The 56,675-nt window shown below is 60.6% G+C and carries 55 protein-coding genes and 1 pseudogene (1 of these 56 running past the window's edge); 16 read left to right on the top strand and 40 right to left on the bottom strand.

Features of this window, described 5'->3' with window-relative positions:
* Positions 1–623: the 5' portion of a sensor histidine kinase gene (locus ABJ99_RS02250; protein ID WP_054084442.1), read on the bottom strand. 508 nt of this gene lie to the left of the window's left edge; 623 of the gene's 1,131 nt are visible here — the first part of the coding sequence; it begins with the start codon at positions 621–623; its stop codon lies beyond the left edge, outside the window.
* Between the two features lie 159 nt (positions 624–782).
* Between ABJ99_RS02250 and ABJ99_RS02245 the strand changes: the two genes are divergently transcribed.
* The 3 genes and pseudogenes from ABJ99_RS02245 to ABJ99_RS29560 all read left to right on the top strand — a co-directional run bounded on the left by ABJ99_RS02245 (position 783) and on the right by ABJ99_RS29560 (position 1,788).
* Complete coding sequence (locus tag ABJ99_RS02245; protein WP_054084441.1) at positions 783–1,166, top strand: thioredoxin family protein; 384 nt, start codon at positions 783–785, stop codon at positions 1,164–1,166.
* A gap of 13 nt (positions 1,167–1,179) precedes the next feature.
* Positions 1,180–1,416 (top strand): annotated as a pseudogene (locus tag ABJ99_RS29565) (thioredoxin); the annotation flags it as partial.
* An 84-nt stretch (positions 1,417–1,500) separates the two neighbouring features.
* Positions 1,501–1,788 (top strand): thioredoxin family protein, encoded by a 288-nt coding sequence (locus ABJ99_RS29560; protein WP_310886759.1) that lies wholly within the window; start codon positions 1,501–1,503, stop codon positions 1,786–1,788.
* 50 nt (positions 1,789–1,838) lie between these two features.
* On the opposite strand, the gene ureC is transcribed toward ABJ99_RS29560, so the two are convergent.
* The 15 genes from ureC to ABJ99_RS02165 all read right to left on the bottom strand — a co-directional run bounded on the left by ureC (position 1,839) and on the right by ABJ99_RS02165 (position 18,562).
* A complete protein-coding gene (gene ureC / locus ABJ99_RS02235) occupies positions 1,839–3,539 on the bottom strand; it encodes an urease subunit alpha (RefSeq protein ID WP_054084440.1) in 1,701 nt (566 codons plus the stop codon).
* A gap of 230 nt (positions 3,540–3,769) precedes the next feature.
* Positions 3,770–4,078, bottom strand: coding sequence for an urease subunit beta (locus tag ABJ99_RS02230; protein ID WP_054084439.1), 309 nt, complete (start codon positions 4,076–4,078; stop codon positions 3,770–3,772).
* A complete protein-coding gene (locus ABJ99_RS02225; protein ID WP_054084438.1) occupies positions 4,075–4,608 on the bottom strand; it encodes a GNAT family N-acetyltransferase in 534 nt (177 codons plus the stop codon). The genes ABJ99_RS02230 and ABJ99_RS02225 overlap by 4 nt, the downstream gene beginning before the upstream one ends.
* A 10-nt stretch (positions 4,609–4,618) precedes the next feature.
* Positions 4,619–5,161 carry a GNAT family N-acetyltransferase gene (locus ABJ99_RS02220; protein ID WP_054084437.1) on the bottom strand — a complete coding sequence of 181 codons (543 nt, stop codon included), beginning with the start codon at positions 5,159–5,161 and terminating at the stop codon, positions 4,619–4,621.
* Between the two features lie 10 nt (positions 5,162–5,171).
* Complete coding sequence (gene ureA, locus ABJ99_RS02215) at positions 5,172–5,474, bottom strand: urease subunit gamma (protein WP_005888604.1); 303 nt, start codon at positions 5,472–5,474, stop codon at positions 5,172–5,174.
* 67 nt (positions 5,475–5,541) lie between these two features.
* Entirely contained in the window at positions 5,542–6,387 is an 846-nt protein-coding gene (locus ABJ99_RS02210) for an urease accessory protein UreD (protein ID WP_054084436.1), read from the bottom strand.
* A gap of 48 nt (positions 6,388–6,435) precedes the next feature.
* Entirely contained in the window at positions 6,436–7,134 is a 699-nt protein-coding gene (gene urtE / locus ABJ99_RS02205) for an urea ABC transporter ATP-binding subunit UrtE (RefSeq protein ID WP_054084435.1), read from the bottom strand.
* Positions 7,135–7,236: 102 nt separating this feature from the next.
* Positions 7,237–8,097: an urea ABC transporter ATP-binding protein UrtD gene (gene urtD / locus ABJ99_RS02200; protein ID WP_054084434.1), complete on the bottom strand. Its 861-nt coding sequence runs from the start codon at positions 8,095–8,097 to the stop codon at positions 7,237–7,239.
* On the bottom strand, positions 8,094–9,173 hold the full coding sequence (gene urtC / locus ABJ99_RS02195; protein WP_054084433.1) for an urea ABC transporter permease subunit UrtC: 1,080 nt from the start codon (positions 9,171–9,173) through the stop codon (positions 8,094–8,096). Before urtC ends, urtD begins: the two co-directional genes overlap by 4 nt.
* Positions 9,173–10,762 (bottom strand): urea ABC transporter permease subunit UrtB, encoded by a 1,590-nt coding sequence (gene urtB, locus ABJ99_RS02190; RefSeq protein WP_054084432.1) that lies wholly within the window; start codon positions 10,760–10,762, stop codon positions 9,173–9,175. The genes urtC and urtB overlap by 1 nt, the downstream gene beginning before the upstream one ends.
* Before the next feature lie 229 nt (positions 10,763–10,991).
* Positions 10,992–12,257, bottom strand: a complete 1,266-nt coding sequence (urtA, locus tag ABJ99_RS02185; RefSeq protein ID WP_054084431.1) for an urea ABC transporter substrate-binding protein — start codon at positions 12,255–12,257, stop codon at positions 10,992–10,994.
* A 240-nt stretch (positions 12,258–12,497) separates the two neighbouring features.
* A complete protein-coding gene (locus ABJ99_RS02180) occupies positions 12,498–15,932 on the bottom strand; it encodes a dermonecrotic toxin domain-containing protein (protein WP_054084430.1) in 3,435 nt (1,144 codons plus the stop codon).
* 249 nt (positions 15,933–16,181) lie between these two features.
* The gene (locus ABJ99_RS02175) at positions 16,182–17,555 is read right to left on the bottom strand and encodes a PepSY-associated TM helix domain-containing protein (RefSeq protein WP_054084429.1); all 1,374 of its coding nucleotides are present in this window, start codon (positions 17,553–17,555) and stop codon (positions 16,182–16,184) included.
* A gap of 85 nt (positions 17,556–17,640) precedes the next feature.
* Entirely contained in the window at positions 17,641–18,054 is a 414-nt protein-coding gene (locus ABJ99_RS02170) for a DUF2946 domain-containing protein (RefSeq protein ID WP_375232738.1), read from the bottom strand.
* Positions 18,055–18,100: 46 nt separating this feature from the next.
* Entirely contained in the window at positions 18,101–18,562 is a 462-nt protein-coding gene (locus ABJ99_RS02165) for a copper chaperone PCu(A)C (protein ID WP_054084427.1), read from the bottom strand.
* Positions 18,563–18,697: 135 nt separating this feature from the next.
* Between ABJ99_RS02165 and ABJ99_RS02160 the strand changes: the two genes are divergently transcribed.
* Positions 18,698–19,156, top strand: coding sequence for an REP-associated tyrosine transposase (locus ABJ99_RS02160; protein WP_054084426.1), 459 nt, complete (start codon positions 18,698–18,700; stop codon positions 19,154–19,156).
* Between the two features lie 229 nt (positions 19,157–19,385).
* Here ABJ99_RS02160 and ABJ99_RS02155 read toward each other — a convergent pair whose 3' ends face one another.
* From ABJ99_RS02155 to ABJ99_RS02145, 3 genes are read right to left on the bottom strand one after another with little or no spacing between them, the layout of a single operon-like run.
* Positions 19,386–20,123: a cobalt-precorrin-6A reductase gene (locus ABJ99_RS02155; protein ID WP_054084425.1), complete on the bottom strand. Its 738-nt coding sequence runs from the start codon at positions 20,121–20,123 to the stop codon at positions 19,386–19,388.
* Positions 20,120–21,232 carry a cobalt-precorrin-5B (C(1))-methyltransferase gene (locus tag ABJ99_RS02150; RefSeq protein ID WP_054084424.1) on the bottom strand — a complete coding sequence of 371 codons (1,113 nt, stop codon included), beginning with the start codon at positions 21,230–21,232 and terminating at the stop codon, positions 20,120–20,122. Before ABJ99_RS02150 ends, ABJ99_RS02155 begins: the two co-directional genes overlap by 4 nt.
* A complete protein-coding gene (locus ABJ99_RS02145; RefSeq protein ID WP_054084677.1) occupies positions 21,232–22,434 on the bottom strand; it encodes a bifunctional cobalt-precorrin-7 (C(5))-methyltransferase/cobalt-precorrin-6B (C(15))-methyltransferase in 1,203 nt (400 codons plus the stop codon). The genes ABJ99_RS02150 and ABJ99_RS02145 overlap by 1 nt, the downstream gene beginning before the upstream one ends.
* A 135-nt stretch (positions 22,435–22,569) precedes the next feature.
* Between ABJ99_RS02145 and cobG the strand changes: the two genes are divergently transcribed.
* The 9 genes from cobG (at position 22,570) to ABJ99_RS02105 (ending at position 30,196) form a co-directional block, all read left to right on the top strand.
* On the top strand, positions 22,570–23,910 hold the full coding sequence (gene cobG, locus ABJ99_RS02140; RefSeq protein ID WP_080377976.1) for a precorrin-3B synthase: 1,341 nt from the start codon (positions 22,570–22,572) through the stop codon (positions 23,908–23,910).
* Entirely contained in the window at positions 23,907–24,533 is a 627-nt protein-coding gene (locus ABJ99_RS02135; protein WP_003368856.1) for a precorrin-8X methylmutase, read from the top strand. The genes cobG and ABJ99_RS02135 overlap by 4 nt, the downstream gene beginning before the upstream one ends.
* The gene (locus ABJ99_RS02130; protein WP_054084676.1) at positions 24,533–25,264 is read left to right on the top strand and encodes a precorrin-2 C(20)-methyltransferase; all 732 of its coding nucleotides are present in this window, start codon (positions 24,533–24,535) and stop codon (positions 25,262–25,264) included. Before ABJ99_RS02135 ends, ABJ99_RS02130 begins: the two co-directional genes overlap by 1 nt.
* Complete coding sequence (gene cobJ / locus ABJ99_RS02125; RefSeq protein ID WP_054084422.1) at positions 25,264–26,967, top strand: precorrin-3B C(17)-methyltransferase; 1,704 nt, start codon at positions 25,264–25,266, stop codon at positions 26,965–26,967. The genes ABJ99_RS02130 and cobJ overlap by 1 nt, the downstream gene beginning before the upstream one ends.
* A 149-nt stretch (positions 26,968–27,116) precedes the next feature.
* On the top strand, positions 27,117–27,308 hold the full coding sequence (locus ABJ99_RS29555; RefSeq protein WP_080377996.1) for a hypothetical protein: 192 nt from the start codon (positions 27,117–27,119) through the stop codon (positions 27,306–27,308).
* A gap of 4 nt (positions 27,309–27,312) precedes the next feature.
* Positions 27,313–28,140 carry a hypothetical protein gene (locus ABJ99_RS02120; protein WP_054084421.1) on the top strand — a complete coding sequence of 276 codons (828 nt, stop codon included), beginning with the start codon at positions 27,313–27,315 and terminating at the stop codon, positions 28,138–28,140.
* Positions 28,141–28,198: 58 nt separating this feature from the next.
* On the top strand, positions 28,199–28,897 hold the full coding sequence (locus tag ABJ99_RS02115) for a hypothetical protein (protein WP_054084420.1): 699 nt from the start codon (positions 28,199–28,201) through the stop codon (positions 28,895–28,897).
* On the top strand, positions 28,890–29,525 hold the full coding sequence (locus tag ABJ99_RS02110) for a hypothetical protein (RefSeq protein WP_054084419.1): 636 nt from the start codon (positions 28,890–28,892) through the stop codon (positions 29,523–29,525). Before ABJ99_RS02115 ends, ABJ99_RS02110 begins: the two co-directional genes overlap by 8 nt.
* A 35-nt stretch (positions 29,526–29,560) precedes the next feature.
* Positions 29,561–30,196, top strand: a complete 636-nt coding sequence (locus ABJ99_RS02105; RefSeq protein ID WP_054084418.1) for a hypothetical protein — start codon at positions 29,561–29,563, stop codon at positions 30,194–30,196.
* 6 nt (positions 30,197–30,202) lie between these two features.
* Here ABJ99_RS02105 and ABJ99_RS02100 read toward each other — a convergent pair whose 3' ends face one another.
* The 20 genes from ABJ99_RS02100 to cpaB form a co-directional block, all read right to left on the bottom strand.
* The gene (locus ABJ99_RS02100; RefSeq protein ID WP_054084675.1) at positions 30,203–30,799 is read right to left on the bottom strand and encodes a MarC family protein; all 597 of its coding nucleotides are present in this window, start codon (positions 30,797–30,799) and stop codon (positions 30,203–30,205) included.
* A gap of 68 nt (positions 30,800–30,867) precedes the next feature.
* Positions 30,868–33,657 (bottom strand): hybrid sensor histidine kinase/response regulator RetS, encoded by a 2,790-nt coding sequence (retS, locus tag ABJ99_RS02095; RefSeq protein WP_054084417.1) that lies wholly within the window; start codon positions 33,655–33,657, stop codon positions 30,868–30,870.
* Positions 33,658–33,747: 90 nt separating this feature from the next.
* Positions 33,748–35,043 (bottom strand): phosphoribosylamine--glycine ligase, encoded by a 1,296-nt coding sequence (purD, locus tag ABJ99_RS02090; protein WP_054084416.1) that lies wholly within the window; start codon positions 35,041–35,043, stop codon positions 33,748–33,750.
* Between the two features lie 198 nt (positions 35,044–35,241).
* Positions 35,242–36,846 carry a bifunctional phosphoribosylaminoimidazolecarboxamide formyltransferase/IMP cyclohydrolase gene (purH, locus tag ABJ99_RS02085; RefSeq protein WP_054084415.1) on the bottom strand — a complete coding sequence of 535 codons (1,605 nt, stop codon included), beginning with the start codon at positions 36,844–36,846 and terminating at the stop codon, positions 35,242–35,244.
* Between the two features lie 83 nt (positions 36,847–36,929).
* Positions 36,930–37,250 carry a DNA-binding transcriptional regulator Fis gene (fis, locus tag ABJ99_RS02080; RefSeq protein WP_007250933.1) on the bottom strand — a complete coding sequence of 107 codons (321 nt, stop codon included), beginning with the start codon at positions 37,248–37,250 and terminating at the stop codon, positions 36,930–36,932.
* Entirely contained in the window at positions 37,247–38,260 is a 1,014-nt protein-coding gene (gene dusB, locus ABJ99_RS02075; protein ID WP_054084414.1) for a tRNA dihydrouridine synthase DusB, read from the bottom strand. Before dusB ends, fis begins: the two co-directional genes overlap by 4 nt.
* Positions 38,261–38,578: 318 nt before the next feature.
* Positions 38,579–39,895, bottom strand: coding sequence for a DUF3426 domain-containing protein (locus tag ABJ99_RS02070; protein WP_054084413.1), 1,317 nt, complete (start codon positions 39,893–39,895; stop codon positions 38,579–38,581).
* 24 nt (positions 39,896–39,919) lie between these two features.
* The gene (prmA, locus tag ABJ99_RS02065) at positions 39,920–40,798 is read right to left on the bottom strand and encodes a 50S ribosomal protein L11 methyltransferase (protein WP_054084412.1); all 879 of its coding nucleotides are present in this window, start codon (positions 40,796–40,798) and stop codon (positions 39,920–39,922) included.
* A 137-nt stretch (positions 40,799–40,935) separates the two neighbouring features.
* Positions 40,936–42,279, bottom strand: coding sequence for an acetyl-CoA carboxylase biotin carboxylase subunit (gene accC, locus ABJ99_RS02060; protein WP_054084411.1), 1,344 nt, complete (start codon positions 42,277–42,279; stop codon positions 40,936–40,938).
* A gap of 17 nt (positions 42,280–42,296) precedes the next feature.
* Positions 42,297–42,752, bottom strand: a complete 456-nt coding sequence (gene accB, locus ABJ99_RS02055) for an acetyl-CoA carboxylase biotin carboxyl carrier protein (RefSeq protein WP_054084410.1) — start codon at positions 42,750–42,752, stop codon at positions 42,297–42,299.
* 77 nt (positions 42,753–42,829) lie between these two features.
* Entirely contained in the window at positions 42,830–43,282 is a 453-nt protein-coding gene (aroQ, locus tag ABJ99_RS02050) for a type II 3-dehydroquinate dehydratase (protein WP_007250928.1), read from the bottom strand.
* Between the two features lie 129 nt (positions 43,283–43,411).
* Complete coding sequence (locus ABJ99_RS02045) at positions 43,412–45,199, bottom strand: protein-disulfide reductase DsbD (protein ID WP_259469628.1); 1,788 nt, start codon at positions 45,197–45,199, stop codon at positions 43,412–43,414.
* Between the two features lie 99 nt (positions 45,200–45,298).
* Positions 45,299–45,571 (bottom strand): DUF3613 domain-containing protein, encoded by a 273-nt coding sequence (locus ABJ99_RS02040; RefSeq protein ID WP_054084408.1) that lies wholly within the window; start codon positions 45,569–45,571, stop codon positions 45,299–45,301.
* Positions 45,568–46,308, bottom strand: a complete 741-nt coding sequence (locus ABJ99_RS02035; RefSeq protein ID WP_054084407.1) for a tetratricopeptide repeat protein — start codon at positions 46,306–46,308, stop codon at positions 45,568–45,570. Before ABJ99_RS02035 ends, ABJ99_RS02040 begins: the two co-directional genes overlap by 4 nt.
* A gap of 48 nt (positions 46,309–46,356) precedes the next feature.
* Positions 46,357–47,241 carry a type II secretion system F family protein gene (locus tag ABJ99_RS02030; protein WP_054084406.1) on the bottom strand — a complete coding sequence of 295 codons (885 nt, stop codon included), beginning with the start codon at positions 47,239–47,241 and terminating at the stop codon, positions 46,357–46,359.
* Between the two features lies 1 nt (position 47,242).
* Complete coding sequence (locus tag ABJ99_RS02025) at positions 47,243–48,127, bottom strand: type II secretion system F family protein (RefSeq protein ID WP_054084405.1); 885 nt, start codon at positions 48,125–48,127, stop codon at positions 47,243–47,245.
* A gap of 18 nt (positions 48,128–48,145) precedes the next feature.
* Positions 48,146–49,402: a CpaF family protein gene (locus ABJ99_RS02020; protein WP_054084404.1), complete on the bottom strand. Its 1,257-nt coding sequence runs from the start codon at positions 49,400–49,402 to the stop codon at positions 48,146–48,148.
* On the bottom strand, positions 49,402–50,592 hold the full coding sequence (locus ABJ99_RS02015; protein WP_054084403.1) for an AAA family ATPase: 1,191 nt from the start codon (positions 50,590–50,592) through the stop codon (positions 49,402–49,404). The genes ABJ99_RS02020 and ABJ99_RS02015 overlap by 1 nt, the downstream gene beginning before the upstream one ends.
* Complete coding sequence (locus ABJ99_RS02010) at positions 50,589–51,839, bottom strand: type II and III secretion system protein family protein (RefSeq protein ID WP_054084402.1); 1,251 nt, start codon at positions 51,837–51,839, stop codon at positions 50,589–50,591. The genes ABJ99_RS02015 and ABJ99_RS02010 overlap by 4 nt, the downstream gene beginning before the upstream one ends.
* Before the next feature lie 20 nt (positions 51,840–51,859).
* On the bottom strand, positions 51,860–52,819 hold the full coding sequence (gene cpaB, locus ABJ99_RS02005) for a Flp pilus assembly protein CpaB (RefSeq protein WP_054084401.1): 960 nt from the start codon (positions 52,817–52,819) through the stop codon (positions 51,860–51,862).
* Positions 52,820–53,138: 319 nt separating this feature from the next.
* On the opposite strand from cpaB, the gene ABJ99_RS02000 reads away from it, so the two are divergent.
* On the top strand, positions 53,139–53,360 hold the full coding sequence (locus ABJ99_RS02000) for a Flp family type IVb pilin (RefSeq protein ID WP_054084400.1): 222 nt from the start codon (positions 53,139–53,141) through the stop codon (positions 53,358–53,360).
* 40 nt (positions 53,361–53,400) lie between these two features.
* A complete protein-coding gene (locus ABJ99_RS01995; protein WP_054084399.1) occupies positions 53,401–53,808 on the top strand; it encodes a response regulator in 408 nt (135 codons plus the stop codon).
* 104 nt (positions 53,809–53,912) lie between these two features.
* On the opposite strand, the gene pbpC is transcribed toward ABJ99_RS01995, so the two are convergent.
* A complete protein-coding gene (pbpC, locus tag ABJ99_RS01990; RefSeq protein WP_054084398.1) occupies positions 53,913–56,261 on the bottom strand; it encodes a peptidoglycan glycosyltransferase PbpC in 2,349 nt (782 codons plus the stop codon).
* A 94-nt stretch (positions 56,262–56,355) separates the two neighbouring features.
* Between pbpC and ABJ99_RS01985 the strand changes: the two genes are divergently transcribed.
* Positions 56,356–56,649 (top strand): hypothetical protein, encoded by a 294-nt coding sequence (locus ABJ99_RS01985; RefSeq protein ID WP_002555356.1) that lies wholly within the window; start codon positions 56,356–56,358, stop codon positions 56,647–56,649.
* Positions 56,650–56,675: the final 26 nt, after the last annotated feature.

The raw sequence follows: 56,675 nt of genomic DNA, 5'->3' as shown, positions 1-56,675 counted from the left end.
TCGCTGACCATCGTGCCCATATGGCGAGTGCTGTTCTGGATGCGCGAAACGTAGGACTGAGTCTTCTCGTCCAGCGTTATTTTGCGTGCCAGCAATTCGGTGGACATGCTGACGGCCTGAAGCGGCGCGCGCAGATCATGCCCCAGAATGGCCAGAAAGATATCCCGAGAACGCCCGACGCGCTCTGCATACGCGGCGGTTGACTCTGCCAGCGCTTCGTCGATGGCTTCATTGAAACGGATCACTTCCTGAAAGTCGGCCAACTGCGGTGCCGTCAGGCTTTCGACCCACAAGCGGATGACGCTGGCGCGCAAATGGCGGAACTCGGACGTCATCTGCACCAGATCAAAACCGACCTCGTGACGCAGTTCTCCATGACTGCAGGCGGCTTCATCCAGGCTCGGCGTCTTGTGCAGGTCTTCCCCACGGGCCTTGGCGATCTCTTCGCTCTTGCTCTGTGCGGTTCTCATGTCCCGCGCGGCCGCGAGCAGAATCGACTTGGCATGATCGCGCAGCTCGACCTTGGTCATCGTTTCTGCGGCAGGTTTAAGGGTTCTGGCGAAGTCTTCCCACTCGTCGACAATGCGATCCACATGAACAACGATGAATTCGGAAAGGCGCATGGCCGGGTACCTTGCTGGAGGGGCATGACGAAAGATGGCGCATGTTATCGCTTTTACCGGCACGACAAACAGCGTGTTTACTGTCATTTCTGTCAGTAGACGCTGATTTTTCTGGGGCCTATGTTCATTCGGCAGATTAATCGAATGGAGGCCCTCAGCATGAGTGTCATGACAGTTACTGATTCGACCTTCGAGAAGGCGGTTATCGAGGCAAGCAAACAAAGGCTTGTGGTGGTGGAATTCTCGACGAAGGGGAAGGTAAATAAGCGAGGCGAGGAAAACGCCAGCGCCAGAATGGATGCCATTTTTGATGCGTTGGAAGAGGAATACGCTGAAAAGGCCAGCCTGGTCAGAGTCGAGATCGAACTGGACTCGGATCTCCATGACTCTTTGAACCCCGAGACTTCGTCTGAGTACCAGATAAACCATGGTCCGACGATGGTTTTTTTCGAAGGTGGCGCAAGAGCAAGGAAAGACCTTGTCGGCCAGCAAACCAAAGAGCGGATGACGCAAATCCTGGATGAATTGCTACCTGCTTCGTAATGGGAGAATGATCATGTCGAACACAGAACTCACAGCCTTTGTCGAACAGCGTGTAACGCTTGCCCAGCAGACACTGGCCGACGGAAAAGTCAGCAAACTCGACGATATAGCAACAGGAAAACTGAGCGTTTTTCTCCCATTGCAGCGAGCATTGCAGGGCACCGGCACCCCCCAGGATCTTGGGGTACTGGACGCTATCAACGATACGCTGCAGGCGCTGAAAATATTGGAGCCTAAAGAAACGCTTCTGAATTATCAGAACAAAGTAGCCAAGGTCCTGATCGTTAAGGACGATGCGGACTTTAGTGTCCAATGGACTGCAGTTAGCCCGTTGGTGTTGGTCGAATTCAGTCGGCCCGGGGTCAATGAGTATAACGAGCCTGACCATAGCACGCGCACAGGGGCGATTCTCGATGAGCTTGCGCCTGATTTTAAAGGGAAGGTGTTCATGCTTCGGGTGCCTTTGGACACCTGCTTGGCTACAGCAAAAAACTACAGTGTGACTGCTGCTCCGACCATTATCTTTTTCAAGAACGGTAAAGAAATTGAGAAAATCACAGAGTTTCACTTGAAGGCCTGGTTTAAAGCCAGGATCAGCGAGCTGCTCAGTCTCAAGGAATGAACCAGGCGGAAACAGTGAGGGGCCTCCTGAAAACGGAGGCCCCGGTCGGCTTAAAACAGAAAATACCGCTGCGCCATCGGCAGTACATCGGCAGGTTCGCACCATAGCAACACGCCGTCGGCCTTGACCTGATAGGTCTGTGGATCGACTTCGATGTCCGGCAGGTAGTCGTTGTGGATCAGGTCCTTCTTCTGCACGGTGCGGCAGCCTTTGACCACACCGATCTGCTTCTTCAGGCCCAGTGTTTCCGGCACGCCTGCGTCGAATGCGGCTTGGCTGATGAACGTCAGGCTGGTGGCGTGCAGCGAGCTGCCGAAGCTGGCGAACATGGGGCGGTAGTGGACCGGTTGCGGTGTCGGGATCGAGGCGTTGGCGTCGCCCATCAAGCTGGCGGCGATGGCACCGCCCTTGAGGATCAGGGTGGGTTTGACGCCGAAAAACGCCGGTCGCCAGAGCACCAGATCTGCCCACTTGCCGACTTCGATTGAGCCCACTTCATGGCTGATGCCGTGGGTGATCGCCGGGTTGATGGTGTATTTGGCAATGTAACGCTTGGCGCGGAAGTTATCGTTGGCGGGGCCGTCCTGCGGCAGCGGGCCGCGCTGTTTCTTCATTTTGTCGGCAGTTTGCCAGGTGCGCATGATCACTTCGCCGACCCGGCCCATGGCCTGGCTGTCGGAGCTGAGCATCGAAAACGCGCCCAGGTCGTGAAGAATGTCTTCGGCCGCAATGGTCTCGCGGCGTATTCGGCTCTCTGCGAACGCGACGTCTTCGGCAATGCTCGGGTCAAGGTGGTGGCAGACCATGAGCATGTCCAGGTGCTCGTCGATGGTGTTGCGGGTGAACGGCCGGGTCGGGTTGGTCGAGCTGGGCAGCACGTTTGGCGAGCCGCAGGCCTTGATGATGTCCGGCGCATGACCGCCACCGGCACCTTCAGTGTGGTAGGTGTGAATCGTGCGATTCTTGAACGCCGCCAGGGTGGTCTCGACAAAACCTGACTCGTTCAACGTGTCGGTGTGAATCGCCACCTGCACATCATATTCGTCGGCAACGCTCAGACAGTTGTCAATGGCTGCTGGAGTCGTGCCCCAGTCTTCATGCAGTTTCAGGCCGATGGCACCAGCCTTGACCTGCTCGATCAGCGGGCCCGGCAGGCTGACGTTGCCCTTGCCGGTGAAGCCGATGTTCATCGGGAACGAGTCCGAGGCCTGAAGCATGCGTGCCATGTGCCACGGGCCGGGCGTAACGGTGGTGGCGTTGGTGCCGGTGGCGGGGCCGGTGCCACCGCCGATCATGGTGGTCACGCCGCTCATCAGCGCTTCTTCGATCTGCTGCGGGCAGATGAAGTGGATGTGCGTGTCGACGCCGCCTGCGGTGAGGATCATGCCTTCACCGGCAATGACTTCGGTGGCTGCGCCGACGGCAATAGTCACGTCCGGCTGGATGTCCGGGTTGCCGGCCTTGCCGATGGCCGCGATGCGCCCGTCCTTGATGCCGACGTCGGCTTTGACGATGCCCCAATGGTCGATGATCAAGGCGTTGGTAATCAGCGTATCGACGACGTCTGCAGCGAGCAGCTGGCCCTGGCCCATGCCGTCACGGATAACCTTGCCCCCGCCGAACTTCACTTCTTCGCCATAGGTGGTGAAGTCCTTTTCGACCTCGACCCACAGCTCGGTATCCGCCAGCCGAACCTTGTCGCCAACGGTGGGGCCGAACATGTCGGCGTAGGCTTGTCGGCTTATCTTCATCTCTCGTACCTTGGATTCAGAGCTGCAAGCTACAAGCCGCAAGCTGTAAGTTTTCAAAGCGACCAGCGGTTAGCTGCAAGTCGTTAGTAGTTAACGCCTTTGATTCTGGCCGGAGGCCCCGGTCGCTCCCACGCCCCTTGGGCAGAGGCCTGAACGCTCCGTATTCCGAGCTTGTCAGGGCTTGTGTATAACGATGAGCGCGGAGCTTAGGAACGATATTCAAAAAGGCATCAATCCAGCTCCCCCATCACCCGCCCGGCAAACCCGTAAACCTTGCGCAATCCCGCCAGGTCCACCAGCTCGACTTCGCGCGACTGGCCCGGTTCGAAGCGCACGGCGGTGCCGGCCGGGATGTTCAGGCGCATGCCGCGGCTGGCGGCGCGGTCGAAGGTCAGTGCGTCATTGGTTTCAAAGAAGTGGAAGTGCGAGCCCACCTGAATGGGCCGGTCGCCGCTGTTGGCGACGGTCAGGCTGAGGGTGCGGCGGCCGGCGTTGAGTTCGATGTCGCCGGGCTGGATCTGGTATTGACCAGGGATCATGTCGGCTGCCCCAAGGTTTTGAAATAAATGGCGGTCGGCCGATAGCGACCATCTGGTGTGGCGCAGTAATCCGGCAACTCACCGACCCGGTTGTAGGCCAGCGAGCGATAGAACGCTTCAGCCGTCGAGCCTGCCTCGGTGTCGAGGTGCAGGAGTCCGCGTTTGTGTTTCACCGCAGTCTGCTCGACCTCGTCCATCAGTTGCCTGCCCAGGCCACGGCCGCGAGCTTCAGGCAGCACCATCAGTTTCTGCACTTCGGCACGGTTCAGGCCATTAGGCTTCTGACACAGTGACAACTGTGCGCTGGCCAGCACGTTCGCGTCTTCAGCCACCACCCACAGCAGCAGATTGCCGACGGCGATGTCAGCTTTCAAACCGTCGCACCAGGCATACGCCTGTTCCATGTCGAGGTCGGCCATGAAGCCGACCGATGCGCCGTCATGAACCGTATCGAACAGCAACTGCGCCAGGCCATGGCGGTAATGCGCGAAACTTTCAGCGGTGACACGTCGCAGTTGTGCGTGGTTCATGGCGTGCTCTCTAAAGGGATTCAGGCGCTTGTGAGGCGGGCGGCGCAGCGCCGGGCGTCAGGTCAAGCTGCATGAACGTCAGGTCCAGCCAGCGGCCGAACTTGGTGCCGACCTGCGGCATCTGGCCGGTGATCCTGAAGCCTAGACGATCGTGCAGGGCAATGGAGGCCGTGTTACCGCTTTCGATGGCGGCCACCATCATGTGCTTGTCGCAGGCGCGAGCGCGCTCGATCAACTCAGCCATCAAGCGTGGCCCCAGACCCTTGCCCCGCTGGTCGGCACGCACGTACACCGAATGCTCCACTGTATGACGAAAGCCCTCGAACGGCCGCCAGTCGCCAAACGACGAATAACCCAGCACTTCGCCTGCGCTGTCGACAGCGACCAGAATCGGATAGGCCTGGGCCTGACGAGATGCGTACCAGGCCTGGCGATTGGCGAGATCGACCGGCTGTTCGTTCCAGATGGCCGTGGTGTTGAGCACCGCATCGTTGTAGATGGCCAGAATGCCCGGCAGATCTTCCGGCTGTGCATCACGAATCAGCTCTTGCATGCTCGTCTCCTCAGGCAATCGGCTGGTGCACGGTGACCAGCTTGGTGCCGTCCGGGAAGGTGGCCTCTACCTGGATTTCCGGAATCATTTCCGGGATGCCTTCCATGACCTGATCGCGGCTCAGCAGGGTGGTGCCGTAGTGCATCAGATCAGCGACGGTCTGCCCGTCACGCGCACCTTCCAGCAACGCCGCCGAGATGTAGGCCATGGCTTCCGGGTAGTTGAGCTTCACGCCGCGTGCCAGGCGCCGTTCGGCAACCAGCCCGGCGGTGAAAATCAGCATCTTGTCTTTTTCGCGTGGCGTCAGGTCCATGGGTCGTCCGTTTCTTCATATTCGGTGGTTGATCGTTCCCCTGGAACGCAGAGCGTCCAGTCATCAATCAGGTATTCCAGATTCTTGGTGTTACCGCCTCGCGTCCCAGCAGGGCAGGCCGCAGGCGTTTCCAGACTTGTATCAGCCAGGCCCTGGCGTGCAAGGCTTCGTCAGCCAGGCAGCGCGCGACTATCAAGCCCGGTAACTGAGTCAGGTTACCGCGGACCGGATTGGGCATCGACAGCGAGCGGCACTCTTCAAGCAGGTCGCTGGCCACCTCGCCGGTCATCAGCAGGGTGGCGAATACCGTTTTGCCATCCAGCCCGACAGGCGAATCCAGCAGCCCGTCAGCGCCGATAATGCGTTGCCGTTCATGCCAGAGCAATGCGCCGTCACGCCGGATGTCCAGATGTGACTGAAAGTGGCCATGCTCGAAACGCTCGCCGCTGGCCGGACGCCCCAGCGCCACGACGTCCCAGTAGCACAACCGGGCATCACCGTGCAGTTCGATGCGCGTGGTGAGTTCTGCCTGAGCGTTGCTGAACACGATGGTTTCCTGGGGCAGCCACTCCAGCGTCGCGCCGGGCTGGACATGCAGCTCCAGCTGTTGAAACGCCGGGCTGGCGGCCCGATACCATTTGGCGGCGCCGGGGCTGGTCAATTGGGCCCAGGCATCGGCTCCGACGCTGACTGAAATGTCCAGCCGGTCGCCGCCGGCGATCCCGCCCGGTGGGTGAACGATGATGTGCTGGCACACCTCAGGCCCTTCGGCGTAAAGATGTTTCTGTACCCGCAGCGGCCCTTTGTGGCGACGTTGGGTCGGGCGCGTGCAGTCATCGAAACGGCCATAGCCCAGCTCCAGCTCGGCGTGCCAGCTGGGTGTGAACAGGGCGGTGTGGGCAGGCAGATTCATGGCGTCTTCATTGATTTGTCGAGTGCTGCACGATAACGGATTGGCGCATCAAATGGTGACCAGACCGCGTACACCGTCGGCCTCCATGTTCTCGCCCCGGCCCTGCTGAACGATCTCGCCCCGCGACATCACCAGATACTGATCGGCCAGCTCTGCGGCAAAATCGTAGAACTGTTCGACCAGCAGAATCGCCATGTCACCGCGCTCGGCCAGCTTCTTGATCACCGCGCCGATTTCCTTGATCACCGACGGCTGAATGCCTTCAGTGGGCTCATCGAGAATCAGCAGGCGCGGGCGGCTTGCCAGCGCCCGGCCAATCGCCAACTGCTGCTGTTGACCGCCAGACAGATCACCGCCCCGACGGTGCTTCATTTGCAGCAACACCGGGAACAGTTCGTAGATGAAAGCCGGGACCTCTTTGGCTTCCGAACGGGGAAAGCGTGACAGGCCCATCAGCAGGTTCTCCTCAACCGTCAGCCGCCCGAAGATCTCCCGCCCCTGCGGCACGTAGGCAATACCGGCGTGCACGCGCTGATGCGTCTTGAAACCCGTAATGGCTTTGCCTTCCCAGTGCACCGAGCCTTCTTTTGACGGCAGCAGGCCCATCAGCACACGCAACAGCGTTGTTTTACCAACACCGTTGCGGCCCAGCAGGCAGGTGACTTCGCCGACCTTCACATCAAACGACAGACCGCGAAGAATGTGGCTGCCGCCGTAATATTGGTGGAGTTGGCTAACGGTGAGCATGAGGGCCTCATGAGTTACAAGCTTCAAGCTTCAAGCTTTAAGTAAAGAGCAGCACGTTGTTTTTGCCTCTAGCTTGCAGCTAGAGGCTTCCAGCTGGGCGAGTCAGCGCCCCAAATACACTTCAATCACGCGTTCGTCGGCCTGTACGTCGTTCAGCGAACCTTCGGCCAGCACGCTGCCTTGATGGAGCACGGTGACGTGGTCGGCAATCGAGCCGACGAAGCCCATGTCGTGTTCCACCACCATCAGTGAGTGCTTGCCAGCGAGGCCTTTGAACAGTTCGGCGGTGAATTCGGTTTCGGCGTCGGTCATGCCTGCCACCGGTTCGTCGAGCAGCAAAAGCTGCGGGTCCTGAACCAGCAACATGCCGATTTCCAGAAACTGCTTCTGACCGTGCGACAGCAAGCCCGCCGGGCGATGCATCGAACTGGTCAGTCGGATGGTTTCCAGCACTTCATTGATCCGGTCCTGTTGCTCGCCTGTCAACCGTGCACGCAGGCTGGCCCACACTGACTTGTCGGTCTTCTGCGCCAGTTCCAGGTTTTCGAACACGCTCAGGGCTTCGAACACCGTGGGTTTCTGAAATTTGCGCCCAATCCCGGACTGGGCGATCTGCACTTCGCTCATCTGCGTCAGGTCCAGCGTTTCGCCGAACCAGGCCTTGCCGTGACTGGGGCGGGTCTTGCCGGTGATGACGTCCATCAACGTGGTCTTGCCTGCGCCGTTGGGACCGATGATGCAGCGCAGCTCGCCCACGCCGATGTACAGATTGAGGTTATTCAGCGCCTTGAAACCGTCAAAACTGACACTGATGTCTTCCAGCGTGAGGATCGTGCCATGCCGCGTGTTCAGCCCTTTGCCGGCGCTTTTGCCGAGGCCTACCGCATCGCGGCTGGTGCCGGCGTCGGAGTTGGGGGCCAGCACCGGTTCGAGCATGAATGACGGGGTCGGAGTGGTTTTCATGGCTCGCTCCTTTTCTTCAGCAGGCCGATCACGCCCTTGGGCAGGTACAGCGTGACGATGATGAACAGCGCGCCGAGAAAGAACAGCCAGTATTCCGGAAAGGCCACGGTGAACCAGCTCTTCATGCCATTCACCAGACCCGCGCCCAGCAGCGGGCCGATCAATGTGCCGCGACCGCCCAGGGCGACCCACACGGCCGCTTCGATGGAGTTGGTCGGCGACATTTCGCTGGGGTTGATGATGCCGACTTGCGGCACATACAAGGCCCCGGCCAGACCGCACATGACCGCGCTCAACACCCAGACGAACAGCTTGAAGCCGCGCGGATCGTAACCGCAGAACATCAGGCGGTTTTCTGCGTCACGCAGCGCCGTCAGTACCCGCCCGAACTTGCTCTGTGCCAGTTTCCAGCCGATGTACAGACAGGCGACCAGCAACACGACAGTCGCCAGAAACAACGTGGCTCGAGTGCCTTGCGAACTGATGCTGAAGCCCAGAATGCTGCGGAAGTTGGTGAAGCCGTTGTTGCCGCCAAAGCCGGTTTCGTTGCGGAAGAACAGCAGCATGCCGGCAAAGGTCAGGGCTTGGGTCATGATTGAGAAATACACGCCCTTGATGCGCGAGCGGAAAGCGAAAAAGCCGAACACCAGCGCCAACAGGCCCGGCGCCAGCACCACCAGGCACAGCGCCCAGAGAAAGTTGTCGGTGCCCGTCCAGTACCACGGCAGTTCGGTCCACGACAGGAAGGTCATGAATGCAGGCAGGCCGTCACCCGCGGCCTGGCGCATCAGGTACATGCCCATCGCATAGCCACCCAGGGCGAAAAACAGGCCGTGGCCCAGCGATAACAGCCCGGCATAGCCCCAGACCAGGTCCAGTGCGAGGGCAACGATGGCGTAGCAGAGAATCTTGCCCACCAGCGTCAGGGTGTAGGCCGAGACCTGAAAGCCGTTTTCGGCTGGCAGCAACGACAGCAGCGGCAGTGCCAGCAGCACGGCCAGAATCAGGCTGCCCACTGCCAGCGTACCCTTGGGGCCGACTTTTTGTGCGGCGGTTACTATCAATGGCTGGCTCATCAGTCGATCACCCGTCCTTTCAGTGCAAAGAGGCCCTGCGGACGTTTCTGGATAAACAGAATGATCAGCGCGAGGATCAGGATCTTGCCCAGCACGGCGCCGATCTGCGGTTCAAGAATCTTGTTGGCGATGCCCAGCCCGAAAGCCGCCGTCACACTGCCGGCCAGTTGTCCGACGCCGCCGAGCACCACCACCAGGAACGAGTCGATGATGTAGCTCTGGCCCAGGTCGGGGCCGACGTTACCGATCTGGCTCAGCGCGACGCCGCCCAGTCCTGCGATGCCCGAGCCCAGTCCGAACGCCATCATGTCGATACGCCCGGTCGGCACGCCGCAGCAGGCAGCCATGTTGCGGTTCTGGGTCACGGCGCGCACGTTCAGCCCCAGGCGGGTCTTGTTCAGCAGCAGCCAGGTCAGCAGCACCACGAACAGCGCGAAGGCGATGATCACGATGCGGTTGTACGGCAGCACCAGATTGGGCAGCACCTGAATCCCGCCAGACAACCATTGCGGGTTGGCCACTTCTACGTTTTGCGCGCCGAAGGCCAGGCGCACGGCCTGAATCAGCATCAGGCTGATGCCCCACGTGGCGAGCAGGGTTTCCAGCGGGCGGCCATACAAGTGACGAATCACCGTGCGCTCCAGCGCCATGCCGATCACGGCGGTGACAAAAAACGCCACGGGTAATGCGATCAGCGGGTAGTACTCGATAGCACCCGGCGCGTAGCGCTGGAACATCAGTTGCACCACGTAAGTCGAGTAGGCACCCAGCATCAGCATTTCGCCGTGGGCCATGTTGATCACGCCGAGCAGGCCGAAGGTGATCGCCAGACCCAGTGCGGCTAGCAGCAGGATCGAGCCCAGCGACATGCCGCTGAACGCTTGGCCGAGCAACTCGCCAATCATCAGCTTGCGGTTGACCTGAGCCAGGCTGGTTTCTGCTGCGATGCGCACTGACGCATTGGTTTCGACGCCAGGCGCCAGCAGCGATTCGAGACGGGTGCGGGCCAGCGGGTCGCCGGTTTCGCCGAGCAGGCGCACGGCTGCCAGACGCACCGTGGGGCTGGAATCGACCAGTTGCAGGTTGGCCAGCGCCAGGGTTAGCGCACTTTTAACGCCAGAATCGGTTTCGCTGGCCACACGTTGGGTGAGCAGATCCAGTTGTGCGGGACGGGCGCTTTTTTGCAGCTGCAGGGCAGCCGCAAGACGTAGACTGGTATCGGCTGCCAGCAGCTGATGGCTGGCCAGCGCGGTTTCCACCAGCCCTCGCAATCGATTATTCAGGCGCAGTTTGCGCGGCTCGTCGGGGGTGGGGGCATCGGCGGCAGCGGGCGCTTCGGCATCCACGGGCACGTATTTCTCGTTGCTTTCGATCCAGGCGCGCTTGCTGCTGTCAGCGGCAACACGACCATCGCGCAACGCTTCCAGCAGTTCGATGCGTTCAGGAACCGGGCTGGCTGCCCAAGCCTCCAGCAGCTCTGCCTGTTTCGAGGAACTGGCGGCGGCGAAATCACCCGCATCGCTGGCCTGCGCTGCAAAGGGCAGCAGCAGGCTGATGGCGAGGATGAAGCGGTAGAGGTAAGAAGGCATATCAATATGGCCTTGATTCAGTATGGCGTCGTCTGCTCTTGATTCTGGCCGAAGGCCGNCGCGAAAGGGCCGGTACATTCTTTGAAGATGTATCGTTTGAACAGCCGCCTTCGCGGACAAGTCCGCTCCTACAAAAAATGCGTTCTACCCTAAGGCCGAGCGAACTTGTGTGTAACGACTATCGCTTGAGCGTGAGGGCGAAAGTTATTTCGCTTTCAGCCTCGCCACATCAATTGCTCTTCACCGGAGTGTCCGGTTTCTTGTCGTTGCCGGGAATGTAAGGGCTCCAGGGCTGGGCGCGGATCGGTTCTTTGGTCTGCCAGACGACGTTGAACTGACCGTCGTCCTGGATTTCGCCGATCATCACCGGTTTGTGCAGGTGGTGGTTGGTCTTGTCCATGGTCAGGGTGAAGCCCGAGGGGGCGGCGAACGTCTGTCCGGCCATCGCTTCACGGACCTTGTTCACATCTGTGGATTTGGCTTTTTCGACGGCCTGCGCCCACATGTGGATACCGACGTAAGTGGCTTCCATCGGGTCGTTGGTGACGGCCTTGTCCGCGCCCGGCAGGTTTTTCTTTTTGGCGTAAGCTTTCCAGTCAGCGACGAACTTCTTGTTGACCGGGTTTTCCACCGACTGGAAGTAGTTCCAGGCGGCCAGATGGCCCACCAGCGGTTTGGTGTCGATGCCGCGCAGTTCTTCTTCACCTACCGAAAAGGCGACAACCGGAACGTCGGTGGCTTTCAGGCCCTGGTTGGCCAGTTCCTTGTAGAACGGCACGTTGGAGTCGCCATTGACGGTGGAAATGACGGCGGTCTTGCCACCGGCGGAGAATTTCTTGATGTTGGCCACGATGGTCTGATAGTCGGCGTGGCCGAACGGGGTGTAGACCTCTTCGATATCCTTGTCCGCCACCCCTTTGGATTGCAGGAACGCTCGCAGAATCTTGTTGGTGGTACGCGGGTAAACGTAGTCGGTGCCAAGCAGGAAGAAGCGTTTGGCCGAGCCGCCTTCTTCACTCATCACATACTCGACCGCAGGAATCGCCTGCTGGTTAGGCGCTGCACCGGTATAGAACACGTTGGGCGACATTTCTTCGCCTTCGTACTGCACCGGGTAGAACAGCAGGCCGTTGAGCTCTTCGAAAACCGGCAATACGGATTTGCGCGACACCGAGGTCCAGCAGCCAAATACCACAGCGACCTTGTCCTGCGTCAGCAGCTGGCGGCCTTTTTCAGCGAACAGCGGCCAGTTGGACGCCGGGTCCACGACCACTGGCTCAAGCATCTTGCCGTTGACACCACCTTTGGCGTTGATTTCGTCGATGGTCATCAACGCCATGTCTTTAAGCGAGGTCTCGGAGATCGCCATCGTCCCGGACAACGAATGCAGGATGCCGACTTTGATGGTTTCGGCAGCCTGAACGGTCCAGGTCAGCCCCATGGCGGCGATCGATGCGGACAGGGTAAAGGCTTTGATCAGGCTGCGACGCTTCATTGACTGGCTCCCTTGGTTCATTTTTCTGGTTGTGTGGCGATGTCTTACGCGGCGTTGTCCTTTACAGGCTTTAGCAATGTCTGGGCCAACGCAGGAGCGTCGCGAAACGGAATGATTTTGTCGCGTTGCGCCGAGGGGTCGCACCAAGGTGGAACAATGTTCTGCCGTTGGTGCGTATGAGGCTCTGTGATGGTGCGAAAGGCGTGTTCGGGCTACTGAGCTGTCAATTTCTCAGGTGCTTCAGACCCACAGCTCCTGTTCTCCGGTGTACAGGTTGTACGTCTGATCAACCAGCTGTTCCGGCGTATCGAACCAGGCAAACAGCTGACCATTGATTCGGGTCGTTGCACCCAGTTGCAAGTGAGCTCCCGGAGGTATGGCAACGTGATCACCCAGAAAACCGGTAAACATATTCTTCTTGGGCACTCCTGGCGCAAAGATGAAGAACACCGGCTGGTTTTCGGCATCGGCGTTGCTGGTGATGAATCCATCCTGACTCCACCTGGAAGCGTTGGCCCGTGATACGGATGCGGACTGCACGCCATTGTCGGTGAACACTGCACCCACCTCGCGCTCCAGGCACGCCATCCCGTCGCTGGATACGTACGTCGCGCGAAAAGCAGTGCCGTGCCACGCGCGGAGTCGATAGAACTGAAGCAGGAACCTGCTTGTCGTGGCGCTGCGCACACCGCTTCGCAACAGCGGATTGATGTCTGCCGATCCGCCTTCTGTATAACTCGCTATTTCGGAAAAACTTTCGGCATTTGACGCTTCAGCCAAGGCCAGGTAATCGGCTTCGAACTTCAAACGTTCCGCGCTGCTTGCCTCCTGCAAGGACGCGGGCCACGCGGTCGTCAGCTTGGCGAGTTGTGATCTGGCATTGAGGATCGCGGACTGACTCATACGCGGTATCTGTTTACCCACCAGTCTCCAGCCACCGCTTGTGGTGCGTAGAGCGAATTCCTGCTCATGCACCAGCAGCGTTGCATCAATCGGGCTCAGTCGATAAAGGCGCGAGTGGCCGAACATGTTGGCCCTGCGGCTTACGAAACAGGTCTGTCCCTCCACCTCAATAGCGATAAAGCGTTGCGAGTCCATGGCGACGATCAGTTTCGGTTCTGCAAAACGGGGTGCTCTGGAGTGCGACAGTAGGTAGCCGATCTGCATCTGGCCGTCGCGGCCGACCTTACGTATCAGGTGCGGGCGTCTTACTGCTTTCTTAATGTGTGTTGCTGGTTTCAGGGCCAGCGCCAGATGGCCAATGAGCGCGGTCGCCAGGTAGCCGATGGCGCTCAGAAACTCTTCTGCAGCACCTTCAAGGTCGTTTTCATCGACTTTCGAGAAAGCGCTCCAGGTTTTATACAGGCCCACCCCCAGCGCAACAGGCATCATGATCGGGTCAGGCAAAAACAGAATGGAGATGCTTGCGATCAGATCAAAGCCAGGGCCGGAATGCGCCGCGTCTCTTGTCGGGCTCATCTGCCGTTTGGCTTCGTTGATCAGTTGGTCAATTTTGGTTTCGTGATTTTCCTCGTAGATGTCTTTGTGTTGTCTGACAAAAACTACCGGGTGCAGCAGCTTCTCAGGGATCGGAATGAGCAATAGCCGGGTAATCAGCTCTGGCGGACGCCAGTGTTTTGCCTCTTTTTCGTACTGCATGGCGCGCAGGGTTTCCAGCCTCCTGGTGACCGGAATCTGGTGGGTCAGGTAGCGCTGAAACGGCGCTGTTTCCAGAAAGCTGATAGTGAGATGAAACATGCTGTTGAACCAGCGAAAAACGACGCCGTCGGGCGCATCCAGCGTACACAGCACCAGTGGGCCCTTGTCGAACTTTCCGGCTGGAGCAATCAGCATGACATTGCTCATCATGAATTGGTTGACGCTGAAAAACCGGACTTCGATTGCCTCCCCGTTGACAGCTCGACGCCCTTCCGGTGCTGGCGAATCCAGCACTGCCTTGATCCACTCCCGCCCCGCCAACGCGAATGCCTGATGTTCGATCTCCAGGAGCGCCATCTTCATCTGAGCTTCCAGCATGTTTTTTTGAGACTGCTTGAGCTGCTGAGCGTATGCCGATGTCTTCAGATTGAGGGCGAGGTAGTCGTTGAGGTGTCGAGGATTTTCTATGGCTGTGATCAGCCCCGTTATGGCATGTATGTCCAGCCGCTGGATGAGGTTGCCTTCGCCATCGACAGCGTGAATCAGCAACGCATCCTCGGCCTTTGCACGGTAGGCATGGGTATGCGCCAGCTGGCTGAGCGAAATGCTCTCGGTCCTGGTTGCCGGTAGCACCGGTGCGCCGGGAATCTCCAGCACTTCGGTGCTCGTTCTGTAGGTCAGTGAAACAGTAATCTGTTGCGCGGCTATCTCGACGGATGCATGTTTCAGTACGTCCTCCAGTTGTTTATCGATGTAGCGCATCAGATAGCTGCGGCTATCGATTTCCGGCTGGCCGAAGTGTTTTTTGCTCGCCTTGCGAATGCTTACAACCGACTCGCCAAACCGCCGCGCCTGCTTATGCCATTCGCTGCGTTGCGCCTGCGTCATGGTCTTCCACCAGTCAGGCATCTGGCTTTGCACCAGATCGCTATCGAGCCTGTCGAGCCGCCAATGGTTGTCGAAGTGAAGCTCTGGTCTCAGCAGTTGTGCTATCGATTGCTCGAAACAAACCTCGTCCATTCGCTCGGCGCGGGCACGCCTTACCGCGTGAGCGAATATCGATTGCTGTGTGGCGATCTGGCGGGTGTTTAACAGGCTGAGGAAATTGCCTTCCAGCAAGGTGTACTGCCATTGCAGCGCGATGATGCCGGACGTGGCTTCAGCCGCAGGCTCAATCCCCATGCGTTGCCTGTAGTCAGGCTCTGTCGCTCGTTGAGCAAGGCTCTCATTCATTTGCGTCAAGGATGCAAATGCCTCCAGCCCGTCATGGGGAGTGAAAAGCAGGACGTCCTCAAGCTCCTCTTCGTCAATCTGTAGCAGCGGTTCTTCACGAAGACGTCGAGCGATGGCAAACGCACCGGAGATCGCAATTGCAGGGCCATCACCGATACGTGTCGCGAGGCCGAAAATGCTGTGTGGCTGAATCTCGGTGATGTTTCCGATGGGGCTTGGAGCGCATGGGCCCAGTGCTGCTGAAAGCAGGCTGTAATGCCCGGTCGTCATTTTTCCCGAGGCGATCAGCACCACGCATTCGGATTTCAGGCATTCGATCTGCTCGGCGACAAGCTGGCTGCTCCGGGTTTCGCCATCCGGCGTTGCAACGGACCAGTAGTCGGCAAGTTTCTGGCTATAGAATTGCTCCAGTTGCTGGCTGACCCGAGTATAGAAATCCGTGACAGCCGCCCGGCCCAGCGGTTGGATGATAGGTGTTTGCGAAGTGGACGACGGACTCGGGTAAAGGCCCTGCACGTCATTGTCGGTCCAGTTCAGACGGCCGGTGAAATGCTCGACCAGGCTGGTGATCAGCGGAACGCTGTGTATGTTGGCGCCGTCGTCCGGTGCGACCTTGCTGTCACGGTAGGTCAGCCATGTCGTCTCGACATTCAGGTCGGGTTTGAGCGGGTGCAGCAGGCTACGGGCCAACTCTTGCGTCGTCTTGCTGAAATCGGGTGGATAGGTATCGCTGGCAAGCGAGGCGGGTAGAGGTGGGGTTGATGTCGTGAGCGGTAAGTTCATGGTGCCGATTCGTCTGCATGATGGATGATCCGCTCGAGGCAATGGCCAGGCGGTTCATTTCATGTAGTCAGGGTTGGCGGCGCAGGGCTATCGGCCAGCGCTGGTCGATGACAGCAGCATCGGCTATCCGCTCGGTAGGACGTATCGGGGGAGCAAGGGCGATTCAAGGCAGGGCGAGGCCTGAAACCGGGTATGAGGAGGAATTCATCACAACGCCACTCAATGGTTTCAGGCCCCGCAGGGAGCAATCTAAGCTGTTGTCGCCTGTTTGGCAAAGCGCGAGAGCACTATTCGATCAAGCACCCAGACAATCAGCATTGAAATGCCCACCAAAGGGAAGATTGCCCCCAGCGCAATCATCACCACGGTCGCGGTTTTCCAGCGCGGCAGGTCGTGGCGCAGCGCAGGCACGCCCAATCCGTTCTGAGGGCGGCGCTTCCACCAGGTCACCAGGCCGCTGACCGAACTGAGCAGCACCATCAGGCACACCAGCAGAATCAGCAACTGATTGACCCAGCCGAAAAACTTGCCCTCATGCAGCATCACGCCCAGCTCGGTGGCCTTGGACACCGCGCTGTAATCGACGTAGCGCACATCGGCCAGCACCTTGCCGGTGTACTGATCGATATGCAGCGTTGCGTCATCGCGCGGGTCGTCAGCGAACACCGAAACAGTGAATACACCGTCGGCCGTCTTCGGTTGAGTGATGCTGTAGCCCGGTACGATTTCTCTGGCGCGTGCGATGTCGACGACCTTTTGCAGCGACACGGTCGGCGCTGCCGGTGCGCTGGACATGTGCATATGGTTCATGTGTTCAGCGTGTTCGCCAGTCGAAACCGGCATTGGTGTGTTCTCCATTGCCCACGGCACAGTCTGCGCACTGGCGCTGTTCAGCTCGCCCGCCTGCTTGTCGGATTTCGGCACGTCGGTCCACATGGCGGCCGGGAAGGTATTCCACACCGCTGCGTATTGTTTGCCCCACAGGCCGGTCCAGGTCATGCCGCTCAACAGCATGAACAGCAACAATAGCGCGCCCCAGAACCCCGTCACTGCGTGCAGGTCCCGCCACAGTACGCGGCCTTTGGTCGTCAGGCGCGGCCAGAACACACCGGCCGCCGAGCGACCTCGTGGCCACCATAGATACACACCGGAGACCACCAGCACGATGCCCCAGCCTGCCGCCAGCTCGATGAGTCGGTCACCCACGGTGCCGATCATCAATTCGCCGTGCAGCGCCCGGGCAATCGCCTGCAAATTATCCTTGGCGTCCTGAGTGCCAAGAATTTCGCCGCGATACGGATCGACGAAAACGTTGAGCTCGCGGCCCTGTTCGCTGACAACGAATTGCGCGCTGCCCTCGGTGCTGGTCGGTGGAAAATACTTGCCGACCGCGGCCTGTGGATATGCACGCAGCACCCGCTGTTGCAGCTCATCGGCAGCCAGACGATGCTCGGCTGGCGCCACATACAGCAGATCGCGGTACATCAGGTCGTCCAGTTGCGGCTTGAACAGGTAGATGATCCCGGTCAGCGACAGCAGGATCATGAATGGCGCGACGAACAGCCCGGCGTAGAAATGCCATCGCCAGGCCAGGTTATAAAAGGAGACAACAGGTTTGGACACGTTCAACGCTCCCCAACAGGGATAACACAGCACGAATCGCGCACAGCCTTGGAGCCGCACGCGATCGTGGAATTTTTCGTTCGGGTTATGCCGTAACGAGCGTCGGTGGAGCCCGGCTGCGGGCATTGGGGAAGATCGACTTGCGCGCATGGCCTTGCAGCGGCAGCAACGCAAAGAAGTCGCTGGGTATGGGTGGCGCAGCGGCCACCAGTTCCAGTACATGGGGCAAGGCCGGGCAACTGAACAGCAGGGTGCAATAACCGCACTTGGCCCACAGCGCGTGATCGCTCATGCCGGCATCGGCAGGCATGACGTGCTCGGCGCCATGATCAGCGTGGCTGTCGGCGGACATGGCCATGTCGCCGGGCATGGACATCGACATGGATGTCGACATACCGGCGTGCTGATCCATCGGCATCGACTGGGAAACCAGTGGGCCGATAAAGATCATTAACATGGCGAACAGGCTCAGCCATGCGCCCCGACGGTTACGGGGCAGGGCAGGGCTGTGGCGACGACGGGTGGTGCTCAATCTGCAACGCTACTCAGTGCTGGTGCTCGGGAGCCTGCTTTTGTACCACGACCTGCACCTCGACATCTCCCGCCTTTTCAAAATGCAGGGTCATCGGGAAGCGCTGGCCGACGATCAGCTTCGAACGATCCTTGATGTCCAGCAGCATCACATGCCAGGCCATAGGCGCGAAACTCACCTTGGCACCTGCCGGGATATCGACGGCCTGCACGTGTTGCATCTTCATCAGCCCGTCGGCGTGTACATGCTCATGCAACTGCGCCTGTCCGGCGATGGGCGTATCGACACTGAGCAGCCGGTCGGCGCTGTCGCCCTTGTTCTCGATAATGAAATACGCCGCCACCGTGGGCGCATTGGGCGGCAACTCCATCGACCACGGATGGCCAATCAGCAGCGACCCTGCCTTGTACTCATGGGCCTGGGCGAAGCAGGCCGGCAGCAGTAATGCGGCCAGCAGGAGTGCTTTTTTGAGCATGGGGGGATTCTCCGGGAAAATGAGTGAAGGGTAGCTCGGTTGAACATCCGAAACACTCAGGTAAACCTTTAAGCCCCACCGAGTGTGCTGGTTTTATAGAGTCGTTCCTAAACACGCCGCCATAAGGTAATGGGTATGAACGAAAGGGCGCAGTCACATCGCTTGCGTATAGGGCGGATCTCCGGGGCGGGCCAAATTTATCTGGTTACTGCAAAAACATTCGAGAGAAATCCTGTTTTTTCCGATTGGCGCATGGGTCGGCTGCTCGTTGATGAACTTAGGCAAGTCCAGGAGCGGCAACTGGCCAATTCACTCGCATGGGTCGTCATGCCCGACCATATTCACTGGCTGCTGCAGTTGAATAGCCATTCGTTATCCAGAATTGTACAGCGCGTCAAATCGAAAAGCGCGATCGCCATAAATAAAGCCAAGGGCTGCAGTGGGCCGTTTTGGCAAAGCGGATTCCACGACATCAACGTCCGCTCTGAAGACAGTCTTGTGGGTTTTGCCCGTTATATCGTTGCCAATCCTGTTCGCGCCGGCTTGGTCAAAAGCGTGCGCGATTATCCCTTATGGGACGCTGTATGGCTTTGAAAATAACGATCCTGTGGGAGCGAGCTTGCTCGCGAAGGCGGACGCACGTTGAGCATAAATCATCGGCGGCCATGCAGGCCTCTTCGTGAGCAAGCTCACTCCCACTTGATACATAGCCCCTGTGGGAGCGAGCTTGCTCGCGAAAGCGGACTCACATCAGCATAAACCTTCGGCCGTCCTACGGGGCATTCGCGAGCAGTGCGGATCGCCGCCCCGGTCACTCACACATTTACTGAGAGAGTCTCAAAGCTCCGTCCCTTAACGCCCCAAGCACCTCATCCACGCTCCACAAAATCCTGTCCACCTCAGGCAACTGCGGGCGTTTGAGGATCAGGACGGGCAGGCCGCGTTCGCGGGCGACGTCGAGTTTGGGCTCGGTGGAGCGGCTGCCGCTGTTTTTGCTGATCAGGACGTCGATAGCGCGTTGTTCGAACAACCGGCGTTCATCGTCAAGAAAGAACGGGCCGCGTGCGCCGATGACTTCGCAGCGTTCATTGCCGGGGTAGCTGTCCAGCGCGCGCAGTGTCCAGAACTGCTGTGCCGGGATTTCATGCAAGTGCTGCAACGGCTCGCGACCCAAGGTGAACAGCGGGCGTTTGAACGGGGCCAGCGCCGTGATCAGTTCTGACCAGTCGGCCACTTCACGCCAGTCATCATCCGGACCGGCTTGCCAGACTGTGCGGCGCAAGGCCCAGCATGGGATGCCCGCCATCTGCGCCGCGAGCGCCGCATTGTGGCTGATCTGCGCGGCATACGGATGAGTGGCATCCAGCAGCAGATCGATACCCTGTTCGCGAATGTACTGCGCCATGCCCTCTGCGCCGCCATAGCCGCCGACTTTCAGTTGGCAAGTCAGATCGGTTGGTACCCGGCCAACGCCCGCCAGGCTGTAGATGTGCTCGGGTCCAAGCCTGCGTGCAATCGCCAGCGCTTCGGTAATGCCGCCCAACAGCAGAATTCGTTTCATATGTGTTCCTTCGATAACGCAACGCCCGCCTGACCGACGATGCCGCCCTGGCGATCGATCGCGAACACTTCGACCCGTACCCGTGCAGGCACCACGCTGCGGGCAAACGCCAGCGCATGGCGACAGACTTCGTCACCCAGCGGCACCCCCGCCGCAGCGCACATCGCCAGCGCCTGCTGGCTGGTATTGGCGTGCAGGATCTGTTGCTGCAAGGCAGCGTCCGCGCCGACCTGCGCCGCCCAACGCGCCAATTGCGGCAGGTCGATGCTGGAATGGCGGCTATGCAGATCCATATGGCCGGCCGCCAGTTTGCTGATCTTGCCGAAGCCACCGCACAGGCTCAACGTATCCACAGGCACTTTACGCAGGTGCTTGAGCACAGCGCCGACGAAGTCGCCCATTTCGATCAGGGCGATATCCGGGATGTTGTAGACGCGACGCATGGTGTCTTCACTGGCATTGCCGGTGCAGGCGGCGATGTGCCGGTGGCCGTTGACGGTCGCGACATCGATGCCCTGATGAATCGAGGCGATGTAAGCCGCGCATGAGAACGGCCGGACAATCCCGCTGGTGCCGAGTATCGACAGCCCGCCGAGAATGCCGAGGCGCGGGTTCATGGTCTTGAGTGCCAGCGCTTCGCCGCCTTCGACACCAATCGTGACCTCGAAACCGCCGCGATAGCCTGCTTCGTCCGCCAGCCGCAGTAAATGTTCGGTCATCATGCGCCGCGGCACCGGATTGATGGCCGGCTCGCCCACTGCCAGCACCAGACCGGGCCGGGTCACGCTACCGACCCCGGGGCCTGCCATGAAACGCACGCCGGGTGCCGTTTCCAGCCTGACGCGGGCAAACACCAGTGCACCGTGGGTGACATCGGGGTCGTCGCCGGCATCCTTGAGCGTTCCGGCCTCGGCAAAGTTATCCACAACCCGGCAGAACTCCAGGCGCATCTGCACCTGCTTGCCCTTGGGCAAGACGATGTCCACCGCGTCGCTGACCTGTCCGCAGAGCAGCAGCCGCGCTGCCGCCAGGCTGGTCGCGGTCGCGCAACTGCCGGTGGTCAGGCCACTGCGCAGCGGAGCAGGCTGTTCGGCGGTTTCGTCGCGCATCAGGGTTTGACCATGTCCAGCAGGGTGATCGGCAGGGCCTGGCGCCAGGTGTCGAACTCGCCGAGAGGCTGGGCATGCGCGACGTGAATCCGGGTCAGTTCGCCGCCGTGCCGTTCGCGCCAGGTCATCAACGCGGCCTCGCTTTGCAGGGTCACCGCGTTAGCGACCAGGCGACCGCCTGATCGCAGCTGCTCCCAGCAGGTTTCCAGCACGCCAATCCGCGTGACGCCACCGCCGATGAAAATCGCATCCGGACGCTCCAGACCGCTCAACGCCTGTGGCGCGCTGCCGCGAACCAGTTGCAGACCGGGCACACCCAGTGCGTCGCGATTGAATTCGATCAGTTGCTGACGACCCTCGTCGGCTTCGATGGCCATGGCGCGACAGGTCGGGTGCGCACGCATCCATTCGATGCCGATCGAGCCGCAGCCTGCGCCGACATCCCACAGCAGCTCGCCCGGCAACGGTGCAAGGCGGGCGAGGGTGATGGCCCGAACATCGCGCTTGGTCAGTTGACCATCATGCTCGAAGGTACTGTCCGGCAAACCGGCCAGGGTGCTCAGGCGAAGGGCGCTGGCGTCGGCGCGACAATCGATGGCGACGACGTTTAGAGCGGCGATGTCAGGATTGCCCCATTCGCCGGCCAGCCCCTCGACACGCCGTTCGGCGTCACCGCCCAGATGCTCCAGCACGGTCATACGGCTCGGACCGAAGCCGCGATCACGCAGCAGACCCGCGATGATCGCCGGGCTGCTGCCATCGTTACTCAGCACCAGCAGGCGCACGCCGTGATGAAAATGAGCGTTCAGCGCCGCCATGGGCCGAGCGACCACCGACAACGTGACGACTTCTTGCAGCGGCCAGCCCAGCCGGGCCGCTGCCAGTGAATAAGAGGAGGGCGCAGGCAGAACGCGCATTTCTTCTAGGGCGACCACGCGGGTCAGGCTGGCACCGACGCCGAACAGCATCGGATCGCCGCTGGCCAGTACGCAGATCTCGGCACCGCGCTGTTCCAGCACCGGGTTCAGCGAGAACGGGCTCGGCCAGGCACGCCGTTCGGCACGGATGCAGGGTGGCAACAACGCCAGCTGGCGCGGGCCGCCGAACACCTGATCAGCGTGCAGCAGAGCGTGCCGGGCATTCTTGCCCAGCCCTTTGTAACCGTCTTCCCCGATTCCCACCACTGTCAGCCACGGCGACATGTACATACCTCAATTCGAACTTCCGACAGAGCGCCTTTTCATGCCTGCGGACAAAGCAGGCATAATACCGCGCCCAACGGGGTACAAGTGCTCTAATCCATTTACGTTTCCAGCCAGTTCATACCGGGTGATCCATTGAACGAGCAGCAGTCCGCTCGCACATCGTCGACAACGCCACGCCCCTCGGCCTGTCCGGGGTTGCTGCGTATCGTCCCGGCGCTGGACGGCGGGATCTGCCGGATCAAACTGGCGGGCGGCGTCATTACCAGTGTGCAGGCGTCGGCAGTGGCAAAGGCCGCGCAGACTTATGCACAGGGCGTGATCGAAGCCACCAATCGCGCCAATCTGCAGATTCGCGGCATCGGTGCAGAGCACGAGCGGCTGATCGAAAGCCTGATGAACGCAGGTCTTGGTCCGGCCAATCCGGCCAGCGACGATGTGCGCAACCTGATGCTCAGCCCGACCGCCGGGCTGGACCCGCACCTGCTGTTCGATGCCCGGCCGCTGGCGGCGCAGATTCTCGAGGCGCTGGAAAACCACCCGCGTTTTCATGAATTGTCGCCCAAGTTCGCGTTGTCGCTGGACGCGGGCGAAGCGCTGGTCATGCTCGAACACCCGCATGACGTGTGGCTTTCTGCACTGAAGCTGGACGGTGAAGTATGGCTGGCGTTCGGCCTGGCGGGATGTCCGGCCCATGATCGACCATGGGCTGCCGTGCCGGTGGCCGCCGGGCAAGCGTTGGTTGTCGCGCTGCTGGAGCTGTTTCTCGACCTGGCCCGCCCGGAGCACACCCGGATGCGGCATTTGCTGGTCGAGTTATCCACAGATGAGCTGCTGCGCCAGCTTTCCAGCCGGCTGGGCTGCACGTTGCGGGTTGATGACGCAGTAATCGGCTGGCAGCGTCCGGCCATTCAGAGCAATTGCCATATCGGCATTTATCCACAAGCGCAGCCCGGTCTGGTTGCGGTCGGCGCGGTGGTGCCGCTGGGTCGTCTGACCGCGTCCATGCTCGCTACAGTGGCGCAACTGGCTGCCGATCAGGGCGACGGCACCCTACGCCTGACGCCCTGGCAAAGCCTGTTGTTGCCCAATGTGCCGGTCGCGCGCGCGTCAGCGGCCATGGCGCACTTGCAGGCGGCGGGCCTGATCTGTTCGGTCGAACAGCCGCTGGCGCAGATCGTGGCATGTACCGGTTCTGCCGGTTGTGCCAAAGGGCTGGCCGACACCAAGGCTGATGCCCTGCAGCTGGCTGCCGGGCTGGCGGACAGTCAGCCTGTGCATCTGAGCGGTTGCGCGCGTTCCTGTGCCGCCGCTCACGTCGCGCCTGTGACCTTGCTGGCCGTGGCGCCCGGCCGTTATGACCTTTATTTTCGCGACGCAGCCCAACCCGGTTTCGGTGTGCTGCGCGCGCGTGACCTTACTATTGAAGCAGTCGGTGCGCAGTTGAACGCCGACTCACGGAGCAGCATGGCATGATTGATTACATCCGCGATGGTCAGGAGATATATCGCAATTCCTTCTCGATCATTCGCGCCGAAGCGCGCCTGGACACGATCCCTGCCGACCTGGAAAAACTCGCCGTGCGCGTGATCCACGCCTGCGGGATGGTCGAAGTCATCGAAGACCTGCGCTTCTCGCCGGGTGCAGGTACCGCCGGGCGCAACGCCCTGGCCGCCGGTGCGCCGATCCTGTGCGACGCACGCATGGTTTCCGAAGGCATCACCCGTACCCGATTGCCTGCCAACAACCCGATCATCTGCACACTGCATGACGAAGGCGTGCGCGAAATGGCGCTGGAACTGGGCAACACCCGCTCGGCCGTGGCGCTGGAGCTGTGGCGTCCGCACCTGGAAGGCAGTGTCGTGGTGATCGGCAACGCGCCGACCGCGCTATTCTATCTGCTGGAAATGCTTGATGCGGGTGCGCCAAAACCTGCGCTGATTCTCGGCTTTCCGGTGGGTTTTGTCGGCGCTGCCGAATCCAAGGCCATGCTCGCTGCCGACAGCCGCGGCGTGCCGTTCGTGATCATGCAGGGGCGTCGTGGCGGCAGCGCCATGGCGGTCGCCGCAGTCAACGCACTGGCCACGGAGATCGAATGATGCAGGCACGCGGTCGATTGATTGGCCTGGGCGTCGGCCCCGGCGACCCGGAGCTGATTACCGTCAAGGCCCTGCGCTTGCTGCGCGAGTCGCCTGTGGTCGCCTATTTCGTCGCCAAGGGCAAGAAAGGCAATGCGTTCGGCATCATCGAGGCACACTTGCAGGACGTTCAGACATTGATGCCGCTGGTCTACCCGGTCACCACCGAAGCATTGCCTGCAGCGCTGTCCTACGAGAAAGTCATCAGTGATTTCTACGACGAATCCAGCCTTCAAGTGGCTGCGCATCTGGATGCCGGGCGTGATGTGGCGGTGATCTGTGAAGGTGACCCGTTCTTCTACGGCTCTTACATGTACCTGCACGATCGCCTGGCCGAGCGCTACCATGCCGAAGTGATTCCGGGTGTCTGCTCGATGCTAGGCGGCGCTTCGGTGCTGGGCGCGCCGCTGGTGTATCGCAACCAGAGCCTGTCGGTATTGTCCGGCGTGTTGTCCCACGAAGACCTGAAACGCAAGCTGGCCGATGCCGACGCAGCGGTGATCATGAAACTGGGTCGCAACTTCCACAAAGTGCGTGAAGTGCTGACCGAGCTGGGCATGGCCGGGCGCGCCCTGTACGTGGAGCGTGCGACCATGAGCAACCAGAAAATCGTGCCGCTGGATCAGGTCGATCCGATGTCTTCGCCGTATTTCTCGCTGATTATCGTCCCCGGCGACAGGTGGCAAGGCTGATGACTTTCGACACTCCGGCCATCGTCATTCTCGGCAATGGCAGCCTCGCTACGGCGCGGCGCATTCAGCAGTTGTTTCCCGGCGCGCAGATCCACGGTCTTGCCGAGCGGGTGAGCGGCGCTGATTGCACGTACCGTGAGTTTGGCGCGACGCTGCGCCATTTGTATCAACAGGACACGCCGATCATTGCCCTGTGTGCTGCAGGCATCGTGATCCGCACGCTGGCGCCGCTGCTGCTGGAAAAAGGCGCCGAGCCGCCGGTGCTGGCCGTGGCCGAAGACGGCAGCGCCGTGGTGCCGCTGCTGGGCGGTCTGGGCGGGGTCAATGTCATGGCGCGCAGCATTGCGACCGGGCTTGGCGTCGCTCCGGCGATTACCACCAGCGGCGAACTGCGTTTTGGCACCTGCCTGCTCAACCCGCCGAGCGGCTACGTGCTCGACGATCTGGAGCACGGCAAACGCTTCGTCTCCGATCTGCTTTCCGGGGAGCACGTGCGCATCGAAGGCACGGCCCCCTGGCTGGTCGGTGCGCAGTTGCCCGAAGACCCGCAGGCCGAATGGGCGATTCACGTCGGCTGCACTGTGCGTGAGCCTTCAGCCAATGAATTGCTGATCTACCCGCGCAGCGTGCTGGTGGCCGTCAGTGAAATAACTGAGGAAACGGCGGCGCGGGTTCGCTCGGCCTTGCATGATTCGCGCATTGCCGAACAATCCCTGGCCTGTCTGTTGGCCAGCGAAGAGCAGATGGCCAACGCGTACCTGCATCAGGCGGCTGCGCAATTGGGCGTTCCTGTGCGCTTCGTCAAGGTCGGGTCTGCCAGCGACATGGCTGCGAGTGCTGTGCCGCAGCCGCTGACTTCCGTCACTATCGGTAACCAGATGACGATTGCCGTCGCCGAGCAGCCGCTGGATGCAGAGCAGATCGGTCGCGGCCGTGGGCGCGTTGCGGTGGTTGGCCTGGGCCCCGGCGCGGCAGACCTGATGGTGCCGGCAGTCAAGGCCGAGCTGGCGCGCGCGCATGACGTACTGGGTTACGAAACCTACGTGCGCATGGCCGGGCCGTTTCGCGCCGATCAAGTGCTGCACAGCAGCGACAATCGCGAAGAAATGCTGCGCGCCCGCCATGCCTTCGAACTGGCCGCGCAAGGTCGCTCGGCGGTGGTCGTGTCGTCCGGTGATCCGGGCGTCTTCGCCATGGCCTCGGCGGTGCTCGAAGCGCTGCATGAGTCCGACAATCCGCTCTGGCACGCAGTCGAGCTGGAAATCCTGCCGGGCGTCTCGGCCTCGCTGGCAACCGCCGCTCAGGCCGGTGCGCCGCTGGGTCATGATTTCTGCGTGCTGTCGCTGTCCGACAACCTCAAGCCGTGGGAGATCATCGAAAAGCGCCTGGACCTTGCCTGCCAGGCCGATCTGGCACTGGCGTTCTACAATCCGATTTCCCGCTCCCGCCCGTGGCAACTGGGGCGTGCGCTGGAGATCGTTCGTCAGCATCGGCTTCCCGAAACCCCCGTGACATTGGGCCGTGACGTCGGTCGTCCGGGTCAGACATTGCGTGTAATTACGCTGGGCGAACTGACCCCGGAGCAGGTAGACATGCGGACCATGGTGTTGATCGGCTCATCGCTGACCTGCACGTTTCCTCGCAACAGCGGCGGCCATTGGGTGTACACGCCGCGCTGGTATGGTCAGAAGCCTACAGCCTGAGCCAGCCGGCTTGTCATACCGGGGGCGTCCGTTTGTGGGAAATCGCCGAAATTCCCACGTGAAAGCGCTCCTGCAAGCCGATTTTACGGCTTGCATATCGTGTGAATTGATCGCTTGTGAGCTACCCCCTCTGTAGCTTGTTTCGTCGTCTGTCAGCGGAATCTTCTTTTGCGCCCGAACTGTCGGGGGAGCATGTGCAGTTCAATATTTTGCTTCTTCGCAACAACCGGCAATCTGGCGACTTGACGCAGACATTTATCGACACAGGGCGTGGGCAAGCAGTCCGTTTTATTTCGTTAGTCTTGTTCCTGTCCATCGGGACGCATGAATTAAAGGACTAATGAAATGAAACAGGAAACCCCTATGAACACTACCGATAACCTTGATTACCTCGCTGCTTGTGAGCTGGCTGACTGCTCCCCGTCGTTGGCAGCCTACGCAGCCGCTCGCAATACCCCGTCGCGTCTGGTGGGTGGCGATGTGACGGATGCAGCCTTAAGTGATGAGGGCGCTACAGCTGCCGTAGTCGCAAGCGGCCTGATCGCCTTTGCCGAGGGCGTGTCGCGACTGAACAAGGACGACGTCATGGACTCCTTTCTGTTCGCGACCCTGGTCGCCAACAAGGCGTTCAACGCTGAAACCCATAGCGATCAGTGGTACGAAAAATTCAATGAAGTGCTCTCCGCGATGGGCTGGCTGTCCTTTCACTGGAACTACTCGCGGTACAGTGCCACGCAGCAACGCTTCACCATGGACGAGGTCGGTCTCGAGATTCTCGGTTCGGCTATCGCCGCTGCGGCACTGCCAGGCCCTGCCTCGCTGTTGATGCTCAAGGTCGCCGCTGATGCCGTTGCCGCCCTGAGTGCCAAAAAAGAGCCGCTGCGCCTGTTCGAGAGCCAGACGAAAATGCACCGTGGCGGCAGCTTTCGCATTGCGTCCTGCGTCGAGTCGGAAGATGGCACCGTTAATCTGTCCATGGGTGCAGTCAGTTTTCAGGCCGACAGCGAGGTCACCAATGTTCTGTTCTGGGAATGGCAGGACACCAACGTAAAAACCTGGAAAGGCGAAAACAACCTGGTGCTCAACACTGGTATGTATGCGCGCCATCGCAGTTTTATTCAGGACGCACTGGCTCGCAAAGGCAGGAGTGCAATCGAAGAGTTCGAGATCTGAATGGATTATTTGCGGAGACGCGTGTCGTCTCCGCTTCCGGGATAAAAGGAATTTTCCCATGAAGCAGAAACTGAACGCCGGAGTGGTCAACGCGGGGTGTCTGCTGTTTTTTCCTGAGCAGGGTCAGACAGCCTCGTACCACGATGTCATGGATTCGCTGCTGTATGTGCAGTTGGCCGCATCGAAGAAACACCCGAAATTTGCCAGCTTCGATAAATGGAATGAAACCTGGCTGGCTGCGGCAATGAGTTTTGGCTGGGTGCTGAAAGCCAGCGAGCATGTCAGTGAGCCGTTGGAGGCAGACGCTGCCGAGACAATATGGAGCAGTGTCCGTCGAGCGCTTGCCGTGTCAGTCACGCCAGCGGCGCTCGATCACGCAGAGCAGTCTTTGCGCAAGGCTTGCACACCGCCTTGCGCAAGTCAGGCCATTCGATTGCTGGCCGGCCAGGTGCTTGGACATGAAGCGGATCAGGCCGGATGCTCGCAGACCGTCGTGGCTGTGCAAACAGGTTTCATCGACGAACAGCATAACCTGACGCTGGTACAGCTCCATTTTGTCACCCGCCAGCCGCTGAGCAACGGCTTTCTGTTCGACGCCCTTGAGCCTGCAATGGTGCGTGGCAACATCGATTTAACCTTCTATTCGCTGCACCTGATGGATCACGTGTATCTACAGTTTCGCGAAAAGATCAGCTCTGCGTTGGCAACCAGGCGTGCCGGCCTGATCGAGACATTGGTGGAGGTTCACGATGCCTGAACGCGATGAAAGTCTGTTGTCTGGCAATAATCTGGTGTCCTTTGCCTATAACGTTTGCCCGGCTTTGCGGCAGGACATTCTGGACTGTCTCCACCACGCCCGGCTTGTTGCAGATGATCTCCATTCACCGCGTCAGTCCTGGCGTTCGTGGCTGGATACCTACCAGCGAACCATTTCTGCCACAGGCGGGCAGCTTGACGCACGGATTGAAGAGGCACGGCTAAAAATCCACCGTTTCAGGGATATTGGCAAGTTGCGGCTTCCTGCGGTCAGCAACTCCGTAGAGCTTCGCCAGTTATACCTGCGCTCACTCGACAGCCTTCTGGCCAGTGAGCATGCGCAGACATTTTTCAACAACTGGTTTATTTCGGGTCGCTTTGAAAGCTTTCAGATCATTCCCTGTGCGATGCAAAGCGAAGAGGAGGCAACGATCATGCTATGCAGTATGCAGATGAGCACCTTGGCCCTCAGACCTGCGCTCTACTTCTGGCAAATACTGGGAGGGGAAATGCAGGTGCACACCTTCGGTACGGCGTTCCGCTTCAATCGCCAGCGCTTCGAACCATTTCGTCAGACGGTTCAGGACGCTCTGTCTGATCGCGCTATAGCCGAAATCGTCGGTCTGTAAGAAGTGATCAGCCCCCCATGGAAGGGAGCAAAAAAATGAGTACAGACACAGGTAATGCAGCGTATCTGGGCAATATCCCCAGTATGGTGGCGTTTCTTCCGGGGTTATCGAGCGAGGAGCGCACCGATCTTCAGGACGTGCTGCTGGATGCGCAATTGTTCGCCGGCAAACAGTTTGATTTCAAGACGCAGTGGAGCAGTTGGATGCATTACTACCGCAGCCGGCTCAAGGCGCGCGGCATACAGCAAAAAGGTGTGGTCATGGGCGACTCGCTGGTGGTGAGCAACGTCGACGATTTGTTGCAGGCAACCTTCAGGGTCAGCAACCCGAAGGATCGCCAGCGTCTTGGCGGGATGGTGCAGCGTGCCGTCAAGGCTATGGGGGTGAATCAGGCGGCGGAGTCTTATTTTCAAAACGGTTTCGATCAAGGTCGTCTGGGCAGTTTTCAGGTCGTACCCTGTGAAAAGTATGAGCCGAACCGGACACTCCTGTTGCTGTGCAGCCTGCACCTGAGTGTCGACGACCACGCTCCGGGTACGCGCAGGCTGCTGTTCCACTTCAAGGGTGGCAGTTACACTTTTGACAGAAATATCTATGCAGCGCATCGAGACAGCGTGGCGCGTTATCTGGATGGCAAAGCACACAGTATGGTTCGTTCGGTGTTTATCTGAGGCCGATCAGGGCAGCAGGTAACCCCTGACGCCGGTAAAAATGATCTGCGCAGCCAGCGCGCAGACGAACAGCCCCATCAGGCGGCTGACGATCTGCAAGCCCTGATCACCGAGAATGCGCTCGATGCGGTTCGCGAGGTAAAGCACCACGCCGACTGTCAGGCTGGCCAGTGCAATGCTCAGGATGGCAGTGAGCTTGTCATCCCAGTGCGGCTGGCTGACGCCCATGACCAGCAGCGCACCGATAGTGCCGGGGCCTACCGTAAGCGGAATGGTCAACGGAACGATGGTCACATCCTGCTGGATGTTGTCGGTCTGCACCGCGGACTTGCCTTGCGCCATCGCCAATGCCGAGATGAACAGCACGCTGCCGGCGCCAATCCGGAACGCGTCTACGGTAATCCCGAACACATCGAAAATGATCCGCCCGAACAAGTACAGCAGCACGCTGGAAATCAGCGTGGCCAGCGCCACTTTCCAGGCCAGACGACGCTGTTCCTTGCGCGAGTGACCTCGGGTCAGGCTGATAAAGCAGGAAAGAACGAAGAACGGGCTGTAAAGCACCAGCATTTTCAGATAAACGCTGAACAACACGTGAAGCATGACGTTGGCTCGCATCGGCAGATGAATGGGCAGCGCCAGTCTATCAGGCCCGTGTACTTTGCCGATGCTCAGTTCTGTTGATACAGCTCGCCAGCCGAGGTCAGCCCGCGTGCCTTGTCGCGATGGGCCACCCATTGCTCGACCAGCTCGCGCAGTTGCGACAACTCGATGGGTTTGGCCATGTGGCCGTCCATGCCGGCCTGACGTGCGCGATCCTTGTGTTCGGTGAGGATGTGCGCGGTCAGTGCGACAACCGGCGTGCGCACCCGCTGATTACCGACTTCCCAGGCGCGCAGCTGTTCGGTGGCCGAGAAACCATCAAGGATCGGCATTTCGCAATCCATCAGCACCAGATCGTAGCGCTGCGCTTTCATGGCGCGCAGTGCTTCTTCGCCGTTGCTGGCGGTATCGGGATTGAGGTTGAGCTTGCCGAGCATGCCGCGAATCACTTTGGTCGAAATGCTGTTGTCTTCGGCCACCAGGATCCGGAAGTCGCCCGGCACGCTGACCGGAGTGTTGAACACCGGGCTGGACTTGGGGGCTGTGACGCCTTTGTTCAGTTGAGTCAGTTCATCGGCCAGCGTGGTCTTGAGCGTATAGCCCGCCACCGGTTTGGCCAGAATGCGCTTGATACCGGAATTGCGGGCGATGATCTTGCTGGGCGCATTGCTGATGCCGGTGAGCATGATCAGCAGGATGTCGTGATTCAGGCTCGGGTCTTCCTTGATCTTGGCGGCCAGTTGCATGCCGGTCATGCCGGGCATGTTCTGGTCCAGCAGGACCACGTCGAAATAGTCACGCAGGTGCGCCTTGGTGCGCAGCAGTGCAAGTGCCTCCTTGCCGGACGCCACGGCACTGACATTCAGGCCCCAGGCGCTGCATTGCTGGACCAGCACCTTGCGACAGGTATCGTTGTCGTCGACCACCAGCACCCTGGCATCCTTCAGCGGGCTGTCCAGATCGATGGTCGGCTGTTCCAGCAGCTTGGCGTCCAGCGGCAGGGTCAGCCACAGCGTATTGCCTGGCGTGCCACTGTTCTGAATGCCGAACTCGCCATCCATCAGCACGATCAGCTGGCGGGCAATCACCAGCCCCAAGTGGCCACCCAGCCTGCTGCTGGCGAGGAAGTTTCTGCTGTGCAGCTCGGCATGCAGCAGTTCGTCGCGCTCTTCGTCGGACAGCGACTCGCCGCTGTCCTGCACTGCAATGCGCAGGCGAGCCGGGCCGGCCTTCGACGTTTCCAGCGCTACCGCCAGCAGGATTTCGCCTTCGTCGGTCTTCTTCAGGGCGTTTTCCAGCAGGCTCAGCAGGGTCTGACGCAAGCGGGTCGGATCGCCGCTGATGACACGCGGCACCTGCGGCTGGATCAGGCTGATCAGTTCGACCTGCTGCTGTTCGGCCTTGGCGCGGAAAATGTTCAGACAGTCCTCGACCAACGCGCTGATGTCGAACTGCACGTCGTCGAGCTCGATCTGCCCGGATTCCAGCTTGGTGATGTCGAGAATTTCGTTGATCAGTGTCAGCAGCTCGTTACCGGCGCTGTGGATGGTCTGTACGTAATCGCGCTGTTTGACCGACAGCGGTGTGCCCAGCAACAGTTCGGTCATGCCCAGCACGCCATTCATCGGTGTGCGTATCTCATGACTGATCTTGGCCAGAAATTCTGCCTTGGCATTGATTTCCGCAGTGCTGGCGGCCTGATCGCGACTGAGACTGAAGCGGTCTTCGGTAATGCTGCGATGGCGTTCGCTCAGGGCCAGGCTCATCAACAGACCACTGATGCAGAACACGCTCAGCAGCGCGAGGATCAGCCATTGTGGCGGGATCAGGCTGAGCCACAACAAGCCCGGCAGCACCACCATGTAACCGATATTGAAGGTGATCATCCCCAGCACGAACAGGCGTGCCGAACGATAGCCTTTCTGCCAGTGCCACACTGACACCGCAAGAATGCTCAGTGTGGTAATCGACACCAGCACGAAGGTGAGGATGTTGATCGGCAGTGTGCTGTCGAACAGTACCAGCAGCGCGCCGAGGCCCATGAGTACGGCGTTGCCCAGCAGCAGCCGATCAAGCTTGCGCACATTGCGGTGGACAAAGAAGTAGTAGGTGTAGATCAAGCCTGCCACCGCTGCCAACAGCAGGGCCAGGTGTGCGCTCGGCGTCTGGGCGATGTGCCATGGATCGATCGGGCGCAGCAGGTTGAGCAACAGCAGGGCGCTGAGCCCGAGCAACGACTCACAGGCCGCCAGCCACAGATTGCTGCGTGAGCGGGTATGCCCATAGCGTGTCAGGTTCTGCACGATCAGCATCGACAACGCACCGAACAACAGGCCGAACAGAAGGGGTTCAGTCTCGTCTGCCGCGCTCTGGATCGCTGACTCCAGCGTGATGCTGGGGCGCATTTTCTGGGCGGACACCAGCCTCAGGTAGATATCCAGAGAGGCCGAGCTTTGCGGAATCGGCAACAGAAAGTCGTTGGAAGGCAGGCGCTGATCTTCAATGGGCACCTCGTTACCGGTGCGCAGGTGATCGATCAACTGGTCGCCATCCATGACATACATGTCAGCGCTGACAAGGTCCGGCGCGAAAATGCGCAGCAGTTGCTCGTGCTGGGTGGGTTGCAACCGGTAATGCAGCCACACCGCGCCGCCGCGCTCGGTGGCAGCGACACGCTCCAGTTCGGTGGGGCTGAATTGATTCTGATAGCGCGCCGACCGGATTTCATCCAGCGACAGGCTGGCTTTTTCGTCGAGCAGCGTTGACCAGCCTGCGCCATGCTCCGCCTGAGCCGACAGCATGCACAGCAAGGTCAGCAGGCCGACCGTTGAGGCTATGGCAATCCTGAGCCAACGCACTATGAAATCCCTTCGTGAGTGAATGCCTGGTAAAACCGCGCAGTGCAGGATAGCCGGCCAGAGCCTGTGGTCAGGCGCTGGCCTGGTTGATCATTCCTGTTCTTCGCCACGCTCGCGGGCAATGGCACGGTAGCCAATGTCATTACGATAAAAACAACCTTCCCAATTGACCTTCGATGCCAGCGCGTAGGCATTTTTCTGCGCGCTGCCGACACTGTCACCCAATGCTGTGGCACACAGTACACGACCGCCACTGGTCACGACACGATCATCCTGCAAGGCGGTGCCTGCGTGGAATACCTTGCCTTCCAGTTGCGCAGCGGCGTCCAGCCCCTCGATGACTGCACCTTTGGCGTAATCGCCAGGATAACCACCGGCCGCCAGCACGATACCCAGGCTCGGGCGAGGGTCCCATCGGGCTTCGACCTTGTCCAGCGCCTGCGCCAGCGCCGCTTCGATCAGCAACACCAGGCTCGATTGCAGACGCAACATGACCGGCTGGGTTTCCGGATCGCCAAAACGGCAGTTGAACTCGATCACCTTGGGGTTGCCAGCCTTGTCGATCATCAGACCAGCATAGAGGAAACCGGTGTAAACGTTGCCTTCTTCAGCCATGCCACGGACGGTCGGCCAGATGACGAGGTCCATGACCCGTTGATGAACCTCGGCGGTGACCACCGGGGCAGGGGAGTAGGCACCCATGCCGCCCGTGTTCGGGCCGCTGTCGCCGTCGCCGACGCGTTTGTGGTCCTGGCTGGTGGCCATTGGCAGCACATTCTTGCCGTCGACCATGACGATGAAGCTGGCTTCTTCGCCATCCAGAAACTCTTCGATCACGACCCGCGAACCGGCATCGCCAAAGGCATTGCCGGCCAGCATGTCGCGTACCGCGTCTTCGGCTTCGGCGAGGGTCATGGCGACGATGACGCCCTTGCCTGCCGCCAGACCGTCGGCCTTGATGACGATAGGCGCGCCTTTTTCACGCAGATACGCCAGTGCAGGCTCGATCTCGGTGAAGTTCTGATAGTCGGCCGTCGGGATCTTGTGGCGCGCCAGAAAATCCTTGGTAAATGCCTTGGAGCCTTCCAGCTGCGCGGCGCCGGCCGTCGGGCCGAAGCAATCCAGGCCGCGGCTGCGGAACAGATCGACAACGCCTGCAACCAACGGCACTTCAGGGCCGACGATGGTCAGCGAAACATTCTGCTCGGCGAAATCCGCCAATTGCTCCAGCGCCAGCACGTCGATGTTCACGTTTTCGCACTTGGCTTCAATCGCCGTGCCCGCATTGCCGGGTGCAACGAACACCTTCTGGACACGCGGGTCCTGAGCGACTTTCCAGGCCAGAGCGTGTTCGCGACCGCCGCTGCCAATGATCAAAACATTCATTTCAAAAACCTCGATGACGCTGATTCTGGAGTACGCGGTGTGTCTGCAAGGATCAATACCGCAATACGAGGTCGCAATGGCGTTGGTGTATGCAAGGCGGATGGGGCCTCGCTGAGCGGAGTTGCCTTTTGGCAATGAGCATCAGCGGAGCTCCATTCAACGCAGCAGACGCCTGCGACAGTGCGGCCGTTTTTCTGATTAGTGCCTAAAGTGGCGCATGCCGGTGAACATCATCGCAATGCCGGCTTCGTCTGCCGCTGCAATCACTTCGTTGTCGCGCATCGAGCCGCCGGGCTGGATGACGGCGGTGATGCCGACCTTGGCCGCGTTGTCGATGCCGTCACGGAACGGGAAGAAGGCGTCGGACGCCATCACCGCGCCCTGCACCTGCAAACCGGCATGCTCGGCCTTGATGGCTGCGATGCGGGCCGAGTTCACGCGGCTCATCTGGCCTGCGCCGACGCCGATGGTCTGGCGGTTGCGGGCATAGACGATGGCGTTGGACTTGACGTATTTGGCGACTTTCCAGGCGAAGATCAGGTCATGCATTTCATGTTCGGTCGGTGCGCGCCGGGTGACGACCTTGAGGTCGGCTTCGGTGATCATGCCGATGTCGCGGCTCTGCACCAGCAGCCCACCATTGACGCGTTTGTAGTCCCAGGCCGGCAGACGCTCGCTCCACTGGCCGCTGGTCAGCAGGCGCACATTGGCTTTGCTGGCAATGATGCTGCGGGCTTCGGCGCTGACGCTTGGGGCGATGATCACTTCGACGAACTGACGCTCGACGATGGCCTTGGCCGTTGCAGCGTCCAGCTCGCGGTTGAAAGCGATGATGCCGCCAAACGCCGACTCGGAGTCAGTGGCATAGGCCAGCTCGTAGGCTTGGCGGATGCCGCCTTCGTCATCCGGGCAAACTGCAACGCCGCACGGGTTGGCGTGCTTGACGATCACGCAGGCCGGCTTGACGAAGCTCTTGACGCATTCCAGTGCCGCATCGGTGTCGGCCACGTTGTTGAACGAGAGCTCTTTGCCCTGCAACTGGGTCGCGGTGGCGATGCCGACTTCGGCCGGTTTGGCTTCAACGTAGAACGCCGCGCTTTGGTGCGGGTTCTCGCCATAGCGCATTTCCTGGGCTTTGACGAACTGGGTGTTGAAGGTGCGCGGGAACTGGCTGCGGCCTTCGGTGCTGAGGGTTTCGGCTGTCTGGTCGACGCCGCCGAGGTAATTGGCGATCATGCCGTCGTAGGCGGCGGTGTGCTCGAACGCCTTGAGCATCAGCTCGAAACGCTGCGCGTAGGTCAGACCACCCGCCTTGAGGCTTTCCAGCACGCGGCCGTAATCACCGGCGTTGACCACAATGGCGACGTCCTTGTGGTTCTTGGCAGCGGAACGGACCATGGTCGGGCCGCCGATATCGATGTTCTCGATGGCAGTCGGCAGGTCGCAACCCGGTTTGGAAACCGTGGCTTCGAACGGGTACAGGTTGACCGCAACCAGGTCTATCGGCTTGATGCCGTGTTCGTTCATGATCGCGTCGTCGACACCGCGACGACCCAGAATGCCGCCGTGAATTTTCGGGTGCAGGGTCTTGACCCGGCCGTCCATCATTTCAGCGAAGCCGGTGTAATCGGCCACTTCGACTGCCGATACGCCGTTATCCTTGAGCAGCTTGAAGGTACCGCCAGTGGAAAGAATCTCGACGCCCAGCGCTTCAAGCTCGCGGGCAAATTCGAGGATTCCTGTCTTGTCGGATACGCTGATCAGAGCGCGGCGGATCGGCAGGCGGGTAGTCTGGTCGGTCATCTCGGTTTCCATCAAAAGCAAAAGAAGTCAGCAAAAAAAAACGACCGGGTGCAGGGAGGGTCGCTTTTTCTGTTTTGAATGCTTTAAAGCAGATCGTACTGTTTGAGTTTCTTGCGCAGCGTGCCGCGATTCAGCCCCAGCAACTCGGAGGCCTTGGTCTGGTTGCCCTTGACGTAGTTCATCACGCTTTCCAGAAGCGGGGCCTCGACTTCCGACAACACCAGGTTGTAGACGTCAGTGACGGATGCGCCTTCGAGGTGGGCGAAATAATTGTGCAACGCCTTCTCGACGCTTCCGCGCAGGGTCTGACCCTCTTCGCTCGGCGTGTTGAGGTGCTGTTTCAAATTGACATTGTCGCTCACGGGGGCTGTTCCACTCACTAAAGTCTCGGTCATCAACGTCATGCGGCCACCTCTTTATCATTCTGGTTATCCGGGCCCTTGCAGCCTTGGCTGAAGAACTCCCGAACGTTGGCGCACTGTGCTTCCGTATCTTCCAAACGATTGAAGAGGGCGCGAAACTCTCTGGCGCCCGGCAGGGTTGCGAGATACCAACCGACGTGTTTGCGTGCAATACGCACGCCCATCACGTCGCCATAGAAAACGTGGAGCGCTGCCAGATGCTCAAGCAGAATGCGTTCCACTTCACTCAACTGCAGGGCCGGCAGTGTTTCCCCGGTGCGCAGGTAGTGTTCTATCTCGCGAAAAATCCAGGGGCGCCCCTGGGCGGCCCTGCCAATCAGTAATCCGTCTGCGCCGGTGGCCTGGAGCACGCGCCGGGCCTTTTCCGGTGAATCGATGTCGCCATTGGCAAAGACCGGAATCGACACCGCCTGCTTGATCATGGCGATGGTGTCGTATTCGGCTTCACCGGTGTAAAGGTCGGCACGGGTGCGCCCGTGTACCGCCAATGCCTGGATGCCGGCCTGTTCGGCGATCTTCGCCACGGTCAGACCGTTGCGGTTGTCGCGATCCCAGCCCGTGCGGATCTTCAGCGTGACGGGTACATCGACTGCCGCCACCACGGCCTGCAGGATGTCATCGACCAGTTGCTCGTCTTTCAACAGCGCTGAACCTGCTGCCTTGTTACAGACTTTCTTGGCCGGGCAGCCCATGTTGATGTCGATGATCTGGGCACCCAGTTCGACATTGGCACGTGCTGCGTCGGCCATCATCTGCGCGTCACCACCGGCGATCTGTACCGAGCGGGGCTCGGGATCGCCTTCGTGGATCATGCGCAGACGCGATTTGCGGCTGTTCCACAGGCTCATGTCACTGGTGACCATTTCCGACACCACCAGCCCCGCACCGAGTTGCCGGCACAGCTGACGGAAAGGCTGGTCGGTGACGCCCGCCATCGGGGCGAGAACCAGACCGTTGTGCACTGTATATGGGCCGATGCGTACTGCCGACATAGCCTTACCTGTTGTGGAGGCCAAATCATCCGCAGGCCGCGTAAAAAAACCGTTTCACCCGGTCTGCAACGGCCCGTCCAGCCAGCCGCTTGCGCCACCGTCAGATCGAACCGAGAGTTTGAAAAAGGGTTGGCATGATACCCGCTCTCGATGACTGGATAAAGGCTGAATTGGATAAAATCTGAACAGTTGTCTTCGGCCCTTGAAGAACGTAATCAAGTGCCGATTCATGGAAAAACTTCGGTGATTGTGCTGCGTTCTGTAGTGCAAATCAGGCCAATCAGGGCCGTAAAGGGAGTGGGTCGCGGTACTCGCCTTTCATTCGGGAGAGCGGAAGTTCAGGCTGTAATTCACTGCTTTGGCGCCCGGATCAAGGATGTCCAGCGCAATATGGATCGGAGTCTGCGGCGGCATCTCGTCCTTGCCGGCCAGTTCGCCACTCAGGTATTCGCTCGGTTTGAACCGACGACTGGCAATCAACTGACCACTGGTGTCGGAGAAACGCAGCTCCAGCAGCGGGAATGGCTGCGAAAACGGTGCGCGGTTGTAGATGATCGCGTCGACCACCAGTGCCCCCTGAAAATCGGGGTGGCTGCGCACCACCAGGTTGCTGCTCTTGAGCTGGGCAATGTCGACTTTGCTTGGCACCTTGCAGCCAATCTGCGGGCAGATCTGCTGAAACAAGGGGCGGTATTGGTCCTGACGCGCCAATTGGTCGAAGTGATACCAGATGTATTGACCTGCCAGACCGGCCAGCGCCAGCACAACCAGCACGATCCAGACGAGGCGTCGGCCCCAGCGCGGCTTGGGCCGCTGCCAGTCCAGTTGCAAAGGGTCGTCGGTGAGGTCCAGCAATGCCTGATCGCGCACGGCCGGTTCGTTACGAGCGCGTTTGCTACGCAAATCAGGCTCAGGCTCATGCTCGTCATCCTGATCGTCGTCATCCACGGCTGACCAGCGCTCGGCCTTCTCGACAGGCAGCGCCTTGCGCTGAGTGATGGCGGGCATGTGTGGCTCGTCATCGTCTAGGTCTTTATCCAGGGACAGCGAGGGCTCGGTGCGGTCGTTGTCCGATGCTGGTTCTGGCTCTTCGGTGGATTCGTGCGAAGCGACCTCGGCGCGCAGTTCCGGCAAATGCTCGACATCGTCGTTGTGCAGCGTGTCGACCCAGGCTGCCTCGTCGGTCTGACGGGTGTCGCGCTTGGCGGTGAGGCTCACGGTGTCGTTATCGACAGGGCTGGCCGTCTGCTCGAAGGTGTCCGGGCGGCGGGTCTCGCGTTGTTCGAGGCGCGCCAGCTCTTCGTCCAGATTCAGATTGTCCAGGTCCATTTCGCTGACCTGCCACATGTCATCGTCGTCCTCGACGGCCTTGGCCTGCATGGGCTTTGGCGTTAATGCCGGCTCCGGTGTGGCGGGCTGTTCAGGCAGCGGTTGCTCGATGACGGCGGGTAACGGCGCAACCACCGTCCGCTCGGAGTCGTCGATGGCGCGCTGTTCCAGCAACTGCCGGGCGGCGTTGAAAACCTGCAGGCAGGCGCTGCAACGCACCACGCCGCGCGCCACGCTCAATTGTGCGTGGCTGACTCGGAAACTGGTTTGGCAGTGCGGGCACTGGGTGACAAAGCTGTCGGTCATGCGGCAGTCCGGTTCAGGCGGCGATTAACGGCGGCGGCCCGTGATGCGTACCCAGCCATCACGGTTTGCGATCGGGTCAAGCTCAAAGTTTTCAGCATAGGCTGCAGCGACTTCTTCGCCCTGTTCGGCGAGAATCCCGGACAGCGCCAGGCGACCACCGGTCTTGACCAGCGTGGTCAGCTGCGGCGCCAGCGACACCAGCGGGCCGGCCAGAATGTTGGCCACCAGCACGTCGGCCTGCTGAGCGGGCAAGTCTTGCGGCAGGTGCAGCGGGAAACGTTCGGCTGCGATGTTGTTGCGCCCGGCGTTGTCACGCGAGGCTTCCAGCGCCTGCACGTCGATGTCGGTGCCGACTGCCTGCTCGGCACCCAGCAGCAGCGCGGCGATGGCCAGAATGCCCGAGCCGCAACCGAAATCCAGTACGTTGCAGCCTTTGAGGTCCTGACCGTCCAGCCATTCAAGGCACAGGGCGGTGGTCGGATGCGTGCCGGTGCCGAATGCCAGGCCCGGGTCGAGCAGCAGGTTCACGGCATCCGGTTCCGGCGCAGCGTGCCAGCTGGGTACGATCCACAGGCGCTGGCCAAAGCGCATCGGCTGGAAATTGTCCATCCAGCTGCGTTCCCAGTCCTGATCCTCGATGACTTCGGCGCTGTGCCCGGGCAGTTCTGCGCCGGTCAGCAGGCTCAAGTGGGCAAGGACCATTTCGGCATTGGTGTCGGCTTCGAACAGCGCCAGCAAGTGGGTGTGCGTCCACAAGGGCGTGGTGTTGAGCTCGGGCTCGAAAATCGGCTGGTCTTCGGCGTCCATGAAGGTCACGGACACGGCACCGACTTCAAGCAGGGCGTCCTCGTAGGTTTCGGCTTGTTCTGGGCTGATGGCGAGACGGACTTGCAGCCAAGGCATGGCGGATTACCTTCGATTCGAAAATAGGTGCGGCTTGTGCGGCCCTTGAGGCCGCAGGAAGCGGGCAAGTTTACTGCTATGCGCTGCAAACAACAAAGCCGCATCACTGCGGCTTTGTCGTTGTGAAGCACACTGGCTTATTGATTGGCCAGTTTGTGCTCCAGGTAGTGGATGTTGACGCCGCCTTCGCAGAAGCCTTCATCACGGGTCAGATCACGGTGCAGCGGGATGTTGGTCTTGATCCCGTCGACCACGATTTCGTCCAGGGCGTTGCGCATGCGTGCCATGGCTTCTTCGCGAGTCGCGCCCCAGGTAATCACTTTGCCGATCAGCGAGTCGTAGTTCGACGGTACTTTGTAACCGCTGTACAGGTGCGAGTCGACCCGCACGCCGTTACCGCCCGGTGCATGGAAATGCTTGACCAGACCCGGGCTCGGAACGAAGGTTTTCGGATCTTCAGCGTTGACCCGGCATTCCAGCGCATGACCCTTGATGACCACGTCATCCTGGGTGTACGACAGTTTGTTGCCGGCGGCGATGCTGAGCATCTCCTTGACGATGTCGATACCGGTGACCATTTCCGAAACCGGATGCTCCACCTGAACACGGGTGTTCATTTCGATGAAATAGAAACGACCGTTCTCGTACAGGAACTCGAAAGTCCCTGCGCCGCGATAACCGATGTCGATACATGCCTTGACGCACGCGGCCAGTACATCCGCGCGCGCCTGTTCATCGATGAACGGTGCCGGTGCTTCTTCCAGGACTTTCTGGTGACGGCGTTGCAGCGAGCAATCGCGGTCGCCCAGATGAATCGCCTGACCCTGACCGTCGGAAATGACCTGGACTTCCACGTGACGCGGGTTGGTCAGGTATTTTTCCAGATAGACCATCGGGTTGCTGAACCAGGCTGCCGCTTCGGCGCGGGTCTGGGACGCGGCTTCGATCAGGTCTTCTTCGCGATGAACCACACGCATGCCGCGACCACCACCGCCACCGGCGGCCTTGATGATCACCGGATAACCGACTTCGCGGCCGATGCGCAGCGCAGTCGCTTCGTCTTCCGGCAGCGGGCCGTCAGAACCCGGAACGGTGGGCACGTTGGCGAGCTTCATGGCGTCCTTGGCAGAAACCTTGTCGCCCATCAGGCGAATGGTGTCTGCTTTCGGGCCGATGAAGGCAAAGCCGGATTTCTCGACCTGTTCAGCGAAATCGGCGTTTTCTGCAAGGAAACCGTAGCCAGGGTGAATTGCCGTGGCGCCGGTCACTTCGGCAGCGGAAATGATCGCCGGAATGTTCAGGTAAGACAGGTTGGCCGGTGCCGGACCGATGCAGACGGTTTCGTCTGCCAGGCCCAGGTGCATCAGCTCGCGATCTGCCGTGGAGTGTACAGCGACGGTCTTGATGCCCAGTTCTTTACAGGCACGCAAGATGCGCAAGGCAATTTCGCCGCGGTTGGCGATCAGAACTTTTTCCAACATCGCAGGCTCTCCCCGGTTCAAACGATAGTGAACAGCGGCTGGTCAAACTCAACCGGCTGACCGTTTTCTACCAGGATGGATTCGATCACACCGCTGGCTTCTGCCGTGATGTGGTTCATCATTTTCATCGCTTCGACGATGCAGATGGTGTCGCCTTTCTTGACGGTCTGGCCGACTTCGACGAATGCTGGCGAAGTAGGCGCCGGGGTGCGGTAGAACGTACCGACCATTGGCGACTTGACCACAAAACCGTTCAGCTTGGGAGCCGATGGCGCTTCTGGCGCAGCCGGAGCGGCGGCAGGTACCGGGGCTGCTACAGGAGCAGCAACTGGAGCAGGAGCGTAGTAAGGCTGTGCCGGGGTCTTGCTGTGGCGGCTGATCCGTACAGACTCTTCGCCTTCACGAATTTCCAGCTCGTCAATGCCGGACTCTTCCAGCAATTCGATCAGTTTCTTGACTTTGCGAATATCCATTAATCAACTCCCAAGGTTCTGTAAGGGCATATTGCCGGCTGCTTCAGGCCGCGTGGTCAGCTTCAAGGCTGAACGCGTCACGGCCTGGCATTGGCGGCCAGTTGTTCCAGAGCGGCTTCCAGAGCCAGCCGGTATCCGCTGGCGCCCAGGCCGCAGATCACTCCTACCGCGACGTCTGAAAAGTAGGAGTGATGACGGAAAGGTTCGCGTTTGTGCACGTTCGACAAGTGCACTTCGATGAATGGGATGCTCACTCCCATCAGCGCGTCACGTATTGCGACGCTTGTATGCGTAAAAGCAGCCGGATTAATCAAAATAAAATCCACGCCCTCGTCGCGAGCAGCGTGAATCCGGTCGATCAATTCATATTCGGCGTTGCTTTGCAGGTACATCAGATGGTGACCGGCATCGCGTGCGCGCTGCTCAAGATCCTGATTGATCTGCGGCAGGGTAATGGTGCCGTAGACCCCGGGTTCCCGAGTCCCGAGCAAGTTCAGGTTGGGCCCGTGAAGGACCAGGATAGTCGCCATTGCGTGTTCCTTTTGTTGTCTGCGAGCGGTTTACGCCCGGCGACTATGCCGGAAGGGCAATGGACTGTCCAGTTAACTACAGTAGCCAGCACGATGAGCGATATTCGCGCAAAGTTTGTGACTCACCGTTTAATTTTGGTCATTTGCTCTATTCAGACGCTCGATCATGCCTGTTACGTCTATTTCGCCGACAACGCGTACGTTTTGCAGTTCTTCGCCGTTTTTCGCGAAAAAAAGCATCGCGGGCGGGCCGAACAGTTTGTAGCGGTCGAGCAAAGCGCGTTGTTCTGCGTTGCTTTGCGTCATGTCGAAACGGATCAGGCTGTAGCCTGCCAGCCCGGCAACGACACCCGGATCAGGCAGGACTTCGTGTTCGATGACCTTGCAGCTGATGCACCAGTCGGCATACCAGTCGAGCAGCAAGGGCTTGCCGGCGTTGCGGGCTTCTTGCAGCACACGGTCCAGCTCGGCCGAGGTGGTGATCGTCTGCCATTGCGCAGAAGCCGTGGACGCTGCTGTCCCGTTGTTTGCTGTGGCGTACTCGCGGCCCAGTGGGCGCATGGGGTCGGTTTGCCCGGACAGCGCGCCGTACCAGCAGGTCAGCGCGTAGACCAACAGCGCCAGCCCGAGCAGTTGGGCGAGTTTTTGCCGGGTGGTTTTTTCGGTGAACTCCAGTGCGCCGAGAAACAGCGCGACGCCAGCCGACAGCAGGCCGACCAGCAACAGGGTGATCTGCCCCGGCAGCACGCGGCTGAGCAGGCCGATGGCCAATGCCAGCAGCAGCACGCCAATGGCATTCTTCACGATGACCAGCCATGGCCCGCTTTTCGGCAGCCAGGTGGCGCCGCCCGTGGCGATCAACAGCAACGGCGCGCCCATACCCAGGCCCAGAGCAAACAGTTTCAACCCGCCACCGACGGCGTCGCCGCTGACGCTGATGTACAGCAGCGCGCCCGCCAGCGGAGCGGAAACGCAAGGCGAGACCAGCAGGCTGGAGACCACGCCCAGCACCGCGGCGCCCCACAGTGAGCCGCCTTCGGTTTTGCCGGCTATACGGTCCAGACGCGAGCTGATCGCTTGCGGCAGACGCAGTTCGAACGCGCCGAACATGGCGATGGCGAAAATCACGAAGAACGCCGAGAACGGCACCAGAACCCAGGCCGATTGCAATCGTGCCTGGAGATTCAAGCCTGCACCGAACACGCCCATCAGCGCGCCCAGCAGCGCAAAACAGGCCGCCATCGGCAGTACATAAGCGAGGGACAGGCTCAGGCCGCGCAAGCCGCCGACCTGTCCGCGCAGGACCACGCCGGACAGAATCGGCAGCATCGGCAATACACATGGCGTAAAGGTCAGGCCCACACCGGCGAGAAAAAACAATGCCAGCTCTTTCCAGCTCCAGGTGGCGGCGGTGGCCGGTGCGGATAGGTTGGCGGTCGGGCTGGCCGCCACGTCACCGATGGTCAGGCGCTCGGTCTCGGGCGGATAGCACAGGCCTTTGTCGGCGCAGCCTTGATAGGTGACAACCAGAGTGAAGGGGCGCTGCTCTCCGGGCTTGCGTGGCAAGTCGATGTCGAGAATGCCGTGATAGACCTCGACGTCGCCGAAGTACTCGTCATGCTTCTGTTCGCCCTTGGGCAATTGCGCTTCGCCCAGGCCGATGTCTGCGGGCTCGGTGCGGAACTGGAAACGATGGCGATACAGGTAATAGCCTTCGGTGGCGACCAGGCGCAGCTTGATCGACTCTGGCGTGGTGTCGATCAGGCTCAACTGAAACGCCTGACGAACGGGCAGGAAATCCTTGCTGTTATCCAGCGAGGTGCCGCCCAGCGTCGAGGCGGGGCGGCTGTCCAGCAGGCCCGCTGCGGAAACGGGCAGGGCCAGGATCAGTAATATCAGGCAAAGCAAACGGCGCATGGCAATCTCGAATCTCGAAAGTCCGCGCATGATAACGGAGTGCTTCCCGGCCTGCTGAGCTGACGTTTGTAAGGGGCAGTTTCAGAGCTTCCGGGTAGGCTATTTGCCATCCGAGGAAAAACTGCCGCCCGCGTCCTGCTCATAGAATTCCGGGATGTTGTATTTGTAGGTCTCAAGCCAGCGTTGCAGGCTCAGGTCGCGTTCCGTAGACGTGTTGACCTGCGGCGTTGGCGACGCCGCCTTGCCGCTGGCCTGTAGCTGCAGCCAGGTCTCGGCCTGGGTTGGTGCGGAGCGCGACGATTCACCGTTGTCGGCCCAGCTGTTTACTGCAATCACCAGTGAGGTGATGCCCGCCAGCATGATGCGTTTCATGGCTGTACCTCGGGTGTCGGGCGAGTTTGTTGTCCGGCCAGGCGTGCGCCGGGGCTGGCGGGTGGCGACCCAGTGGCAGGGGTTTTCCTGAGTTGTTCGGCACGTGCCCGGGCATCGGTGATCTGCTCTGGCGTCAGGCCCGCCCGGGATGCCAGCTCGGCAGCCTGTGTCCACTTGTTCTGATAAATCAGCAGCGTGGCCAGATTCATCGCCGCCAGTGAGTCGGACTGTTTGAGTTCCATGGCCGTCAGGAATTGAAAGCGTGCCTGCTCCAGTTGCAGCTGATTGAGGTACACCACACCCAGATCGTTGCGGATTTTTTCGTCGGTCGGTTGCAGTTTGCTGGCCCTGAGCAAATGTTGCTGAGCCAGCGCATTGTCGCCTCGCGCCGCGGCCAACTGGCCCAGGCCATGTTCACCCTGCGCGGCGCGACACGTGCCCAGCAGGCTGCGATACAGCGGTTCGGCTTCATTGCTGCCCAGCAGGCGCAACACCCGGGCCTTGCGCAGACGCACTTCGCCAAGGCTGTCCGGCAACCCTTCGAGATTGGCCAGGCTGGCATGCAGGCGGCCTTCATCGGCCATGTTCTGCGCGAGATTCAGGGCGAACTCCTGATCGGAGGTCAGCTTGGGGCATTCGCTGACGTGTAGCGAAGACGTTTGCGTCCACAGTGCCCGCCCGTCGCTGGCACACCCGCTCAGCGTGAGGATGCAAAGCATCGCAATGGCTGTTTTCATCAAACCTTTTTCCTCCTTGTGTGGGCGACGCAGCGACGACGCACGCTATCAGCCGCCCAGAGCGCGACTGATGGCGATGAATCCGGGACCGGCCAGAACGATCAGCAGGGCCGGAAACAGAAACGCCATCATTACCATCGACATCTTGGCTGACAGCTTGGAGATGTATTCCTGCAAGCGGGTCAGGCGCCGGTCGTCGATCAGTTGTTTGAGCGTCAGCAGCGATTTCAGGGCTCCGCCGCCCTGATGGATCAGTTGATTGAGGATCACGCAGGTATCGCTCAACTCGTCGACCGCCAGCAGGGCAGCGGTTTTGCGCAGTTCTTCACCCAGCTCCAGCCCGGAATCGACGCGCGTCAGGACCACGCGGATTTCATCGGACAACACCGGCAGCAGCTCTTTGCCCTCGCTGCTCAGCACGCGCAATGCCTGTTCGACCGCCATGCCGGATTCGAAGAGGATGCGCAGCAGCGGAATGAACGTGGAAATTTCGATCACCACCTGTTTCTGGCGACGTTTGGCGGCTATCGCCAGCACTCTCTTGGGCAGCAGATAACCGACGCCCAGCGCAAATACCGGCGCGATCAATGGCTGCTCGATATTCTTGAAAAACAGCAGCTGGACCAGCGCGACTACACACATCAAACCGACAGGCACGCCGATCTGGCAGGCGGCGAACAGCGAACGTTTGCTGGCGCGGCGCCAGCCGATGCGGTTGAGCAGCGTCTGGGTTTCCGAATCAAGGCTGATGCTGCGCTGGCCGATTCGCGTGTCACCCAGCAGTCGCAGCAGGCTGCCGAATCGACTCTCGCGCAGCACGATGCCTCTCAGGCGTTGCTCGACCAGACGCTCGTCGCGACGTCTGCGAGCGATGCCGGACAGCAGAAGAAATGCTGCCGCGGTGAGCATCAAGGCGCTGAACAGCAGATCCATTTCAAATGCTCCTCAGCATGCGCCACAACATCAGACAGCCCAGCAGTTGCAGGCCAAACGCCATGCTCAGCATGATTCGCCCGCTGCCGTCGTTCCACATGTGCAGCAAATAGTCGGGGTTCACGACCATGAAATAACCGGCCATTCCCACCGGCAGCAGCCCCAGTACCAGCGCGGTCATGCGCGTTTCGCCGGTCATGGCGCGCAGTTGACGACCGGCCTGCTCACGCTCGCGAATCAGCCTGATCAGGTTCTCCATCAGTTCGCTGGCGTTGCCACCATAGCGATGGTTAACCCGCAGGCCCAGGGCAAACAGGTGAAACTCGTCGCTTTCGTACAGCTCGGCAAAATCCCGGGCGGCGTCCGGCAGGCTGACACCCAGTTGCACGTTGCGCTCGATGCGGCTCATGCCGTCCTTGAGCGGCTGGTCTGCGGCGGCGATGCCGTACAGCACCGCGTCGGCCAGGGTTCTGCCTGATTTGAGACTGCGCACACTGTGGTCGAGCAATTGCGGCAGTTGCTCGATCATGCGCCGCACGCGCACGCGATAGCGCCACGAAACGAACAGGCGCAGCATCAAAGGCACGCCAAGTAGCGCGCAGACTGCGCCGATGCCGCCGCCCAGTCCGTAACCGATCAGGACCACCAGCGCATACAGCGTCAGCGCCAGCCCCACGCGTTCGGTCGGATGGCCCAGTCCGGCGCGGATAAACGCGCGGTCGAGCCTGGCCCAGCCGGGTTTCTCGACGACCGGCGCGACCTGCCCGGCGGTCAGGCGCTGCCTGACCCGCTCGCTGGCCTCCTGATTGAGGGCCAGATAGAACAGGCGGATGGACGCCATCAATTGCAGCACGGAAATCAGGCCCAGTATCAGCGATGCCGTCATGCTGCCCCCCTGGCCAAATCAGTAGCCCGGCCGCAGTTTGTCACCGGCCGCGTGCGTCGCTTCACGCATGAAACCGACTCCGGTGCGCCGGTCCAGACGAAACAGCGTGTTGGTGACATAAATGTCGTCGCGCACCCCGACCACTTCCACCACCTCGCTGACGCAGCGTCGACCATCCGGCAGGCGGGCGAGCTGGATGATCACGTCCAGTGCCGCGCAAACCATTTGCCGCAGGGTTTTCTCGGGGATCAGGCGTCCGGTCAGGCCGACCAGTGTCTCCAGACGCAACAGCGCGTCCTGCGCGTTGTTGGCGTGGACGGTGCTCATCGAGCCGTCATGGCCGGTGTTCATCGCCGTCAGCACGTCCAGCACTTCGACGCCACGAATCTCGCCGAGAATGATGCGGTCCGGGCGCATCCGCAGCGAGTTGCGGATCAGGTCGCTGGCGCGCACTTCGCCATGCCCTTCGGTGTTCGGCGGGCGGGTTTCCAGACGCACCACGTGCGGGTGGCTGAGTTGCAGCTCGGCCACGTCTTCGATGGTCACCAGCCGCTGGTTGCTGTCGATCAACTGGCTCAGGACGTTGAGCATGGTGGTCTTGCCGGTCCCGGTGCCGCCGCTGACCAGAATGTTGCAGCGCTTGCCGACCGCTTCCTGAAAGAATTCGAAGATCGGTTGGTCGATGGTCTGCATCGCCACCAGATCGGCGCTTTTGAGCATGTCCTTGCGAAACTTGCGGATCGACAGGCAAGGGCCGTCCAGCGCGATGGGCGGAATGATGGCGTTGACCCGGCTGCCGTCGGGCAGGCGTGCGTCGACCATGGGCGATGACTCGTCCAGCCGCCGGCCCATAGGGGCAAGAATGCGCTGCATTACGCGCTCGACATGGTGCGAGTCCATGAAACGCAGGTCGGTGTGATGCAGCACGCCATCGCGCTCGACGAATACTTTGCTCGGCCCGTTGACCAGAATTTCCGTGACCGAAGCGTCGCGCAACAGCACTTCCAGCGGGCCGAAACCGGTCAGCTCGTCGACCAGTTCTTCCGCCAGACGCTCCATTTCGTAACGGGAAATGGCCAGCCGCAGGCGTGCGACGTACTCGGCAACCTTGTCGATGACAAATTGCGCCAGCGCCGGTCGTGATCCTTCGAGCAGGTTTTTGCCGCTCTCTTCGATACCGTCGATGATGTAGCGGTGCAGTACCAGTTTCAGGCCTTGCCCGTCATCGGCCTGACCGGAAGAGCGAGAAGACACACCAAACAGTTTTTCCGCCACTATTTATTCCCCCACAGTCGTGCGAGCCAGCCTTTGTCGGATTTTTCCTGAGTCTCTGAATGACGCGCGAGGTGTTCGCCCAGACGCCGCACGCCGGTGCACAAGGCGTCGCGCGACGCCAGTTCGAACAGCGTGATGCCCTGATTCTTGGCGTTGAGGCGCAGTTCCGCGGCGAGCGGCAGCACCGCAAGCACCGGCAGGCCGAAGGTCTTGCCCAGGGTTTCCGAATTGGGCGCGACCGAGCGCAGGTAGCGGTCCACGAGCAGGCTGGCGTGCTGCATTCTCATGCCTTTCTCGCGCCAGTTATTGAGTACTGTCAGGTTGCGGCGGCAGCCCAGGACGCTCTGATCGGTGTACCACAGCAGTTGATCGCAATGGCTGACCAGTGAGCGCAGTGCTTCGTTGTCCGGCTGGCCCACGAGGTTGACGATAACGTGCTGGAAGTGCTGACGCAGCGCGCTCAGCAGCATGTACAGCTCGGCGGCGCTGGACTGCTCCAGATGATCGTCGGCTTCGGCGTAGGCCAGAATGCGCAGGCCGCTTTCGCTGGTGGTGAAGGCACTGTCGATCAGCGTCGCGTCCAGCCTGCGCAAGTGGCGCAAGGCATCGCCGAAGCTGAACGTGGACTCCAGACCGAGCAACGACAGGCTGTCGCCGCGCGGCACGCCCATGTCCAGCAGCAACGTGCGTTGCCCGGTCTTGTGCACCACCATCGCCAGATGCGTCGCGATCAGCGCGCCGTCATCATCGCTCTGCGCGCCATACAGCACTGACAGGCCGCTCATGTTCGGGTTTGGTGTCACGGCGGGCAGGCGCTTGCTCAGGCGCCGGACCAGCCCGGCGACCTCGCTGGAGCGCGAGCCATAGGCGACGAAGTCCCGCGCCCCGGCGCGCATGGCGTTGAGCACCAACTGGTTGTCCATGCCGTCGCCCAGCGCCACGATGGCCAGCATCGGCTTGGCTTCCAGCGCGCTTTCGATCAGCGCGCTCTGAGTCATCAGGTGCTCGCGGTCCAGGCCGACGAACACCACGCTGGCAAAGGTTACGTCGACCAGTGCCAGCAAGTCGTCGAGGCTGCCGGTGCCAGCGCTGACCACCTGACCGAGCGAACCCAGCGCGCTTTGCAGCCACTCCAGGTCGGTGTTGTTGCGGGTGATTGCCAGAAACGTCTGGCTCAGCGCCTGGCTCATTGGGATAACCCGCTGCGACGGTCGAAATCGCCGCTTTCCAGGAAATACAGGCGCGGGAAACTAGGGTCGTAATTGCGCAGGCCTTCGCCCGGCAGCGAGGGCAGTTGGGCGTTGGCGGCCAATGGCTGCACCAGATGCGGGGTGACGATCATCAGCAGTTCACGCTCGTCACGCTGGATCTGCGAGCTGCGAAAAAAAGCGCCGAGAATCGGGATGTCGCCCAGCCCGGGAAACTTGTCCACCGAGCCACTGTTGCTGGAACTGATCAGCCCGCTGACCACGAAGCTTTCCCCGTCGGCCAGCGCGATGCTGGTGTCGGTGCGGCGGATATTGAGCGCGGGCACGGTGGTTCCAGCGATGGTGATACCGGCAGAGAAGTCCAGCTCGCTGACCTCCGGCGCGACCTTGAGCAGAATCCGGTCGCGTCCTACCACTGTCGGCGTCAGGGTCAGACGCACGCCGAATTCCTTGTACTCGATGGAAATGCCGTTGCCTTCACCATTGGGCACGGGCACCGGGAACTCGCCGCCAGCCAGAAAGCTCGCGCTCTGGCCGTTGAGCGCGACCAGGCTGGGACGCGCCAGTGTGTAGGCGTAGCCGCTATTTTCCATGGCGTTAAGCATGCCCAGCACCTTGCTGCTGCCGCCGCCCCAGACGATATTGAAATTGCTGTTGTTCAACGGAATGCTCGGCCGGGTTGCGCTCACGGTGCCGGGTGTGACGTTGACGCCGGGCACCGTGCCGGGTGCGCCGAACAGAAAGTTGTTCGAGCCTTTACCGAAGATCGACGTGCTGGCTTCCTTGAGTTTGCTGCGGCTGACCTCGACGAAGCGGATGTCGGTCTGCACTTGACTGGGCAACGGTGCGTCGCCGGACGGCGCGGATGCCGTCTCGACCATCGACGCAGTCGCCCGCCCACGGACGAACACCATGCTCTGGCGCGGCGCGCTGGAACAGGCGGTCCAGACCATCAGGCTGGTGGTGCCTTGGGCGACGCCGGTCAGCAGAAAGCCATCATTGCCGCTGACGTGCACATCGGCAACTTTCGGGTCTCCTACGGCGATACGCGTGATGGCCACCGGTGAGCTGATGTTCTGTTGTATCCCCTGATCGATTTCCACCGCCGCTGGCATCGCAGCGAGCGCGCTGCAACTGCCCGACGCGGCCCAGACTGAGTCCACGGACAGGGCGGTCACCAGGGCGACCAGCCATCTGCTTTTTTTAACTGGCACGAAACAGCAGCTCATCAAATGCAATCCTTGCTCTGTCAGGGAGTTTGTTGCGTGATCTGGTTACCGCGTATGACCTCGACAGGTCGCGGTGTGCGTGAGGGTGCACCGGGAGTCGAGGCGCTGGCCGGGCTCAGGCTCAGTTGGCGAAAGCTGACCAGTTGACGACTGGCTGAATCCAGCCGCTCGGCGACGTCGCGACGGCTGCCGTCGCCGACCCAGTAATTCTGCAGATTGCCTTCGTCGGCGCTGCGCACGGCCAGGCGTAAAACGCCGGTTTGCGAGGCCAGCATCAGGCGCCCCAGCAACGCCTCAGGCACGGCCACCGAGACGGTCCGCGCGCTGCTGCGGCGCTGTTCCTGCTGGCGGCGTTCGTCAGCGGTTACGTTCTGCACCGGCTTGCCATTGCGATCCGGGCCGAGCAATTCGCCGACGCTGAGCACGCGCAGGGCAGGCACCACCACTTGGGTGGAGCGCACGGGGTTGGCGGTGTCTTCCGCCAGATAAAGCAGCACGTCGACGTAGTCGCCGGGGCTGAGTTGCCCGGACGCGCCGATCACTTCATCCACTTGCAACGCCAGGGCGCGCTCATGCGGACGGATCATTCGCGCCAGCGTGCCGCCTGCCTCGAAGTTGCTCTCGCTGAGCCAGGTTCCGGCGCTCAGCGTCCGCCAGCTGCTGCGACCCACCAGTTTATCGATGGCGTCAAAGCTTCCGGGTGGCGCGACTTTGAGGCGCTCTATCACCAGATCTTCCGTGGTGATAGGTGTGTAGGCAGGGACGTCCCGAGCGACCACCACGACATTGTGGCGCAACGCGTCCTCGACAGGTGGTGTCGGAGCAAGCTGGGAGGTTGGCTCTGCGGTGACTGTGGGTGCCGGCGCAGGAACGGCAGCAGGCTCTTCAGCCGGCCTGCCGACCACGATTCCCAAGTACCCGGCGATCAACGCGCCCAGCAAAAACAGTACAGCGAGCACCATGGTGATACGACTGCTCATGGCAACTTTCCCTTTGTCATCGCAGGACAATCTCGAACCGGTGCGTCAACTTTTTAATAAGCAACGGTGAACGGCATACAGGCTTTTGTGTGACGTTAGCTCATTGTTGCAAAAGCGCCATAGTGCTTTGGTCTGAAAGGGTTTTTGATCGATGGGGTTGCGCTGGAAGTGTCTGTTTCAGGGGCTTCGCCGGGACTATAACTTTCCGGTTAATGCTTTTTTGCGATTGTGGGTTTGGGGTTTGGGGACAATGCTGAGGGTGCAGACGGTTTCGCATGTGTCTTGCATGTCGCGCCTTGAAGGCGCAAGGAGAAATGAGATGTTCCTTACCAAGATCTATGTGGGTGCCTATACCCGGGTCAGTTGTTTTCTGAAGGACCGCGAGGCGGCGTCGGGTATCGAGTATGCGTTGATCGCTGCGATGGTTGCTGTCGCAATCGTTGCGTTTGTGCCGACAATAAGCTCAAGTGTGGCTACAATCTTTACGAAAATTCAGGGTGCTTTAGGTACGACCGCAACCACCACACCTGCCGCGGGGTAGTTTATGATCGTGCTTCCGAGATATTTATCGAGATAACCTTATGGCTGTCCATCCCTCCCGCCAACAATTGCTTCTGGTTGACGACGAAGAGGACGCAAACGAGGAGCTGGCGGAACTGCTCGAAGGCGAGGGGTTCTGCTGCTTCACGGCGTCCTCCGTCAAGATGGCCCTGCATCAGCTGACGATCCACCCGGACATTGCGTTGGTGATCACCGATCTGCGAATGCCGGAGGAGAGCGGCATCCAGCTGATTCGTCACCTGCGCGACCACACCTCCCGCCAGCACCTGCCCGTCATCGTGACCTCTGGCCATGCCGACATGGACGACGTCAGCGACCTGCTGCGTCTGCACGTGCTCGACCTGTTCCGCAAACCCATCTACCACGTCCGCCTGCTGGAAACCCTCAACAACCTGTTCCCCGAGCCGAAGATCTTTCAGGTTCAGTGACGGCTGGCCATCTTTCTGTTTCTGTGGGACCGGACCGGACAACGCTTCGCTTGTCCGCGATCTGCCGGGAACCGGCAGTGAAACATGCCGCCGCGCTAGCCCAATCACTCCACCACACTGAATTCAACCCTCGCCGTCTGGCCGCTTTCGTCCAAAACGCTCAATTGATAGCGACCTGGCTTGTTCAGGGTCGGGGTGAAGTCTTGCTGGGTGTCGGTGTCGGCCAGTGGTGCGCCATCAATGAACCACCAGCGTCGTCCGCTGCCGCCCAGCGCCGTGAGTTTCAGGCGCAGCGCCTGGCGGCTGGAGGCGGGCAGGCGCAGGTTGTCGCCTTCGCGCACGCCGACGATGCTCAGTGGCGGTGCGAGGTTCAGGTTTTGTGGCGGGCAGTCCGGGTCGGCGGGCGGCAGGCGTGTCTCGCGGCGTTCCGCCTTGGGCAGCCAGGGTTCCAGCGGCGCGGGCCAGAGGGCGATCTCCTGCGATTGGGCATCCGGGCAACGGCTGCCGACCCGCAAGCCCTTGGCATTGATCCAGATACGTTCCTGTAAACCCAGCCCGAGCGGTTGATCGGCGGCTTGCAGGGTCGGCGGCGTGGTGTCGTCCAGCGTCCAGGCGAAGCGCTGGCGACGGCAGTTCGGGTCGCTCTTGCTCATCGGCTGACCCAGCGGCCAGCAGATCGCCGCCACCCCGACATTCGGCGGCACCGCCTGAACCGGCGCAACAATGCCGCGCTGGCTGTCGCGATTGACCAGCACATCATGCACCTGCAGCATCAGCGGCGCAGCCGAGGCCAGCCCGAACTGCCCTGGCACCGGCGTACCGTCCGGCCTGCCGATCCACACGCCGACCAGAAAACGCGGCCCGACGCCAATTGCCCATGCATCGCGAAAGCCATAGCTGGTGCCGGTCTTCCAGGCCAGTTGCGGGCGCTGCACCAGCTCTGCACGCGGATCGATGTCCGGCCGCGACTGACCGCTGAGAATACGCCGGATAATCCACGCTGCTCCCGGCGACATCATCCGCCGCTCGCGCAGCCGGTCCTGTGGTTGCAGTCGCACATCGGCGCTTCGTCCTCCTCGGGCAAAGGCGCTGTAGCCGGTCACCAGATCTTCCAGCCGACTGCCCGCGCCCCCCAGAATCAGCGCCAGATTCGGCTCGGCCAATGGCGGCAGGGTCAGCGGCACGCCGCCATTGCGCAGTTCGGCGGCAAAGCGTTTCGGGCCGTAGACCTCAAGCAGCTGCACGGCAGGCAGGTTGAGGGACATCGACAGCGCGGAGCTGGCGGCGACCGGCCCGCCGAAACCGGTCGAAAAGTTGCCCGGCCGATAATCGCCATAGCGACGCGGCACGTCCTGCATCAGCGATTCGGAGTGAATCAGCCCGGCGTCCATCGCCATGCCATAGAGGAACGGCTTGAGCGTCGAGCCTGGAGAACGCAGCGCGGTGACCATGTCCACATGGCCAAAACGTTTGGCATCGCTGATATCCACCGAGCCCACATAGGCGCGCACCGCCATGGTTTCTGCTTCAACCACCAGAATCGCGGCCGAGGTACGCTCCGGCAGTCGCGCCCGCCAGCCCATCAACAGGTCTTCCATACGCCGTTGCAGCGACGCATCCAATGTGGTGCGGATCAGTGGCGGGCTGTTCGGCCGATTCAGGCGTCGGGCCAGCAGTGGCGCAAGGCTCGGTTCCTGACGCGGTGCCAGCCACAAGGGTTCTTCCAGTGCTTCGTCGACGCTGCCCTGCGGCCACACCTTGAACTCGGCCAGCCGCTTGAGCACCTTGTCGCGGGCCAGTTGCGCACGCTGCGGATGACGGTCAGGCCGCAAACGGCTCGGCGCCTGCGGCAATACGGCCAGCAACGCGGCTTCAGCGCGGGTCAGATTTTGCGGGGATTTGCCAAGATAGGCCCAACTGGCGGCGGCCACCCCTTGCAGCGTGCCGCCAAACGGCGCGCGATTGAGGTACAGGTCAAGGATTTGCGCCTTCGACAGATGCCACTCAAGCTGCAACGTGCGCCACACCTGGCGAAACTTGCCGGACAGGGTGCGCGAATGCGGGTCAAGCAGCCGCGCAACCTGCATCGACAGCGTGCTGCCGCCGGACACCACGCGGGTCCCGCTGAGGTTCTGCCAACTGGCGCGCACCAGCGCCAGCGGGTTTACGCCCGGATGGCTGTAGAACCAGCGATCTTCGTAGGTCAGCAGCGCTTCGAGGTAGTACGGCGATACCTGAGCGTGCGTAACCGGGTAGCGCCACACGCCATTGGCGTCGGCAAAACGCCAGAGCGGCGTGCCGTCTTCTGCCAGCACGACACGGGCCAGATCGTCCTTGGGCAGTGGCAATGGCCAAATGCGATCAGCCAGCCAGAGCAGGGCGATCAGCAGCAAAATACCGCCTGCCAGCCATTTGATTTTTTGCATGAGGCGCAGAAGAAATTCAGGTTTCAACGCAAAGAGCCTTTATGATCCACGGAACCTGGCGCCCCTGGCGATAGCCAAAGCGGACAGATCATTTTCTCACGACCCCAATCAGGACGTACATATGCAGGTAGAAGGCTTTTTTGAATGGCTCGGGCAGGCCATCGGCGCGGTGATTCGTTTCTTCGTCGACGGTCTGGCGTGGTTGTTCAACGGGTTTACCCATGCCGGGGGAAATTTTGTCGACGGCCTGTCGCGCACGCTCGGCATGGACACCTCGCTGATCAGCATCGTCGCACTGATCATCGGCCTGATGCTGCTGTACTCTGCCGTCCGCGCGTTCATGCGTGCGTCAATCATTCTCGGGATCATCTGGCTGGCGCTGGGCCTCTGGTTGTTGAGCTGGATTATTCATTGATGGGCTAACTTCGCTCCCACAGAACC

The organism is Pseudomonas syringae pv. cilantro (assembly GCF_001293775.1).
GTDB lineage: Bacteria > Pseudomonadota > Gammaproteobacteria > Pseudomonadales > Pseudomonadaceae > Aquipseudomonas > Aquipseudomonas syringae_P.
This window is presented reverse-complemented; position numbering and strand designations above follow the sequence as displayed.

Coding starts and splice junctions, on each gene's coding strand:
- urtD (WP_054084434.1), bottom strand. CDS start 8,097: ATGAAAACCACTCCGACCCCGTCATTCATGCTCGAACCGGTGCTGGCC.
- ABJ99_RS01985 (WP_002555356.1), top strand. CDS start 56,356: ATGCAGGTAGAAGGCTTTTTTGAATGGCTCGGGCAGGCCATCGGCGCG.
- ABJ99_RS02070 (WP_054084413.1), bottom strand. CDS start 39,895: ATGACCGACAGCTTTGTCACCCAGTGCCCGCACTGCCAAACCAGTTTC.
- ABJ99_RS02165 (WP_054084427.1), bottom strand. CDS start 18,562: ATGCTCAAAAAAGCACTCCTGCTGGCCGCATTACTGCTGCCGGCCTGC.
- ABJ99_RS02160 (WP_054084426.1), top strand. CDS start 18,698: ATGAACGAAAGGGCGCAGTCACATCGCTTGCGTATAGGGCGGATCTCC.
- ABJ99_RS02135 (WP_003368856.1), top strand. CDS start 23,907: ATGATTGATTACATCCGCGATGGTCAGGAGATATATCGCAATTCCTTC.
- cpaB (WP_054084401.1), bottom strand. CDS start 52,819: ATGAGCAGTCGTATCACCATGGTGCTCGCTGTACTGTTTTTGCTGGGC.
- accC (WP_054084411.1), bottom strand. CDS start 42,279: ATGTTGGAAAAAGTTCTGATCGCCAACCGCGGCGAAATTGCCTTGCGC.
- prmA (WP_054084412.1), bottom strand. CDS start 40,798: ATGCCTTGGCTGCAAGTCCGTCTCGCCATCAGCCCAGAACAAGCCGAA.
- ABJ99_RS02120 (WP_054084421.1), top strand. CDS start 27,313: ATGAAACAGGAAACCCCTATGAACACTACCGATAACCTTGATTACCTC.
- aroQ (WP_007250928.1), bottom strand. CDS start 43,282: ATGGCGACTATCCTGGTCCTTCACGGGCCCAACCTGAACTTGCTCGGG.
- ABJ99_RS02210 (WP_054084436.1), bottom strand. CDS start 6,387: ATGAATCTGCCTGCCCACACCGCCCTGTTCACACCCAGCTGGCACGCC.
- ABJ99_RS02225 (WP_054084438.1), bottom strand. CDS start 4,608: ATGAACCACGCACAACTGCGACGTGTCACCGCTGAAAGTTTCGCGCAT.
- ABJ99_RS02045 (WP_259469628.1), bottom strand. CDS start 45,199: ATGCGCCGTTTGCTTTGCCTGATATTACTGATCCTGGCCCTGCCCGTT.
- urtB (WP_054084432.1), bottom strand. CDS start 10,762: ATGCCTTCTTACCTCTACCGCTTCATCCTCGCCATCAGCCTGCTGCTG.
- ABJ99_RS02000 (WP_054084400.1), top strand. CDS start 53,139: ATGTTCCTTACCAAGATCTATGTGGGTGCCTATACCCGGGTCAGTTGT.
- ABJ99_RS02025 (WP_054084405.1), bottom strand. CDS start 48,127: ATGACGGCATCGCTGATACTGGGCCTGATTTCCGTGCTGCAATTGATG.
- ABJ99_RS02015 (WP_054084403.1), bottom strand. CDS start 50,592: ATGAGCCAGGCGCTGAGCCAGACGTTTCTGGCAATCACCCGCAACAAC.
- ABJ99_RS02145 (WP_054084677.1), bottom strand. CDS start 22,434: ATGTCGCCGTGGCTGACAGTGGTGGGAATCGGGGAAGACGGTTACAAA.
- ABJ99_RS02010 (WP_054084402.1), bottom strand. CDS start 51,839: ATGAGCTGCTGTTTCGTGCCAGTTAAAAAAAGCAGATGGCTGGTCGCC.
- urtE (WP_054084435.1), bottom strand. CDS start 7,134: ATGCTCACCGTTAGCCAACTCCACCAATATTACGGCGGCAGCCACATT.
- ABJ99_RS02100 (WP_054084675.1), bottom strand. CDS start 30,799: ATGCTTCACGTGTTGTTCAGCGTTTATCTGAAAATGCTGGTGCTTTAC.
- ABJ99_RS02130 (WP_054084676.1), top strand. CDS start 24,533: ATGCAGGCACGCGGTCGATTGATTGGCCTGGGCGTCGGCCCCGGCGAC.
- ureC (WP_054084440.1), bottom strand. CDS start 3,539: ATGAAGATAAGCCGACAAGCCTACGCCGACATGTTCGGCCCCACCGTT.
- urtA (WP_054084431.1), bottom strand. CDS start 12,257: ATGAAGCGTCGCAGCCTGATCAAAGCCTTTACCCTGTCCGCATCGATC.
- ureA (WP_005888604.1), bottom strand. CDS start 5,474: ATGGACCTGACGCCACGCGAAAAAGACAAGATGCTGATTTTCACCGCC.
- ABJ99_RS02150 (WP_054084424.1), bottom strand. CDS start 21,232: ATGCGCGACGAAACCGCCGAACAGCCTGCTCCGCTGCGCAGTGGCCTG.
- fis (WP_007250933.1), bottom strand. CDS start 37,250: ATGACGTTGATGACCGAGACTTTAGTGAGTGGAACAGCCCCCGTGAGC.
- accB (WP_054084410.1), bottom strand. CDS start 42,752: ATGGATATTCGCAAAGTCAAGAAACTGATCGAATTGCTGGAAGAGTCC.
- urtC (WP_054084433.1), bottom strand. CDS start 9,173: ATGAGCCAGCCATTGATAGTAACCGCCGCACAAAAAGTCGGCCCCAAG.
- ABJ99_RS02180 (WP_054084430.1), bottom strand. CDS start 15,932: ATGAACTTACCGCTCACGACATCAACCCCACCTCTACCCGCCTCGCTT.
- ABJ99_RS02105 (WP_054084418.1), top strand. CDS start 29,561: ATGAGTACAGACACAGGTAATGCAGCGTATCTGGGCAATATCCCCAGT.
- ABJ99_RS02035 (WP_054084407.1), bottom strand. CDS start 46,308: ATGAAAACAGCCATTGCGATGCTTTGCATCCTCACGCTGAGCGGGTGT.
- ABJ99_RS02030 (WP_054084406.1), bottom strand. CDS start 47,241: ATGGATCTGCTGTTCAGCGCCTTGATGCTCACCGCGGCAGCATTTCTT.
- ABJ99_RS02230 (WP_054084439.1), bottom strand. CDS start 4,078: ATGATCCCTGGTCAATACCAGATCCAGCCCGGCGACATCGAACTCAAC.
- ABJ99_RS02115 (WP_054084420.1), top strand. CDS start 28,199: ATGAAGCAGAAACTGAACGCCGGAGTGGTCAACGCGGGGTGTCTGCTG.
- ABJ99_RS02155 (WP_054084425.1), bottom strand. CDS start 20,123: ATGAAACGAATTCTGCTGTTGGGCGGCATTACCGAAGCGCTGGCGATT.
- dusB (WP_054084414.1), bottom strand. CDS start 38,260: ATGTCGGCAGTACGCATCGGCCCATATACAGTGCACAACGGTCTGGTT.
- ABJ99_RS01995 (WP_054084399.1), top strand. CDS start 53,401: ATGGCTGTCCATCCCTCCCGCCAACAATTGCTTCTGGTTGACGACGAA.
- cobJ (WP_054084422.1), top strand. CDS start 25,264: ATGACTTTCGACACTCCGGCCATCGTCATTCTCGGCAATGGCAGCCTC.
- purD (WP_054084416.1), bottom strand. CDS start 35,043: ATGAATGTTTTGATCATTGGCAGCGGCGGTCGCGAACACGCTCTGGCC.
- ABJ99_RS02245 (WP_054084441.1), top strand. CDS start 783: ATGAGTGTCATGACAGTTACTGATTCGACCTTCGAGAAGGCGGTTATC.
- ABJ99_RS02040 (WP_054084408.1), bottom strand. CDS start 45,571: ATGAAACGCATCATGCTGGCGGGCATCACCTCACTGGTGATTGCAGTA.
- ABJ99_RS02110 (WP_054084419.1), top strand. CDS start 28,890: ATGCCTGAACGCGATGAAAGTCTGTTGTCTGGCAATAATCTGGTGTCC.
- purH (WP_054084415.1), bottom strand. CDS start 36,846: ATGACCGACCAGACTACCCGCCTGCCGATCCGCCGCGCTCTGATCAGC.
- ABJ99_RS02220 (WP_054084437.1), bottom strand. CDS start 5,161: ATGCAAGAGCTGATTCGTGATGCACAGCCGGAAGATCTGCCGGGCATT.